The following is a 53,085-nucleotide window of genomic DNA, read 5'->3' as shown; positions in this document are numbered from 1 at the left end:
GGCCGCGCGCGGCCTGATCGACCTCCTGCGCAACGACGCAAACCTCGGCTTTGCCGGTGCCGTGAACCGAGGGCTGGCCAGTCTGTCCGGCGAGGATGTGCTGCTTCTCAACAGCGACGCCGTGCTGCCGGCGGGCGCGCTCCCGCGCCTCGCCGACATCGCCTATGGCGAGGCCAATATCGGCACGGTGTCGCCGCTCTCCAACCGGGGCGAGCTGGCGAGTTTCCCCTCGCGCGCGGACAAGGCCCCGCCGCCGATGCCCGACGAGGCCCGGCGGATCGACGCGCTTGCCGCCACGCTTCAGACGGGAGCGGCGGTGGACATGCCGGCCGGCTCGGGCTTCTGCCTGTTCCTGCGCCATGACGCGCTGGCGGCGGTCGGGCTGCTTTCGACGCTCTATGGGCGCGGCTATTTCGAGGATCTGGACCTGTGCCTGCGCGTGCGCGCCAAAGGGTTCCGAAACGTTGCCGCCCCCGGCCTCTTCGTCCCGCATGGCGGCTCGCGCTCCTTCAGCGACAGCCGCACCGCTCTCGTCGCACGCCACCGTCGCCTCGCCGCCAAGCGCCATCCTCATCACCGCGACGAGGCGGAGGGCTTTGCGGCCGCCGATCCGCTGCGCCCGTTCCGATCGCGCCTGGAGGCCGCGCTCGCGCCCCCAGCGGGCGGGCGGCTCGTCGTCTTCGGGCGCGGCGACCCGGCGGCCGAGGAGCATCTGTTTCGCCTGTCCCGTCGTTCGACGCGCTGGCTCGCGTTGGAGTGGCGGCAGAGCGGCGGCGGGTTGCATCTGGCCTTCCGCGCGGACGATGCGGGGTCGCTGCCCCAGTCGCTCGACTTCACGGATAAAGATGAATGGCGCGCCTATCTCGGCGCGTTGCGCCCGGCCTCGATCGATCTCGTCGGCCCGCCACCCCCTGAGCCCCTGTTCGAAGCGTTGACCGTCAGGCGCGCGCCGATCGACTGGCTGCTGGAAGGCCCCGGCGCTCCCGCGCTCGTCGCGCCGTTTCAGGCCGCCAAACGCACCTTCTGGCGACGGCTTCAGACGGCTGACGAGGGGACGCATCGCCTCCTGTCCGAGACCGTGCGAATCGCGCCGCAGAAGCTTGCCGGCAAGATTGAGCTTGATCGCCAGCCGAGGCCGGTCACCCGCCCGACGCTCGGCGTCCTTCTACCGACGCTTGGCTCGCGCGAACAGACCTTTCTGCGCGCGCTCTCGGTGGCCTTCAGATCCGAAATACCTGAGGGCTTGGTCTTGGGTCTCGGCCGGGCGTTGGACGAGGATGCTTTGTTCGGCCTGGGCAATGTCTTCGTGACCGGCCCCGTGCGCGCGGCCGATCTCACCTTGCGCGCGGCCCAGTTCGGCCTTTCTGCCCTCGCCCTTCCCCCCATGGCCGGCGGCCACGCCCTGTTCGAGCGTCTGCGCGCGGAAACCGGCCTTCCCGCTGCCTTTGCCGATCCGGCCGCGCGCCGTCTTGCGCCCGCGCCCCATCACTTCATGGACCCGACCGCCCGTGACCGAGACATCGCAAACGCCCTCGTCGATTGGTTCGCTGATTGCCTCCCGCCGCCGCCGGCGTGACGACGCGCCGGGGCGTGCGTCTGCTGCCGACACGTCGCTACGGGTGCGTTTCGTGCGCAGCAGCGAAACGGTTCTGGAAGGCTATGTGATCGATCCCGTCGATCCCGAGCGCCGGCTCGCCGTGGAGCTTCTTCTCGACGGATACCCTGCGCAGCTCATGCGCGCGCAGCTTTTGGACCGGGAGGCGCTGGCGCTGGGCCGCGGCGACGGGTGCCACGGCTTTCGCTTCGTTCTCGAAGCCGGAGCATTGGCCGGTCTCGGGCGCGCCGAACTGCGCCTTGCCAATCTCGACATCGCCCTGGGCGAGCCGATCGATCTGCGAGCCGCCACAGGCTTTGACCCCAGCGGCGCGCCATCCGCCGGGGCGCAATGGGACGGCGGTCTCACAGTGAGCGGTTGGCTCGACATTAACCCCACGTCCGTAGCGCCCCGCCATGTGGAAGCGGTGGTGGACGGGGCGGTGGTTGCACGCACCGTGGCCGATCGCTGGCGCAAGGTGACAGCTGGCAACGCCGCGCGCCCCGTCGCGGGCTTCCGCCTCACCCTGCCGCGCTCGCTCGCCGATGGCCATCCGCGCGATGTGGAGCTTCTGGCGGATGGCCGGCCGTTGCCGGTCGGGCCGCTGACGCTTGTGGCCTTTCCGGACGGGCTCGCGGCCGATCTGAAAGCGCGTGCGGAATACGAGCAGGATGTGCCGCGCGGCGCGTTGTTCGACGCGATTTTGCCCGATCACGTGCCCTTCACGCTGTTCGAGGATTGGGACCGCCGCTTTCCGCTGGTCACGGCATCCGAGCCTGGCAACAGCCGTGTCGCCGTGCTCGTGGTCGGAGCGGGCGATGGCGAGGCGAGTCTTGCCGCGCTGGGCGATCATCCCGGCGGGCCGATGGCGATTCTGGCGCCTTTCGAGACCAGTGGCGGCTTCGACCCGGCCGCCGCGCGGCTCTTCCTTGAAACGGAAGCGGCCGATTGCGACGCCATTCTCTGGCTGCGGGCCGGCGCGCGGCTGCGGCCGGGTGCGCTGTCCCGCTGGCAGGCCGCGCTGGAGGCCGATCCTGCGGCCAGCCTTTGCTATGGCGATCTTCTCCTTCAGGCCGAAGACGGAACGCTCCAGCCCTTGGCCCTGCCGGCCTTCGACTATGAACGCGCGCTCGAACAATCGCTGTTCGAGACGGCCTTCCTGATGCGGCGGGACGAGGCGATGGACGCGCTCGCACGCGGCGTCGCGCATCTCCATCGCCTGTTTCTGGCACCGATCGAGGCGGGGCTGCACCGGCTCGGGCGATTTCTTCATGTGCCGGGTCTCGCTGCCATCTGCCCCATCCCGAGCCCTAGAGCCGAGGCCGAAACATTGGCGGCGAGCGTCTCGTCGCATCTGTCCGCGCGCGGCGTCGCGGCCGATCTTCGCCCGCGTCCCGCCATGACGCTTCCGGCTCTGCGTGTCCGGCGCAAGGCGGCGCCCGCGACGATCGCGCTGATCCTCGACGCGGACGATCCCTCACTGCCGCTTCGCGAGGCCGGCGAGGCGCTGCGGCCGGCAAGACGTGCAGGCGATGTCCAGCTGTTCGTGAGTGCCGGTATTCTCGACCCGTCCTTGCGCGAAGCGTTGCGGCTGGACGGAATCGAACTTCTGCAATCGAGCGGCGGGCGCTCGCGCGCCGCGCGGCTCAACGCGGCGGTGGAAGCTGCCCCCGCCGATCTCGTCTGCATTCTCGACGCGCGCCTGCGCCCGGTGGGGGCGGATTGGCTGGACGAACTGACGAGCCGGATCGCGGAAACCGATGTCGGCGCCGTTGCGCCTGTTCTTCTGGGTGGGGACGGCGCGGTGGCCGAGGCCGGCCGCATCCTCTCGCCCCTCGGCCATTCGCTCCCGGCCTTCGAAGGCATGGCATCGGGCGATCCCGCCTATGGGGACGCGCTCACGGTCGCGCGCCAGACATCGGGCCTTTCCTGGAGCGCCGTCCTGACGCGGCGCGCCGAGTTCCTGGCGCTCGGCGGCTTCGACGCGCTTCTCTTTCCCCATCGCTTCGGCGCGCAGGACTATGCCCTGAAGCTTCAGGCCTTCGGGCGGCGCGTGGTGCAATCGCCTGACGCCGTGCTGAAACTCTCCGCCCCGCCGCTGACGCTCCCCGGCGACGGGTCGCGCGAAGCCCGCGCGCTTCTGGCGCGCTGGCCGGGCGTCGCCGCGAGCGACCCGTTCCACAGCCCGCTTCTGCCGCGCGGCGGCTCGCTCCATGCCGGGCTCGCCTGGCCGCCCGGCTCGCTCGCCCCCCGCCGCTCGCAGGTCGCCCCGGCGCGCGCCGTTCCGCCCGGCTGGTGGTAAGGGGAAACTCGCTCGAAGGCCGCCCGCGCTTGGCCGCCGTCGTTGTCCTCTCTCAGGCGTCCGTCTCGGGCTCCGGCCTGTCGATCGGGCGCGGCCGGCGCTGGGCGTCGATGGCGACGAAGGTAAAGAGGCCGCGCGTGACCTGCTCGGTGTCCTCGCTTTCGCGGCTGCGCCGCCAAGCCTCGACGGAAATCTTCATCGACGTGCGTCCGACATGCACGAGCTCGGCGTAAAGCGTCACCTCGTCTCCGACGAAGACGGGCTTCAGAAACTGCATCGCGTCGATGGCGATCGTCGCGCAGCGCCCCTTGGCGCGCCGCGCCGCCGCCGCGCCCGCCGCCAGATCCATCTGCCCCAGGAGCCAGCCGCCGAAAATATCGCCGGCCGGGTTCGTGTCCGCCGGCATGGCGATGGTGCGGATCGTCGGCGCGCCGCGCACGCTCTGTTGGGGATCGATCGCCGTCATGTCCTTCGCCCTCGTCTGGAACCCTTCCAGACACGCTAGCCGGCCAAGCTTAACGCCGGCCTGCCGCCTTTCTCAGACATTGATCAGGTTGAGATAGATCGCCTTCACCACGGCATGGGTCTTGGTTTCCGAGCCGAGCTTGCGCATCGCGTTGCGCATATGGGTGACGACCGTATCCTCCGACACCGACAGGATGATCGCGGTTTCCGGCACGGTCTTCCCATGAGCGGCCCAGGCGAGCACGTCGCGCTCGCGGTCGGTGAGGCTCACCTCCACCAACGGCTTACCCTCCTCATCCACGAAGCGCTGCGGCTGCGCGCGAGCATGGGCGGTCAGGTCCATCATCCGCTGCGCCCAGTAGAGCATGACGAGATGCAGGTCCTGCCGCACGCGGGGGCGGGAAAAGAGCGCGATGAGTTCTTCGCGCCGGCTCTTCCAGAAGAAGACGCTGGAGCTGGAAAAGACGCGGCCGAGATGATCGGCGAAGTGATAGGGAATGGTCACGCCATTGGTGAAGCGATGGTCGAGCGCGGCCTCCATCGTCTTCAGTGCGCCGGACTTGCGCCCCCCGGCCTTGGCCGGCAGCGAGATGTCGCTCCAGAGAAAGGGCTTGTTGGTGCGCCGGGCCAGATCGACGCACGGGTCCACCTGAAAGAAACGGTTGGAGCGGTACTCCTCCTCCCACGCCTCGCCCGACGTGCCGATCGAAAACGGAATGCCCTGAAGCGGCGAGCCGGCATCCATGAAGGCGAAGCCCGAAAAGCCGTGGGATTCCACGAAGCGTTGCAGGAGTTCGGTCAACGCCTCGACGGTTTCGGCCGCCTCGATCGCCGACAGCATCTCTTCAACGCCCAAAAGTTTCTCCCCTGATCATGCGATGCCACCCGATCGTGCGACGGGCCAGGATCGACGCGTCGAAGAGATGCGGGATATCAGGTGGCCATATCAAATGAAAATCGCGCCGTCTTCGTTTTCGAAGCCGAGGACGCGCCTTTGGTGGGGGCGCTCAGGCGTTTTCGCAAGCGCCTGTTCGTGGACGAACTCGGCTGGGACTTGACCGTCGAGGGCGAAGAGGAGCGCGACCAGTTCGACACCGACCAAGCGCTGCATTGCGCGCTTCTAGAGTGCGATCAAATCGTCGGCGGCTTTCGGCTGACGCCGACGACGGTGCCCTATCTCAGCCGCGACGTCTTTCCCCATCTTGCTTCGTCCCGGCCCTTTCCCGCGCGCCCAGACTTCGCGGAGGTCTCGCGCCTCGGCGTGATCGGCGAAGGCTCCGTGCGCATCGAGCGCGCGCTGAAGGTCTACGGACTGATGATACATATCGCATCCTATCAGCGGCTGACGGGCCTCGTTGCGATCGCTGACCTCACCTACGAGCGCTTCCTGCGCCGCATCGGCATTACGACGCGCCGCTACGGTCCGCCGCAGGCCATCGGCACCGATCGCTTCGGCCGCACGCTGCATGCGGTTGCGGGCGAAATTCCCCTCGCCGACCAGCCGCCCCGGACGCTCGCGCGCCTTCGGTCCACTCTCCAAACCGTCGAGATTCACGATGCCCCATGCCTTTTCGGACCTCAGCGCCTTTCGGCGTGACCCGCTCCGCTTCTTCCTGTCGCGGGGCAACGGCTCGGCGGAGCGCCTGGAGCGGCTGCGGCTCGGCTTCACGCCGCTTTATCTCGTGGTGGATCCCTCGCTGGTGAAACCGCTCCTGAAAGCGCCTCCGGCCGAAATCGACAAGGGCCGGCTCATCCACAAGCTGCGCCAGATCGTCGGCAAAAGCTCGCTGACCATCAGCGGCGAGGAGCATGCGCGCCGGCGCAGGGCCATCCACGGTCAGATGGCCAAGGGCGTCGCGTCCACCTATGTCGGCGAAATCTCGGCGCTCTACCGGCGCACCTTCACCGGCCTCCTGCGCGAGGGCGCGTTCGACGCCCATAAGGTGACGGCCCCTCTGGCGCTGCGCGTCGTCTGCACCGTTCTGTTCGGGCAGGGCGTTCTCGGCCCGGTCGAGGAAGGCACGCTGATCCGCGCCGTGCATCTCGTCGAGGACGATCTCGCCGACGGCATGTTCCAGCTCGTCCCCTCGCCGCGCGCCGTCTGGCGCAAGCGGCGCAACCTCGCCAAGGCCAAATCCATGATGGCGGGCGTCGTGGACCGCGCACGGCGTCGCGCCAGCCCCGGCAGCCTCGTCCATCAGCTTCATCAACTCGGCCTGTCGGAAAGCGACCTGCGCGACGAAGTGCTGATGCTGATCCTGGCCGGCCATCACACGACGGGAACGGCGTCGGCCTGGGTCTTTTGGCATCTGGCCGCCGATCCCGCCCTCGCCGCCCGCATCGCCTCTGAAGCCGCCGGCCTCACCGATGCGGGCGGCGAACTCGACCCGTCCAGGCTCGCCTCGGCCTCGCTCAGCCTCGGCTTCACGCGGGAGATCCTGCGCCTCTACCCGTCGGCCTACTGGTTCTCGCGTGAGGCCATGGCGGATACGGAGTTGGGCGGAACCCGGCTGAAGAAGGGCACCTCGCTTCTCGTCAGCCCTTGGCACATGCATCGCGACCCGCGCCACTGGCCCGAGCCCGAGCGCTTCGACGCCGAACGCTCGCATGCGACGCCGGCCTATATGCCCTTCGGCGTCGGTCCTCGCGCCTGCGTCGGCATCGGCCTCGCCATGCTCGAAATCCAGATCCTCGTTCTGGAACTCGCCGCCGCTTTCGACATCCGGGCCGAGACGAGCGCGCCCTCGCTGACGCCCAAAGCCAGCGTCACCCTCATTCCCCCATCCCTCTCGGTTCGCCTCGCGGTCCGCACCATTGCGCGCCGCAACGAACCGCCCGCTTTTCCGCCCCTCGACCGCCGCTGCGAACAGGCTGCCTGACATGCGCAACACCAAATCCCTCGACCCGTCCGCCGCCCACGATCTCGATCTCGACTTCGACGAGGGCTGCGATCTCCAGGCCATCGCCGCCATGCTGCGGCAGATCGCCCGCTGGACGGAGGAGCATGGCCTTGCCGACGCGATTCATCATGTCGAGGAAGCGCGCGGCATCATCCTCAAGGCCCTTCAGGACGGACGGCGCATCCAGTAGCCGGCAGGGCCGGCGCCTCCCGCCGGCCCTTTGTTCCATCTTTGATGCGCGCAACTCTCTCGAGGTGATTTAGCGTCGCCGCACTTCCCGAGAAATATCACCCGCCAAGACGATCAGCAGGACGTTTTAACCCTACATTCTTTCTAAATCCTCTTGGAATACACGTGTCCAACTGCCGCGATGTTCAGAATCAGGTTGGAAGCGAAGATGCGAGGTCTTTATTGTCGGAAGAAGGCCCTTCATCACGCCGTGCGTCAGCTTCCCTTTCGTCATCGTCTCTCACAGAGCGAATCGATTTCTGAGAAGTGCGTTTCGCAGCGGGTTCTGAACCGACGCTCTGATGCTCGGCGGCTTGTGCTCGCGTTTTCGCCTATGGTCGCGCACGCGTTCGCTGACAGAGGAGCATGAGCCACCATGCCAGCTTCGGACACGACAACGCCTCTTGCCGCGAGCAAGGCCAGCGCTGGCACCGAGATCGATTTCGCGGCTCTGAGCCGGCGCGTCGAGACGGGGCTTTGGGTCTACGACTTCGACGCCGGGCGGATCATCTGGGCGAACGGGCCCGGCCTCGACATCTGGAACGCAGCCACGCTGACGGAGCTTAGCCAACGCGATCTGCTCTCCGACATGTCGGTGAGCGTGAAGCGGCGTCTTGCCCAGTATCTGCAGGATTTCATTGCCAAGGATGCCGTCTTTTCGGAATTCTGGACCGTCTATCCCGGTGGAATTCCCCGCCCTTTGCAGGTTCGATTCAGTGGCCTGCGCTTGGGCGACGGGCGCATGGCGCTTCTGTGCGAAGGGCGCATAGCGGAAATGCACGAGCACGAAGCCCTGCGCCGCGCCGATGCCTTGATCCATACGCAGGTGATGATTTCTCTCTATAATCGGGCTGGCAAAGCGCTCTATTCCAACCCGGCCGCCAGCCGGGCCTTTGCCGGCCTCGACGGCGATCTGGGCCGTCGCTTCGTCCATCGCCGGGATTATACGTCCCTGCTCGACGCTCTGGAACGGGCGGGCGAAGCCAACCAGATCGCCCAGATCCATACCGAGGGGGGGCGCCGCTGGCACGAGATGACGGCGCGCTTCTGTCATGACCCCGCGTCCGGCCAGCCTTCCATCCTGATCAGCGAAACCGATGTCAGTCGGCTCAAGGAAGAAGAAGAGCGCGCAAGCAAGATCGCCTATACGGACGCGCTGACCGGCCTGCCCAACCGCTTGGCGCTCGCCCCTATTTTCGAACGGATGATGGACGGGGCGCGGGTGCGCGACCGGCATTTCGGGATTCTCTTCATCGACCTCGATCACTTCAAGGCCGTGAACGATACGCTCGGCCATGCCTTCGGAGACATGCTGCTCAAGGAGATGGCCTGCCGCCTTTCCCGCCTGTGCCGCCGCGGCGACCATGTGGTCCGGCTGGGCGGCGACGAGTTCCTGTTCTTCGCCGCGTTCCGGGGCCGGGGCGATCAGCGCCTGCATAAGCTGTCGGGCGACATCATCGCGAGCCTCTCGGAACCCGTCCTCTGCGAAGAGCGGGTCATGGCCGTGACTCCGAGCATCGGCATCGCGCTCTATCCCCAGCATGGCGCGGATATGCCCCGGCTGATGCAGGGGGCCGATCTTGCCCTCTACGCGGCCAAGGGCAGCGGGCGAAACGGCTTTTGTTTTTTCTCCAGCGAGATGCGCGCCGCTTCGGAAGAGAAGCACGCGCTGGCCACCGATCTCAAGCGCGCGATGGCGCAAGGCGAATTCGAGGTTCATTACCAGCCGCGCCTGCGCGCGCGCGATCTCGTGCCGGTCGGGGCCGAAGCGCTCGTGCGCTGGCGCCATCCCGCGCGCGGGCTGGTGCCGCCCGGCCAGTTCATCGCCCTGTGCGAGGAGATCGGGCTGATCGGCGAACTCGGCCGCTTCGTCCTGGGCGAGGCGCTGCGCCAACAAGGTGAATGGCGCGAGGCGGGCTATCGTATCAGCATGTCCGTCAACATCTCGCTGCGCGAACTGTGCGATCCCGATTTCGCGCAGGAAGTCGCCGTCGCGCTGGCCGCATCCGGATGCCGAGGGCCGGAACTCGAGCTGGAACTGACCGAAACCCTGTTCCTGGACGACAGCGCGCCGGTGCGTGCCAATATGGAACTGTTGCGCGCCATGGGCGTGCGCATCTCGATCGACGATTTCGGAACCGGCTATTCCAACTTCGCCCGGCTTCACGAAATGTCGGTGGATTGCATCAAGATCGATCGCAGCTTCGTGCGCGCCCTCCCCAAGAACCGCGCCTTGACCGAGGCCGTGATTTCCATGGCGCGTTTGATGAAAGCGCGGATCGTCGTGGAAGGGATCGAGACCGAGGAACAGGCCGCCTGGGTGCGCCGCTTCGACTGCGACGAAATCCAGGGCTTTCTGTTCGGTCGCCCCATTCCGCCGGCCGAGTTCATCGCCGGCCTTCAGATATCGAAGACGACGCCCGAAGAGGAATTGCGCCGCATCATCTTCGGCTGATGCCAGCGTTTGCAAGACAGGGGCGCGACGCTTCTCCAAGCGCCACGCCCCGATCATGCGCCTCCCGCCTCAGACGGCGTGGACCATGGCCTCACGCGCCCAGAAGCGCAGAGCCGCGCATTTTTGAAGGAACGCCTCCGCCCCGCCCTTCGATAGAGCGATCACGCCCTCGTCCGCTTCCACGCCGGCCTTGGCGAGAAGCGGCGCAGCCGTCTTGGCATGAGCGATGAACTTGGCGTGGGCGAAGGCATCGGACACGAAGTCCTTGGCCGTCGCCTCGCCGGTCAGAAGCGTGGCGCCGTCAGCCGAGGGCAGAAGCACCACCGCGTCGTAAAGAACGGACGGGCCGCCATTCACCTTCTGCTTGGGCTCGCGCACCGAACCATCGCTGAGCGTGACGCCGCCGACCGTCGGCCCGACGAGTTCGACCAGCGCGCCGGCCGCCTTCGCCGCCGCTTCCAGTTCGCCGAGCAGCGCGGCGTCCGTGCCATCGGTGACGAGCACGCCGAGCTTGCGGCCCTTGAAGCTCTTGGGGCCGTTCAGCGCGATCGAAAGCTTCCGCGATGGCTTGAGACCCTGCACGACGGCGCGCGCCGGGGCGACCGCATCGGGCAGAGATTTGAGCCCCAGTCCGTCCGCGACCTTTTGGGCCAGATCGTCGTCGATGTTGCGAAGATGCGAAACGACGCGCTCGCGGATCACCGGCGTTTCGACCTTCGACAGCTCGAACACCAGCGCGTCCTTGATATGGGTCTGCTCGACCTCGGTCTGGCTGATGAAGAACTGGCGCGCCTGGCTGTAATGGTCGGCGAAGAGTTCGGCGCGGATGCGAAGCTTCTGTCCGCCCATCTCCTCGGGCCAGGAGCGGAAACCACGCTCGGGGTCCTCGCGCGGGCCGCCGGCCGCCCCGCCCCAGGAGTTCGGCTCGTAATTGGCCCGCCCCTTGGGATTGCGCATGGCCATGTGCCCATCCTGCTGGAAATGGGCCATGGGGCAGCGCGGCGTGTTGATAGGGATATGCGTGAAGTTCGGCCCGCCCAGACGCTTCAACTGCGTGTCGAGATAGGAGAAGTTGCGGCCTTGAAGTAGCGGGTCGTTCGAGAAGTCGATGCCGGGCACGACATTCCCGGTCTGGAAGGCGACTTGCTCTGTCTCCATGAAGAAATTGTCCACCGTGCGGTTCAGCGTCAGCTTGCCGACCGGGCGCACGGGCACGTCTTCTTCGGGGATGAGCTTGGTGGCGTCGAGCACGTCGAAGGCGAAGCGCTCTGCGAACTCCTCGTCGAAGAGCTGGAAGCCGAGTTCCCATTCGGGATAGTCGCCGTTCTGAATGGCTTCCCAGAGATCGCGGCGATGATAGTCCGGGTCCATGCCGTTCAGCTTCAGCGCCTCGTTCCAGACGACGCTCTGGAGCCCCAGCACCGGCTTCCAGTGAAACTTGACGAAGGTGGACTTGCCTTCCGCATTGACGAGGCGGAACGTGTGGACGCCGAACCCTTCCATGAAGCGGAAGGAGCGCGGGATCGTGCGGTCGGACATGATCCACATGGCCATATGCATGGCCTCGGGCGTGAGCGACATGAAGTCCCAGAAATTGTCATGGGCCGTCTGGGCCTGCGGAAAGCCGCGATCGGGCTCCTGCTTGGCGGCATGGATCAGGTCGGGAAACTTGATCGCGTCCTGAATGAAGAAGACCGGGATGTTGTTGCCGACGAGATCCCAGTTGCCCTCCTTCGTATAGAAGCGCACGGCGAAGCCGCGCACGTCGCGCGCCAGATCGGCCGAGCCCTTGTTTCCGGCCACGGTCGAGAAACGCACGAAGATGTCGGTTTTCTCGCCCGCGCGCTGGAAGAGGTCCGCGCTGGTGAGATCGGACAGGGATTCGTAGGTCTCGAACACGCCATGAGCGCCGAAGCCGCGCGCGTGAACCACGCGCTCGGGAATGCGCTCATGGTCGAAGTGAAACATCTTGTCGCGGAAGTGGAAGTCTTCCAGCAGCGTCGGCCCCCGACGCCCCGCCTTCAGCGAGTTCTGATCGTCCGAGACTGGAATGCCCTGGCTGGTGGTCAACACCGGCACGTCGCCTCCAGCGGTCTGATGCCATTCGCCGCCCGGCCCCGGCGTTGCGTCAGCAAAGCCGCCCGTCGTCTTCGAAGACGTCGTGTCCATGGAACTCTCCTCGTGCCGCCATGCCCGACATCCGGTCATGGCCAAGCTTGGAGGGCTCATAGCTGCGGCAGGCTGGAAACTTTCCAAGGCGCGATGTCGCCCCGCACCCTGGAAAGACCGCTCCTGCGGGCTTTCTAATTTTGTGGCTGCGACTGGTTCACCGGCACCGCTCCTACGATTTGAAAAGCCAGGCGAAGAGCGATTTGGGGCTCGCGTCCATATGGGCGACGACCACAAGCTGACGGATTTCGCCGCGCCGATAGGCGGCGAGGAAGCGCTTGTAATCCTTGAAGGACACGCAGCCGTTGGAGTCGCCCCCCTTGCCCAGCATATAGGTATGGGCGAGCAGACCGACGCGATTGTGGATCTTGCCCTGCCCGCCGACCGGGGTCAGTCGGAGGGCCTGAACGCCGTGGAACAGGCTTTCGCGCAAGGTCAGCTTATACGTATGGGGCGGCGTCGGCCCCCGGTTCTTGGCGTGAACGAAGCGCGGATTATCCCGCATGGGACCAAGGCCGGAATGGGCTTCCAGCCGTTCGCCGTTCGGCAGATACACGGTCTTGGCCGAGATGTCGTAGACGGCCGTTCCATTGCCGATCCTGGGGCGCAGGGCCGGCGGGTCGACGGCGCTCGGGTCCATGCGCAGCGCGCCGGCATCGGGCCTTGCATAGGCGAGAACCGGTACGTCGCGCGCCGGCTTGACGGGCTGGCGCGGCACAAGGGTCGGCGCGGGCGATGGGGCGGGGCGAGACCTCGCCGCGGCGACGCGCGTCGGCGCGCCGTCATTCTCCTCCTCGTCGTCCTCGTCTTCGTCGCGTTCTTCCGGCGCGCGGCTGAGGAGCGGGCGTGCCGTGGGCTTGGGCACCAGAAGCTCGGCGAGTTCCTGCGCCGCGCTATCAGGCGTATCGTCCGCGTCGTCCGTGTTGCTGGCGATCGCATCCGGCTGCCGGCTGGCGACCTGCGCTTCGGCTAGGGCCTCGTCCTCCAGCGTCGCCTCGGCCACGGCTTCGGGCGCGGCCGGAGCGCGCGAGAAGCGGGAGACGGCCGCCAGATCGGGCCGATCGAGCCCGTGGAGCGAGCCGTTCATGCGCCCGGCGGTGAAGCTCGTCGGCGGCGAGATCAGATGCGCGATCGTGACGGGCAGCGCGTCATCCTCGTCCGACGCGGCAGCCTCCAGCGAGGCCGCTGCCGAGGGTGCGTTGGCCACCGGCATGGCGGGCGTCTCGACCCGCCGGCCGGTGCCATGCGCGAGGCGCGCCGAGCGCGCGGCGGGTGGGCTGGTCTTCTGGGCGAGCGAAAGCCCGGCGGCGGCTCTCGAAAGATCCACCGCCGCGCCGGGGTCCAGCCCCTCCCCGATAAGGGCGAAGACAGCCGGCATCCCGGTGGCGCCCAGCGCCAGAACGAGCGCCATGGCGCAGCCACCCCAGATGAAGCGGGGCAGGAGACGGCTCGCTCCGCGCGCGGAAGAACTCGAAGGGCGGCTCTGCGGCGCAGCGCCGAACTCGGGGGTCAGGTCGAGGGTCATGAAGAGTCCGGCGAACGACATCCTGTAAAGCCGGCGGTCGAGCCCGAAGGGTCTCGGCCGCCAGCCAAGCCGGGTCAGAATGCGCCCCTTATGGTTACCAAATCCTCTCGGCCCGGCTTGGCTGGCGGTGTCGTTCTCATTCCTATGGGGCGGGAGCGGGGCGGGAGGCCACGCGAAACGGAAGACGCATGCGCCCTCCTGTTCCCATGCTCCCCGGCCGGGATTGGTGCGATGCAGCAGTCGCTAACCAGTTCCACCGATTCTCGGCATGGGAGGCCGGATCGCAGCTCGATAGGAAGAATACCTTAGGATTGCCGTGATGTTCTGAAGCGGCCGCGAGCGGCTCGCGATCCAGGAGCATGAATGAAATGCGCATGACGGTGTCCCGCAAGCTGATAGGGCTGACACTCCTGTGTCTTGTCGTCATGACAGGCATTGTCGGCCTTCAGCTTCGCTTTCTCAGCGATCAGGTCTGGGCGGATCGAAACCTGTTTTTGAAGGCGCAGATCGACGCGGCGAGTTCCGTGATCGAAAGACTGGACAAGCGCGCCAAGGCCGGCGAGTTCGACGTGCCGACAGCGCAGGCCATGGCGAAGGCCGTGCTGCGCCCGATCCGCTTCAACAACAACGACTATCTCTTCTTCCACGACTACGAAGGCCGCCGCGTCATGGCGCAGGACCCGTCCGAGGAAGGCTCCAGCGCCTGGGACAAGAAGGACGCCAACGGCAATCTCTACATTCAGACGATGATCCGCAACGCGCGCGCGGGCGGCGGTTGGACCGACTATGACACGACCCGCACGGGGCAGGAGGGTCTGTTTGCCAAGCGTGGCTACAGCCGGGCCTACGAGCCTTGGGGCTGGTCGATCTCGACCGGCATCTATGTGGATGACGTCAAGGCCGTGATCCACGATGCCGCGCTGCGGGCGGTTCTGTGGAGCCTGCCGGGCTTCGCGCTGATCCTTCTGGCCGGATGGGCACTCCATCGCAGCATCCTGCGCCCGCTCGGGCAGTCGATCGCGCTGGCGCGCGCCATCGAAGGCGGCGACCTGACCAAGGTCATCGCGGCCAAGGGCTCGGACGAGTTGGCGGACCTTCAACGCACGATGGGCGAGATGAGCGCGCGGTTGCGCGAGATCGTGGGCGGTGTTCTCGTCTCCTCGGGCAGCGTCGCGTCGGGCTCGACCCAATCGGCCGCCGCCGCCGAACAGATGTCGTCGGGCGCGGTGGAGCAGGCGGCCGCCTCGGAACAGGCCTCCGCCGCGATTGAGGAAATGTCCGCCAATATCCGCCAGACCGCCGAGAACGCGGTGCAGACCGAGACGATCTCGACCCAGGCCTCGCGACGCGCGGTCGAGACGGGCGGCGCGGTGGAGCAGACGGTCGCAGCCATGCGGGAGATTGCCGAGCGCATCGCCATCGTGCAGGACATTGCCCGCCAGACCGATCTTCTGGCCCTCAACGCCGCCATCGAAGCGGCACGCGCCGGGCATCACGGCAAAGGTTTCGCGGTGGTGGCCTCCGAAGTGCGCAAGCTCGCCGAGCGCAGCCAGGAGGCCTCGCGCGGCATCGAGACCCTGGCCGGGCAGACGCTGAGCGCGGCGGAGAACGCCGTTACCCAGCTTCAGCAGCTCGTGCCCGATATCAGCCGCACGGCCGAACTCGTGTCGGAAATCTCGGCCGCCTGCCGCGAGCAGTCGATCGGCGCAGCTCAGATCAGCCAGGCCATCGTCCAGCTCGATCAGGTGACGCAGGCAAGCGCCGGCGCGGCGACGCAGATGGCCGCGACGGCCGGGCAGCTCTCGGGCGAAGCCAGCCGGTTGAACGAGCAGGTCGCCTTCTTCCATCTGAACGAGACGGGCGCGGATCGCCGCGAGCCGCCGCGCGTGGTGGAACACGAGCCGGAGATGAAGCTGGCCGAAGCCCCACGCTACCGCCGGGCCGCCTGACACGAAAATGGGCTGGCCGAACCCTGCCATGGTTCGGCCAGCCCCCGCAGAAACCCAAGCGAGCGCGCCGCAAGGGCGCTCGACGTGACGTCAGAGCAGCGTGCCCTGGAGCACCAAAAGCGCGACGCTGAAATAGATGACGAGACCGGACACATCGACCAGCGTCGCGACGAAGGGCGCAGAGGCGCTGGCCGGGTCGAAGCCGAGGCGCTTGAGGGCGAAGGGCAGCATGGAGCCCGCCAGCGAGCCGAAGGTGACGATGGCCACCAGCGCGAGGCCGACCGTCAGCGCGATCAGGAACCAGTGCGGCCCATAGTCGAAAATGCCGGCCTCCTGCCAGATGGCGATGCGGGCCATACCGATGACGCCGAGAAACGAGCCGAGAGCGGCGCCCGTCGGCGCCTCGCGCAGGGCGACGCGCCACCAGTCCTTGAGGCGAAGCTCGCCCAGCGCCAGCGCGCGGATGATCAGCGAAGTTGCCTGACTGCCCGAATTGCCGCCCGAACTCATGATCAGCGGGATGAAGAGCGTGAGCACCACGGCGCGCTCCAGTTCGTCCTCGAAATGCTGCATGGCGCTGGCCGTGAGCATTTCCGACAGGAAGAGAACGGCCAGCCAGCCCGCGCGCTTCTTGAGCATCGTCAGGAAGCCGATGTCGGGATAGGGCTCGTCCAGCGCTTCCATGCCGCCGAACTTCTGCGCGTCCTCGGTCGAGGCCTCGATCATGGCGTCGATCACGTCGTCCACCGTGACGATGCCGAGCACATGGCGCTTCTCGTCCACCACGGGAATCGCCAGAAGATCGTATTCGGAAATGAGATGGGCGACCTCTTCGCGGTCGGCCTGCGGCAGGACGGTGATCGGCGCGTCGTAGCGCGCGACCGAGCCGACCGGCGCGTGCAGATCGCCCGAGATCAGGCGGCGCAGCGAGACCGACTTTTCGAGCCGGCGCGTCGTGGGGTCGATCACATAGATCGCGTAGATCGTCTCGCGCGCGCCTTCGACCTCGCGGACGTGCTTCAGGGTTTCGCCGATCGTCCAGTTGGACGGCACGCTGACGAACTCGGTCGTCATCAGGCTGCCGGCGCTGCCCTCGGGGTGGGTCAGCAGCGAATCGACGACGGAGCGGGCTTCACTCGTGAGCAACGCCAGAAGCTGCTCGCGCGGCGGCTCCTCCATGTCGCGGAAGAGATAGGCCAGACGGTCGGCCGCCATCGCGTCGAGAATCGCGGCCGCCCTGGAGGCGTCCAGCGAGGCGAGAATGTCCTGCGGCTCGTCCAGCGAGGAATGGTCGAAGACCTCGGCCGCGACATCGATCGGCAAGCGCGCGACGATGAAGGCCGCAGCTTCCGACGACAGCTCGTTCAGCTTCTGAACGATATCGGCGACGTGTTTACCCCGAAACTCCTCGGCTTCCTTCGTCAGCTGGTTCAGCCACTCGGTGTCTTGTGTGTCTTGCATAAGTTCGCTCCGGGCCGCCGCGCGGGGTCCGGCCACGAACGGGGCGCGCCTAGAACAGGGCGCCCGGCGGCAAGACCATACGCGGCCACGTCAATCGACTGCTACTGTCGCTTGGCATCGAGTTTCGGGTTCCAGTGATGGCCGGAGGAGTCAGAACGTCGTGGGCTCCGGCACGCGCGCCCCATGCCACTTCTCGAAGTCGTGATCAAGGGCCTTTTCGCACTGCAACACAAGATAGGCGTGCGGGGCTTATGCCGAGATGGTGCGGCCTCAACCAAGGCACGGCGACGGAGCGCGTCAGCCACGCTCGAACAGGAGGCTCGCCGCTCCAACCAGCCCGGAATTGTCGCCGAGCAGCGCCCGGCGCAGCGGCACGGAGCGAAAGGGCGGCAGAACGTTTCGGCGCATGGCAGGCGAGATCAGCGGCTCCAGCCGGTCGAACTGGTGCGACAGGCCCCCACCCATGACGATGACGTCCGGGCTGTAGAGATGCAGGAGATTGCCGAAGCCGAGCCCCAAAAGCTCGGCCTCTTCCCCGACGAGGCGGCGCGCCAGGGCATCGCCCGCCCCGGCCGCGTCGAAGACTTCGGCGGCGCTGAGCGTTTCGGCATTGGCATGGAGCGTCGAGCCCACGTCCTCGCGTGCCGCGCCCCTCGCTCGCGCGACGAAGGCGGGACCGGATGCATGGGCTTCGAAACAGCCGTGCGCGCCGCAGGCGCAGGGCGCTCCGCCCTGCACGACGATCATATGGCCGATATGAGCGGCCATGCCCATGCGCCCGCGCAAGACGCGCCCATCGGCGATGACGCCGCCGCCGATGCCGGTGCTGACCGTCGCATAGACCATATGATCGAGCCCCCGCCCCGCGCCGAAGCGCCATTCGCCGATGGCAGCGGCGATCCCGTCGTTTTCGAGAAGCACAGGCCGACCGCTCGCCGCTTCCACGGCTTGGGCGAGCGGAAAGTCGGTGAAGCCGGCAATGGTCGGCGTGGAGAGCGCGATGCCGTTCGGCGCGTCGAGCGGCCCCGGCGCGGAGAGACCGATGCCCAGAACCGCGCCGCCCGCGCGCTCCGCCATGGCGCGGGCGAGCGCGGCGATCTGCGCCACCACGGCTTCGGCCCCTGCGGTCGCGGCCGTCGCCATGGCCTCGCGGTGGAGAACCGTGCCGGCCTCGTCGATCAGCGCGCCCCGGATCTGCGTGCCGCCGAGATCGATGCCGATTGCGAGCCGCTCAGAGCCCATGCAGCCAGGCCGTGCGCGCGGCAAGATCGGGCGCGTTGAAGGCGAGCGAGCCGAGAACCACGGTTTCCGCGCCGGCTTCGCGCAGAAGCGGAACCGTGTGCTCGCGAATGCCGCCATCGGCGGCGAGCACGATGCGACGGGGCGCATTCGCCGCCGCAATCAGCGCCTTGGCCTCGCGCAGCCGGTCGCCCGCCGCCTCGTTCAGCCCCTGCCCCTTCACGCCGATCGCGGTGCCGAGCAGCGTCAGGAAGGAGAGACGCGGCAGATAAGGCGCGACCTCGGCCACCGGCGTTTCCACCCGCAGAACCATGCCGGCAGGGATGCCGAGAGCGTCCAGCCGGTCCAGCGCGGCCTCCGCCACGGAGGCGTTCTCGACGTGAAGGCTGATGAGATCGGCGCCCGCTTCCGCGAACTGCTCGATCTGCGACAGGACGACGGCGTCGGCCACCATGAGATGCACATGGATCGGCTTGTCCGAGACCTTGCGCAGACCCGCGACGAGATCGGGGAAGAACAGGAAGGCGGGCGCGAAATGGCCGTCCGCGACATCGACATGGAGAATGTCGGCATGGGCGTCGATGCGCGCCATCTCGTCGGCGAGGCGCACGAGATCGGCGGACCAGACGGAATATTCGCCGATCAGCCGGTCGGTCGGCAGCCGGTCGATCCAGCCGGCATCGCGAAGGGTCGAACTCATCGGGGAAGCTCCAGAAGAAAGGCGGACAAAGCCTGATGCAGGTCGGCGAGATAGCGCGCGCGGTCGCTCGCCTTCGGGGTGATTTCGCTGAAGCGCGCGCCGGGGATCAGCCCGGCCAGCGCTTTGGCATGGGCCAGCGGATGCACGACATCGCGCTCATGTCCGACAACGAGCGTCGGCACGGAAAGCCGAGCGAGCGCTTCCGCCGAGACGCCTGGCCCGTCCACCGAGACGGCCCGCAGGAGCGCGGAGGTGACGCTCAGCGGCTCGCGCGTGAAGAAGGAGCGCAGCGAGGCGAGATTGTCGGGGGCGTCCACCGCCAGCCGCCGGGCGGTGCCGCCGGCCTCGAAGCGCTGCCGCCCCTCCTCGCCGCCGGACGCCGCGATGAGCTCGCCGACTTCGGCATTGGGCCGCATATTGGTCGGTGCGCGCTCCAGAACCCAGGCCGGGCGCACGAGGAGCAGGCCGGATACGAGATCGGGTCGCAGCACGCTAAGGCGCAGCGCGATGGCCGCGCCCATGGAAATGCCGCCGACGACGACCGGCCCCGCGCCTTCTTCTTCGATCGCGGTGATCAGATCGTCGGTGAAGGTCGCGATCGACAGGCGCGACAGCGCGCCGGCCTCCGAGCGGCCGTGGCCGCGCATCTCCAGCGTTTTCAGGCGAAAGCCCGCGCTGGCCGGGAAGGCCTCGCGTGTCTGTCCGCTGTCGCCGCAAAGCCCGTGCTGGAAGAAGACGGGCGCGGCCGCCCCGCCCGCATCGTCCAGATGAAGGCGCACGCCATCGGATGTGGTGATGTCGCGCCCACTCATGCGCTTTCGCTCAAAGCCGCTTCAGCCAGTTGCGCGCGCAGGAAGCGCGCAACGCCCGGCGCGTCCGCCGCCTCCAGCCCATGGGTCACGAGCGCGCCCCGGAAGCCGATGGAGCCGAGTGCGCGGAGATAATGGGGATAGTCGAGAACGCCTTGGCCCGCCGCCACGAAAGCGCCATCCGGCGCGCGGTCCTTGGCATGACCCATGGCGATGCGATCGCCTAAGAGATCGACGGCTTCGGAGACGAGCCGGCGCTGCTCGTCGAGGCTCGCGATCTCGAAGAGATTGGCGGGGTCGAGAACGATGCGAAGGCGGGGGCTGGCGAGGTCGTCGATCAGCCGGCGCGCCTTGGCCGCGCTGTCCACGACATTGGCGAGCTCCGGCTCGATGCCGAGGGTGATGTCGTGACGCTCGGCGAGCTCGATCGCTTGTGCCATCTCGCTGATAAGGTCGGCCCAGGCGTCGGGCGCATCATTGTCCGGGTGGCCGCGCCACTGGTCGTCCGGGTCGCGCGTGCCGGTGCAGAGCGTGACGAGGCGTGTGCCCATGCGGGGCGCGGCTTCGGCCAGAACTGTCAGGCGGCGCAGCCCCGCCGCGCGCACGCCGGGATCGGGATGGATCATGTTGTAGGTGCCCGAGAGGGCGGCGAGTTCCACGCCGCTCGCCTTGGCGGCCTCGGCGATACGCGCAGCTTCCGCTTCCGGCACCGCGTCCGGCATGGAGGGCAGGCCGGAACAGGCCATGTTGTATTGCGCGGCGGTGAAGCCGGCCTCGCGCACGGCGCTCAGCACCGTCTCCGGCTCCGTGCCGGGAAAGGTTTTCGCAAAAATGCCGAGGCGCATCACACGCCTCCCGAAACGTCGGCGAGCGCCACGCGCTTCCCGCCCGCTTCCACCGAGCGCGCGATGGCGACCATGCCGCGCACGGAGGCCAGACCATCGTTCACATCGGCGCCGGTCATCGGCCCGCCCTGAAGAACGGTGCGCGCGAAGCCTTCCAGCTGGCGGCGGTAGAAATGCCCGTCCGCGCCGAGCACGCGATGCGTCGCCCCATCCGCCTCGCGGAAGATATCGACCTCGCTCGATTTGTAGTACCAGGGATTGAAGGTCTTGCCGAGGACGCTGCCGTTGCGGCCGTAGATCTGGAAGCCCTCGTGCCAGTCCATGCGCACGGCGACGGTGAGATCGAGATGGCCGAGCGTGCCATTGGCGAACTCGACATCCACGAACCAGCACCACATCCCGCCGCGCTCCGACAGGCGTGCCTCCACGGCCACGATATCCCCCGCGAAATAGCGCGCGGTGTCGATGAGATGGCAACCATGGGCCAGCATGTAATAGCGGCGCAGGTTGGCCTTGGGGTTCTCGGAGGGCTTGCGCGCCCGCGCGCTGGTGACGACCAGCGGCTGCACGGCGTCGGTCATCGGATAGCGATGGGTCGAGTCGCAATACCAGGCTTTCAGCGCGACGAGATCGCCCATTTCGTCGTCGATGAAGCGCTTGGCGGCCTGAAGGCCGGCATCGTAGCGCTTCATATGTCCGACCTGAAAGGTCAGGCCGGAGGCGGCGACCGCCTGTTTCAGCGCCTCGGCCTCCTCCACCGTCAGCCCGACCGGCTTTTCGCAGAGGACATGCTTGCCCGCTTCCAGCGCGCGGATCGAGGCCGGAACGTGGAAGGCGTCGGCCGTGGCGATGATGACCGCCTCGACCTCGGGGTCCGCCAGCATGGCATCGTAATCGGAGAAGGACTTCTCGGCCCCGTGCGTGATCGCCATGCGCTCGCGCAGATCGTCCGCGACGTCGCAAATGGCGAAGAGATCGGCGTTGGCCGCCTTGGTGCAGCTTTCGAAATGGGCGGCCTGGGCGATCTGGCCGGCGCCGAGAACGCCGACGCGAAGACGCCGGTCTTCCTTTGGGGGCATGGAATGGTCCTGACGGGAAACAGCGATTGGGAATGCGAAGGCGGAAGATGTCGGTGGCAGGCCAGGGCTGAGCCCGAAGCAGGATCCGGATGGAAAGCCGCCCTCCCCGACGCCTCGATCCCTGCAACCCATACTTTGTTCGGGTTGGAAACAAACAAAGGATTGGGTAGAAGTCAAGGGCTTTTGCGTGTGACCGGATCGAAGAGCCCACCATGTCGATGCCCCAGACCGTCCGCCACATCAACGAGAAGCGGGCGCTGGCCGCCCTGCTCCGCGCGGGCACGCTGAGCCGCGCCGATTTGGCCCGCGAGTTGGGCCTCACGCGATCGACGGCGAGCAGCATCGTAGCCGGTTTGATGAAAGATGGACTGGTTCGGGACGCGGGTGAGGCTGCAACCGAGCCTCAGAGCAACGGTGATACGCCGCGCATCGGGCGACCCGGCACGCTCCTGGCGTTGAACGCCGCCCATGGCACCTTCATCGGCGTCGATCTCGGCATCGATCATCTGCATCTTCTGGCGCTCGATTTCGCCGGCCGGGTTCTGACGCAGGAGCGGCTGCCCATGAGCTCCGCCGCGATGGGGCCGGAGCGCATGGCCGAGACACTTGCCGAGCGCATTATCGGTTTTCGTGAGCGACTTAGCGCGGCCGGGCCGGTGCGCGGCCTTTGCGTGGCCGTGCCGGGCGTGGTGGACGAGCGCGGCCTGGTGCTGCGCCTGCCCATTCTCGGCTGGACGGGCTGGCAGCTTCGCGAGGCCCTGCGCCGCGCCTTCCCGGACATCGCCGAGATCGAGGTCGAGAACGACGCCAACGCCTTCGCGGTGGCCGATGGGTTGCGGGACGGCGCGAGTGCAGGCTCTCGCAGCGTGCATCTTCTGCTGGATGCCGGGGTCGGGGGCGCGATCCTGGCGGATGGCGCCTTGCAGCGGGGCGCGCATGGCTATGCCGGGGAGATCGGACATATGCCGTTGGGCGAGAAAGGCTTCCTGCCGGATGCCGCCCTGCCCGGCTCGCTGGAATCCTTCGTCGGGCGGGACGCGATCCTGCACCGATACCACGACCTTGGCGGAACCCGAGAACTGGACGCGCTTCTCGCCGGCATTGGAGCCGGCGAGGCGTCAGCGCGGCGCTGCCTCGGCGAATGGGCGCATTATCTCGGGCGCGGCCTCGCCACGATCACGGCCCTGATCGACCCCAGCGAGATCGTGCTGGGCGGCCCTGTCGCCGCGCTCTTCGCGACAGGCGAGGCTGAGGTCAAGCAGGCGCTCCGACGCCATCTCCTGCCCGGCCAGCCGCTGCCCGCCTTGCGCCTGTCGCACTCGGGCGAGGCAGGCGCGGCGCTCGGCGGCGCGGGGCTTCTGCATCGCCGGCACCTGTCGGTGGACGAGGATTTCGTATTCCGCCGTGCCGACCCCGATCAGGCGGAGGCGAGCGCCTCGGCCGAGATGCGGTAGCGCGTGTCCCAAGGCTCGCCGGCCCGGAAGGGTTGCGACACGCCCTCGCGGCTGAAACTGCCGTCCAGAAGATCGGTGCGGTCGAAGGCCGAGGCGACGGGTTCGATGCCGAGCCCTCGGAAGCGCCCGTTCCAGGGCTTGGCCGTGCGTCCGGCCTGACTGATCCAGAGGAGGCAATGAGGGAAAGCGCCCTTGTCCCATTCGAAACGGACGCGCGTTCCGGCCGTCTCGTCGCGCAGCGCGATGGAGCCCTCAAGCTTCCACAGCTGCACCAGTTCTTCGAACAGGCCGGGGGCCGGCAAGGCGGCGAGCGAGACCGGCTCGCCGTCCAGAGTGTCCACCGCGTCGAGCCGTGAGAAGAGGGAGCCCGTCGCCAGCCGCGACACGCCGGGCTGGAAGGGCTCGGGGAAAACCTGGCCTCGCTCGAACGGCGCGGGCTCCAGATGAAGCGTGCCGGTCGTCTCCGGCAGCTTGAAGATCGGATGCAGCCCGATCGGCAGCGCGCAATCGATGCGCGTCACCACGCGAAGCGAAAACTCCACCGCCGCCTTGCCCGGCACGCCTCTGATGCGGCGCTCCAGACGCTCGACCGGATGACCCGCCGGAAAGGCGCAGGCGAGATGGATCGTGCCCTCGCCGTCCTCGACCAATTCCCATTCGGCGTTCGAGCCGTAGCCATGGTGGCCGGGGTCGATCTGCGTGGTGCCGAAGGGCACACAGGCCCATTCGCCGCCGAGCAGGCGCAGATGCTGGGCCAGCGTCTCGTCGCCCTGAATTTCCGGCTCGTCGTGCCAAGCGGCTTCCGCGAAGGGCGCGACGCTTCGGCCATTGCCCAGGTCGAACGTGAGATGGTGCAGCATGGCACCGGCGGGCGTGACCACGGCCCGGCCCCGGTCCCAGGTGAGAGTCCAGCCCTGCATGATCCTCTCCCTCAGCGCACGCCGAGGCCGGCCAGAAGCCCGCCGTCGATGCAATGGTCCGATCCGGTGATGAAGCCCGCGCGGTCGGAGGCAAGGAAGGCGATGAGATCGGCCACCTCCTCCGGCTCGCCGATCCGCCCGATCGGGTGCGCCGCGCCGAAGCGCTGAAACACCGCATCCACATCGGCCCCCGGCCCGTCGAAGGTGCGGGCGGCAAGTTCCAGAATGGGTGTGCGCACCGAGCCGGGGCTGACGGACGTCACGCGGATGCGATCGGGCGCGAAGTCGAGCGCCATGGCGCGTGTCAGCGCGTGAATGGCGCCTTTGGACGCGACATAGGCCGCAACGCCCCGCTGGCAGGCATGGCCCTGCACGCTCGACAGATTGACGATGGCCCCGCCGCGGCGCTGGCGCATCAAGGGTACGCCCCATCGGGCCGTCAGATGAATGGAGCCGACATTGACCGCGAGGCAGCGCAGAAAGGTCTTGGGATCGGTCTCGACCGCATCGCCGTAAGGGTGGATCGCGGCAGAGTTGACGATGATGTCGAGCCCGCCGAACCGCTCTTCGCAGAACCCCAGTGCGGCCTCGACCTCGGCTGGGACGGAAACATCCGCGCGCCGGACGACGAGACGCGGGTCGGCCTCCGCCAAGGCGGCATTGCCGGCCTCGTCGATGCCGAGCGCCAGGACTTGCGCTCCCCCGGCTGAGAGGCGCAGCGCGGTGGCGCGCGCAATGCCGGTCGTGCCCGTGACGAGCGCGATTTTGCCCTGCATATCCCCTGGCATCCTCTCCTCCCGATCCGCCCATTTCGTCGCTGGACTTTTTCGTAGAAGGCTAGGAGCAGAGATAACGCCCGTCAATTCCTATTTTTTCTCGCGTCAAGATCAAGGAAAGAATAGGTTTGAGGCCGACCACTGCGACCATGGCATCGGGCGCAAGGATTTTAGACACTGCGCGGGAACCAATCTTGAGCGACGAGACGATGATCAAGCGCGTGCGCACCATGGAAGACTTCGCGCAAGCGGTCGGCCTGTCGCGCCCCACCGTATCGAAATATTTTCAGGATGCGAGTTCGATCCGTCCCAAGCTGCGCGAACGGATCGAGGAGGGGCTGCGGGAAACGGGGTTCCGACCCAATCTCTTCGCGGTCAACCTGAACCGTCGCCAGACCAAGATTGTCGGGCTGATCTTTCCCAATTCGCTCGACCCATTCTATGCGGGCCTGCGCCGGCAGATCGAGGACCGTGCCGCACACGAGGGGTATCTGACCTTCGTCTTTTCCTCCGACGGCAAGCCGGAGATGGAAGAGGACGCGCTGGAAACCCTGTCGCAACTGAACGCAGCGGGGGTGATCCTGTCGCCGGTGGGCGGCGATGCGGCGCACCGCGCGCGGGTCAAAGCGACGGCGCGCAGCCTGCCCATCGTCTTCATCGACTCGCCCTTCGATGACGAGGAAGCTTTCGTCGGCACGAACAATGGCCAGTCCATGGCCCTCATGACGGACTATCTCTCGCGCTTCGGCGAAGGGCCGTCCTATTTCGACATGCCCCATGTCAACGCCAACGGCGCGGCACGGCGCGAGGCCTATGCGCAGACCATGCGCCGACGGGGGCTGGAGCCGCGCTTCGTCGCGGTCGAGCCCTCGACCAGCTGGGAGTTCGAGCGCTACGCCTTCGAACAGACCCAGCGACTTCTGAAGGGCGAGGGCTTTCCGACCAGAAGCCTTCTTTGCGGCAATGACCGCATCGCTTTCGGCGTCATGGCCGCGCTCAATCAGGCGGGCCGGCGCATCGGGCTTGGCCCCGACTGCGAATTTCGCGTCGCCGGCCACGACAACCAGCCCTTGTCGGAATATATCTGGCCGCCGCTCACCACCGTTCAGCAGAACACCGGCGAGATGGGCCGGCTCGCGCTTGACCTCCTGCTCCAGCGCCTCGACCCCGCCCGCGACAGGCAAGGCGAACCGGAAGCGGGCCGCCATCTCCTGGTGGATGGCGACCTCGTGTTGCGGGCCTCGGCGTAAGAGACGGGGACAGAACCCTGCGGTGGAGAGCCGGCGAGGGACTTGCGTTCCCGACGAGGCGCCGAGCGCAGACGATGCAGCGCATCGGCGAGCATCGGCAACGATGATCGGGGGCGGAAGCACCCGACGGATCGACCCGCAGGGTTTTGCCCCCGGCTCTAAGCGCCCTTCGCGCGATCAGTTGATCGCGCGCTGGAAGGCACGGTTCTTCTCGTATCGTTCGCGCGCGGGCGCGATCTCGGCGCGATCCGAGACCTCCGGTACGGCCACGTCCCACCAATGGCCGCCGGCCTCCGTGGTGATCAGCGGATGGGTGTCGATCAGGATCACGGTGGAGCGCGTGTTGGCGCGCGTGCGCTCCAGCGCGGCTTCCAGATCGGCGATGGAAGAGACCTTCTCGGCCAGCGCGCCCATGGCCTTCGCATGGGCCACGAAGTCGATTTCAGGCACGACCTCCTGCCGGCAGTCCTCCAGAAGATTGTTGAAGTTCGCGCCGCCGCAGGCCATCTGGAGCCGATTGATGCAGCCATAGCCGCGGTTGTCGAGCAGCACGACCGTGAGCTTCTGCCCGAGCATGACAGATGTCGCGAGCTCGGAATTCAGCATCATGTAGGACCCGTCGCCGACCATGACGACGACGTCCTTTTCGGGCCGCGCCATCTTGACGCCGAGGCCCCCGGCGATCTCGTAGCCCATGCAGGAGAAGCCGTATTCGAGATGGTAGCCGCCGGGCTGCGTCGGCGCCCAGAGCTTGTGCAACTCGCCCGGCAGGCCGCCGGCCGCGCAGACGACGATGGAGTTCTCGGTGCCCCGCGCGCGCGCGACCGCGCCGATCACCTGCGCATCGGACGGCAACTCGGCGTTGGAGGTGGCGAGCGCCTTGCCCGCCGCCTCGAACCAGGACACGCGCTCGGCATGGGCGCGGGACGTATGGGCGGAGTCGGCTTTCCAGCCGGCCAGATCTTCCGAAAGCAGCTTCAGCCCGACCTTGGCGTCCGCCACCAATGGCACGGAGCCGTGCTTCACGGCGTCATAGGCCGCGACATTGAGGCCGACGACCTTCAGCCCCTCCTCGCGGAACAAGGCCCAGGAGCCTGTCGTGAAATCCTGAAGCCGCGTGCCGACGGCCAGAACCAGATCGGCCTCGGCGGCGAGCGCATTGGCGGCCGATGTGCCGGTCACGCCAACCGAGCCCAGCGCCAGATCATGCGTCTCGTCGATGGCGGATTTGCCGGCCTGCGTGACGGCGACGGGCACGCCGTGCGTTTCGGCAAAGGCGAGAAGGTCCGCCGTCGCCTCGGAATAGAGAACGCCGCCGCCCGCCACGATCATCGGTCGCTTCGAGGCGCGGATCAGCGAGACCGCATGGGCCAGCTCGTCCTCGTCCGGCCGGGGCCGACGCCTGTTCCAGACGCGCTCTTCGAACAGGGCAGCGGGAAAGTCGTAGGCCTCGGCCTGCACGTCCTGGCAGAGCGAGAGGGTGACCGGCCCGCAATCCACGGGATCGGTCAGCACCTGCATGGTGCGCTGAAGCGCCGGGATCAGTTGTTCGGGCCGCTGGATGCGGTCGAAATATTTCGAGACAGGGCGGAAGCAGTCGGAGGCCGAGACGGTGCCGTCGCCGAAATTCTCGATCTGCTGAAGCACGGGGTCGGGCAGGCGGTTGGCGAAGACATCGCCCGGCAGGAAGAGAACCGGCAGGCGGTTCACATGCGCGACGCCCGCCGCCGTCACCATGTTGAGCGCGCCGGGGCCGATCGAGGTCGTGCAGGCCATGAAGCGACGGCGGAACGAGGCTTTGGCGAAGGCGATGGCCGCATGGGCCATGCCCTGCTCGTTATGGGCGCGGAAGGTCGGAAACGCGTCCTTCACGCCATGGAGCGCCTCACCCATGCCCGCCACATTGCCATGGCCGAAGATCGCCCAGCAGCCGGCGAAGATCGGCACGGTCTGCCCCTCCACGACAGTCTTCTGCGCCATCATGAAGCGCACCACGGCCTGCGCCGCCGTCAACCGGATCGTCTTCGTCATGTCTTTGCTCTCCTCGGCCTTTCCGTTCCGTCCCGTCAGGGGTCAGCGGTAGAAGGCCGGCTTGTCCATGGTGGTGATCGGGACGATCTGCCCCGTGCGCTTGGCCTCGACGCAGGCGTCAGAGGTCACGGCGGCGAAATAGCCATCCCAGGCGGTCGGGCCGGTGACCTCGCCCTTCACCGTCGCCTGAACCCATTCCTGCAACTCGACATCGTAGGAGTCGATGAAGCGCAGCTTCCAGTCCATCATGATCTCCTGCCCCGCGAGGGACTGGTGACGGAGCGGCACGCTGATCGGCTCGGGCAGGTTGGCCGTGCCGTCCTCGCCGACGATCTGGCACTGGATGTCGTAGCCAAACTGGCAGTTCACGAAGATCTCGGTGTCCATGACGATGCCGGACCTGGTCTTGAGCACCACGACGTAAGGGTCGTCCAGACCTTCCTTGGCATGGCGCGAGCGCTTGCCCTGGATCACCTGCGCCGAGACGTAATCATCGTCCACCAGCCAGCGCAGAACGTCGATCTCGTGGATGAACGTGTCGGTGATGCCCATGTCGCCGACATAATGGGCGGGAACGGTCGGGTTGCGATGGGCCGAGTGCAGCATCAGCGGCTCGCCGATCCGGCCCGAGGTCACAACGCCCTTCAGAAGCCGGTAGCCTGCATCGTAGCGGCGCATGAAGCCAACCTGCACGAGATGGCGTCCACTCGCGATCTCCGCCTCCACGATGCGCCGGCACGCGTCTGCCGTGGTGGCAAGCGGCTTCTCGCAGAAGACCGGCTTGCCGGCGGCAATCGAAGCCAGCACGAATTCCTCGTGGCTCGGCCCCCAGGAGGTGACGACGACCGCATCGACATCGGGATCGTCGATCACGCCCTGGCCCGTTTCATGAACGCGCGCACCGGGGCAATACCGCTCGGCGGTGGCGCGGGCGCTGTCCGGGTTGATGTCGTTGACAGCGGTGACGGTCGAGCCGGCCAGCTTGCCGTTGAGGCGCGCGATATGTTCCTGGCCAATGGCGCCCGTGCCGATCACACCGATCTTCAATGTCATGTTCGTCTTTCGTGAGGTCTTCAGAATGGGCGGGAGAATGCAGGGCGGCGTCAAGCGGGGCAATCCACCCAGCGCCGCTCGTCATGCGAGCGGGCCATGGCGTGGACAGTCTCCTCGATGGCGAAGCCCGTTTCGAAATCCACGATCCGGGCGGGGCGACCGTCGATGGCGGCCAGAAGCTCGTGCGCCTCGATGACCTTCAGATCGTTGAAACCGAGCCCATGGCCGGGCGCGGGCACGAAAGCGCCGTAGGGCGCGTGCGCGGGGGCGGTCAGGACGGTGCGGAAGCCTTGGGTCCGCTCGTCGCCCTCGCGGGTGAAGAGCTGGAACTCGTTCATGCGCTCCTGGTCATAGGCGATCGTGCCGGCAGAGCCGAAGACCTGTACGGCGATCCGCCCCTTGCGGCCCCAGGCGGCGCGATTGGCGACCAGCAGGCCCGACGCGCCGCTCCTGAGGCGCAGGAGAGAGGTCGCGATCTCATGCGTCTCGACCCGCCGTCCCTCGCGGCTGGCATAGGGCTTGGCCTGATCCGTCATCACGCTCGAAACCGGACCGGCGAGACGCCAGAGGATCGAGAGCGGATGCACGGCGAAATCATCCAGCGCGCCATAGCCCGACGCCGCGCCGTTCTTGTAGACGAAGGGCGCGTCCGGGTCGGCCATGAAATCCTCGTCCATTTCGAGGCGTACATGGTTGACCGTGCCGATCACGCCGTCCTGGATCAGCGCTTCCATCTGCCGGATGGCGGGGTTCTGAATGTAGTTGTATCCGAGCGCGGCGACCCGCCCAGAGCCTTTCTGCGCCTCCAGCATCCGGCGCGCGTCGTCGCGGCTCGTCGCCATGGGCTTCTCGCACCAGACATGCTTGCCCGCCTCGAACGCCGCGCAGGCCATCTCGGCGTGAAACGGATTGGGCGCGGCGATGGAGACGACATCGACCTCGGGGTCGGCGATCACGGCGCGCCAGTCGCCGCTCGCCTTGGCGAAGCCGAACTCGCGGGCCTTGCTGTCCGCCAAGCTCTGGTCGGCCTCAGCCAGATGCACGAGGCGCGGACGGCGCGCTTCGCCGAAGGTGGCGGCCACCGCGTTCCAGGCGAGCGCGTGGCATTTGCCCATGAAGCCCGTGCCGATGAGGCCGACGCCGATCGTGCTGTTGGTCATGTCTCGCTCCGTCACGCCCGAGCCCGTTTGCGCTGGCGATACTGGTCGGCGATCACAGCGGCGACGATGATCACGCCCTTCACGATCTCCTGGTAGTAGGCGTCGATGCGCAGGAAGGTGAAGCCCGAGGTCATGACGCCGAGGATGATGACGCCGATCACCGTGCCGGTGATGCGCCCGACGCCGCCCGCCAGCGACGTGCCGCCGATGACGGCGGCGGCGATCGCGTCCAGCTCGTAGGACACGCCCATGCCGGCCTGCCCCGAGACGGCGCGGGCCGAGGTGACGATGCCCGCCAGGCCCGCCAGCGTGCCGGCGATGGCATAGACGACGAGGAGATGGCGGTCGACATTGATGCCCGAGACGACGGCGGCCTGCCGGTTGGCCCCGATCGCGTAGGTGAACTTGCCATAGCGCGTGTAGCGCAGCGCGATGTGGAAGACGAAAGCGACGACCAGGAAGATGATGACCGGCGTCGCGCCCGCGCCGATCGCGGCATAGCTGTCCGACAGCATGGAGACCGGCTGGCCGCCCGTGTACCATTTGGCGGCCCCGCGCGCGGCGACCATCATGCCGAGCGTCGCGATGAAGGGCGGAATGCCGGTGTAGGCGATCAGCGCCCCGTTCACGAGCCCCGCCCCCAAGCCGACGGCGAGGCCGGCGATGACGGGAACGATCACGGGAAGGCCCGTCAGCGAGGGATAGACGGCGCGCGCATAGTCGGGGTTCTGGGCGAGACTCGCCGCGACCATGGCCGTCAGCGCGACCACCGAGCCGGAGGAGAGATCGACGCCCGATGTGATGATGACCTGCGTCACGCCCACCGCGATGATGCCGATCACCGAGACCTGCAGGATCATGACGATCAGGCGCTGCTGGTTGCCGAGGAAGCTCTGGCCGATCAGCACCCAGCCGAGCGCCTCGAACACCAGCGCGATGCCGACGAGAACGAGAAGGATCGAGACTTCGGTCGGGAGCTTGCGCCTGCGCCGAGTGGGCTTGTCCACGGCGGGGGCCGGCGGCACGCCGCCATGCGTCGCTTCGTTGAGGCTCATGGGTTCACTCCCGGTTGTCAGATGCGCCGCGCTTGGGCTCTCCCGGCCCGGCGTCGCGAAAAAGGCTTGGAACGAGGCTCAGCGCGAGGCGAGGTCCATGACGCGCTCTTGGGTGGCCTCCGCCCGGTCCAGAATGCCGGTGACGCGCCCGCCATGAACCACCATCACCCGGTCGCTCATGCCCAGCACTTCGGGCAGTTCCGACGAGATCATGATGACGGCGAGCCCCTCGCCCGCGAGCTTGGACACCAGGCGGTGGATCTCGGCCTTGGCGCCGACATCGATGCCGCGCGTCGGCTCGTCGAGGATCAGGATCTTGGGCTTGGTCAGGAGCCAGCGGCCGATCAGGACCTTCTGCTGGTTGCCGCCCGAAAGGTTCTGGATGCGCTCGTCGAGGTCGGGCGTCTTGACTCGCATGACCTTCGCCATGTCCTCGCAGCGCCGATCGACCTCGCTTTGGCGCACGAACCCGCCCGAGGTGAACTCGCTCTGGATCACCGCCATCTGCATGTTTTCGGTGATGGAGAGCGGCAGGAAGCAGCCTGTGTCCTTGCGATCTTCGGTGAGGAAGGCCATGCCGTGGCGCATCGCGACCGCCGGATTGGCGATGCGCACCTCCTGCCCGAACAAGGTGATGGTGCCCGAGGTCGCCGGCGTCACGCCGAACAGCGTTTCGGCGATATTGGAGCGGCCCGAGCCGACGAGGCCGGCAAGGCCGAGAATTTCGCCCGCGCGCAGATCGAAGGATACGTCCTGAAACACGCGGCCGAGCGACAGTCCGCGCACGGACAGAACGACCTCGCCGATCTTCGCCTCTTCCTTCGGAAACATCTGCGTCAGCTCGCGGCCCACCATCATGCGGATGATGTCGTCGCGGGTGACGGACTTGGCGTCCTCGGTGCCGATATATTTGCCGTCCCGGAAGATCGACACTTCGTCGGCGATCTCGGCCAGTTCGTCCATCTTATGCGTGATATAGACGATGCCCTTCCCCTCGGCGCGAAGCTGCCGGACGATGCGGAAGAGATGCTCGACTTCCCGGTCCGTCAGCGCCGAGGTTGGCTCGTCCATGATCAGAACGTCCGAGCGGTAGGACACGGCTTTGGCGATCTCGACCATCTGGCGCGAGGCGATGGAGAGGGTCTGGGTTTCGGCGTCCGGGTCGATATCGATGGACAGATCGGCGAAGAGCTTTTCCGTGCGCCGGCGCATCTCGCCATGATCCACGAAGCCGAAGCGGTTCTTGGGCTCGCGCCGGATCCAGATATTCTCGGCCACGGTCATGAAGGGCATCAGGTTGAGTTCCTGATGGATCATGGCGATGCCGTTTTCGAGCGCGTCCAGCGGGCCGCTCAGACGAATGCTCTGCCCGCGCAGGCGAAACTCGCCGCCGTCGGGCGTGTAGACGCCCGCGATGATCTTCATGAGCGTGGACTTGCCGGCCCCGTTCTCGCCCATCAGGGCGTGGACCGTGCCGCGACGCACGCGAAACTGCACGTTGTCGAGCGCGACGACGCCCGGAAAGACCTTCCGCACGCCGTCCACTTCCAGGAGATAGTCCGCGCCCGGCACCGCACCGCTCTCGCGAACGAGGCGCATCGTCGAAGGGCTGATCGTCGGTTGCGACATGATGGACCTCTCCTGGACTTCGTTCGCGCTCGAACGGCTCACTTCGCGCCGGCGTACTGAGCCATGTTGGCCGGCGTCACCAGTTCGAACGGCACCCAGATCTTGCGCTCGGTCGCCTCGCCCTTGGCGAGCTTGGCGGCGGCCTCGACGGAGGCGGCCCCTTGGGCGGTGGCGTTCTGGAACACGGTGACGTCGAGATCGCCCGCCTTCATGGCGGCGAGCCCGTCCGGCGTCGCGTCGATGCCGGCGACCACGACGCTTTTGGGGTCGCGTCCGACCGCCTTCAGCGCCTGGATCGCGCCGATCGCCATTTCATCGTTATTGGCGATCACCGCATCGAAATCGGCCGAGGACGACAGCCAGTTGGTCATGATGTTCTGGGCCTCGATCCGGTCCCAGCCGGCGGCCTGCTTGTCGACGATCGTGATGCCCTTGCAGGCGGGTGTCGCCAGCACGTCCTCGATATCCTTGGTACGCACGATCGAGGAGTGGTTGTTGAGCGGCCCCATCAGCACATAGGCCGCGCCCTTGCCGCCGAGTTGCTTGCAGACTTCCTCCGTCTGCATCGTGCCGGACTGCACCTCGTCGGAGCCGACGAAGGCCGTCTTCTCGGGCAGCGTGTCAAGGTCGGCGGGCGGATGGACGGAATAGACGATGGGGATGCCCGCTTCCTTCGCCAGCTTGGTCATGGCGGGTGTGCCGTCGCCATCCACGGCTGCGACGACGATGGCGTCGACCTTGGCGGCGATGAAGTTTCGGATCTGATCGAGCTGGCGCTGCGGGTCGTTCTGCGCGTCCTCGACCTGGAGCGAGACGCCGGGCATCGCCTTGGCGCGCATTTCCATGCCCTGGCGCAAAATGGTCAAAAAGACGGAATCGGCGCGCGCCATGCTGACGCCGATCGTCTCGGCCAACGCGGGAGCCGCCATAAGGGACAGAAAAGACACGGCCAGCGCCGCGCGAAGACACGTCGTCATGGTTCGAGTTCCGTCAAGGAGCAAGGGGAAGCGGGGCGCCGCGCATGGCAGCGCCCCAGCCGGATCGTCAAGTCTTGGCTTCGGTCAGTTCTTGGCTTCGTACTGGGCCATGTTGGCGGGGGTCACGAGTTCGAAGGGCACGTCCACGACCTTCTCGGTTTTCTCGCCCTTGATGAGCTTCTGGATCGTGTCGATCGCGCCCTTGCCCTGGCCGGCAGCGTTCTGGAACACCGTGACCTTGAGATCGCCGGCCTTCATGGCGGCGAGACCATCCTGCGTCGCGTCGATGCCGGCGACGATCACGTCCTTGGTGCCGGCTGCCTTCAGCGCCTGGATCGCGCCGATCGCCATCTCGTCATTGTTGGAGATGACGGCGGCGGGCTTGAGGCCGGCCGAAATCCAGTTGGTCATCAGATCGGTCGCCTGGGTGCGCTGCCAGTTGGCCGTCTGCTTGTCGAGAATCTTGATGCCCTTGCAGGGCTCGGCGGCGATGACGTCCTCGACATCCTGCGTGCGCTGGCGCGCCGCCTGGTTCGACAGATCACCCATCATGACGACGATTTCGCCCTTGCCCCCTAAGAGCTTGCAGACTTCCTGCGTCTGGAGCGTGCCGGACTTCTTCTCGTCGGAGCCAACAAAGGCGACCTTCTCGGGCAGCTTCTCCACATCCGCCGGCTGGCGGTTGACATAGACGAGCGGAATGCCGGCCGCCGTCGCGAGCTTGGTCATCTGCGCGGTGGCGTCCGTGTCCACCGGGTTGACGATGATGCCGTCCACCTTCTGGGCGATGAAGTTCTGGATCTGGTTGAGCTGCTTGCCGATGTCGCTGGTCGCGTCCTCCACCTGGAGCGACACGCCGTCCGCCTTCTTGGCGGCATCTTCCATGCCGTTGCGCAGAACGGTCAGGAAGTTGTCGTCGAAGGACGCCATGCTGACGCCGATATTGGCCGCATGGGCCGAGGCCATCATCGCGGCCGAGGCGGCGAGCGTGAGCAGAATGCGTTTCATGCGTGTTTCCTCCCAAGGATTCGGACGGGCCTCTGCCGCGTCCGACATGTCCATTTCCGCCGCCGGCCTCCCAGCCGGCAGCGTCATGCCGTCACGCCGCAGCCGATCTCAGACCGGCTGCGACGAATTCCATGCTGGCGCGCAGATCGGCTGCCACGTCCGGGCTCTCGGCGACGTCAGCGGCGAAAGGCTCGAAGGACAGCGGCCCGGCATAGCCGCCGGCCACAAGTGCGCGGATCTGATCACAATTCCCGATCCGGTCGGCCGGGCCGACCAAAACACGGTGCGGGTCGCGCATGGCCTCGCGCGGCACCGAAGCGTCCTCGACGCCCGAGATATGAACGAGCCCCGTGCGCTCGGGAAACATCTCCCTCTCACCGGCGACAAAGTGATGGAACGTGTCGTGCACCAGTTTGAAGCGATCCGCTTCACCCACCGCGTCGATCGCCGCGACCGCCTCGCTTTTGAGGCGCAGCGAGCATTCGGCAAAGCCCAGTGGCTCGATATAGCCGAGGATTCCAGCGTCCTTCAGGATCGGGGCCAGCCCCGCCAGCGCCTCGCGCAGCGCCGAAAGCCTCACCTCGTCGCTCGTCCAGAAGCCTTGTTCGTTCACCGGGCAGAGAACCAGCGCCTCGGCACCAGCCGCCTTGGCCTGGGCCACCAGCGCCCTCGCCTCTTCGGCGCGATGGGGCGTCCAGTGGTTGAAGCGTTGCAGCGCATTGACCGAGAGAATGCGCACGCCAGCCGCCTCGGCGGCCCGGCGCACGTCGTCCGGCGACGTTCCGTCGGATAGGGCCACGCCCGGCAGATCGTTGCGGATTTCCACCGAGCTGATACCCAACGCCCTTGTCAGACCGATGAGACGATCCAGTCCGAGGCGCGGCGCAACCCTATGATTGACTGCGAAATCGACCACCAGTTCCCCCTCCCAGGGCGCCGATCGAACCTTTTTAGCGGCTCGTAGCAATTTTGGAATTCATATGCCCTTTTTATCCGATATGGAAATTTGTATTCTAAGTGAGCGAAGCGTGTCAACCACCCCTTCCGGTTGGGTCGCGAAAAATGAAAAGGATGCCAAATGATGCTGGAGGAGGGAGAGATCGGAGCCATGCAGGGCACCGCGCCGGAGAGTTTCGCGGAGCTGCGCGAGCGTCTGGCCGGTGGATCGGTCAAGCTGTCGAAGCGGTTGAAGCAGGTGGCGTCCTTTGCGCTCGCCCAACCGGACGAGATCGCGCTCGGCACGGTGACGACCATCGCGGACAAGGCCGGGGTTCAGCCCTCGACCCTGATCCGCTTCAGCCAAGCGCTGGGGTTCGCCGGGTTTTCCGATCTTCAGATGCTGTTTCGCGAGCGCCTGCGCAACCACGTCTCCAACTATGACGATCGGCTTCTGTCGCTGCGCGCCAAGAATGGCGATGCGTCGCGCTCGGCCGTCCTGTTCGACGGGTTCTGCGAAGCTTCCACCCGCTCGATCACCGGGATGCACGACAAGCTCGACATCTCAACCATGGACCGGGCGATCGACGTTCTGGCCGGAGCCGAGACGATCTATCTCATCGCCCAACGTCGCTCCTTTCCCGTCACGGCCTATGTCAGCTATGCGCTCGGCAAGCTCGGCATTCGCAATGTGCTGATCGGCTCGGCTGTCGGAACCGATGCCGAGACCATGTCCTTCGCGACAAAGCGCGATGCGGCGATCGCGATTTCCTTCACGCCCTATGCCTCGTCCACCGTCGCCTATGCCCGGCAGGCGGCGGAACTCGGCACGCCGCTCGTCGTCATTACCGACAGCCCGTTCAGCCCGCTCGTGTCCGACGGCCACCTCTGGTTCGAGGTGGTGGAGGCCGATTTCCAGGGCTTTCGCTCGCTCGCCGCCTCCATGGCCCTCGCCATGACGCTGGTGGTGGGCCTCGCCGAGCGCCGCCGCGCCTTGCTGGGGGAGAAGGACAACAACACGAAAAGCTGACGGCGCTTCAAAAATGGAATTCAAATTCCATATTGACGCTTGTGGGATCACATGCTTCATCTGGTGTCGAGGAATTCGAGCCCGAGCCTCGCGCCGGGGATGCGGCAGGAGCATCCCTCATCCGGCGAGGCGACGGGCCTCTAGAGACAGGGAGGTGGCTCATGGGCCAGGTGCTCGACGTCGTCACGATCGGTCGTTGCTCGGTCGATCTCTACGGCCAGCAGATCGGCTCGCGGCTGGAGGACATCGCCTCCTTCGCCAAGTCCGTCGGCGGCTGCCCGGCCAATATCGCCATCGGCACGGCGCGGCTCGGCCTCAAATCGGCGCTGCTCACCCGCGTCGGCGCGGAGCAGATGGGTGGTTTCGTGCGCGAGCAGCTGGCGCGCGAGGGCGTCGAGACGGCGGGCGTGACGGTCGACCCTGAGCGCCTCACCGCATTGGTTCTTCTGGCGGTCGAGGACGAGGGCGTCTCGCCCATGATCTTCTATCGCAGCGACTGCGCCGACATGGCGCTCTGCGAGGACGATGTTTCGGATGAATTGATCGCCTCGGCCCGCGCCATCGTCGTCACCGGCACCCATTTCTCCAAGCCCAACACCGAAGCCGCGCAGCTGAAGGCGATCCGCCTCGCCAAGGCGGCGGGCGGCAAGGTCGTCTTCGACATCGACTATCGCCCCAATCTCTGGGGCCTTGCCGGCCATGCCCAAGGCTTCGAGCGCTATGTCGCCTCGGATCACGTCTCGTCCAAGCTCCAGCCGATCCTGCCCGATTGCGACCTGATCGTCGGCACGGAAGAGGAAATGATGATCGCGGGCGGCATCAGCGATCCGCTGGCCGCGCTGAAGGCGATCCGCGCGGTCTCGGCCGCCACGCTGGTTCTGAAGCGCGGCGCCATGGGCTGCATCATCTTCGACGGGCCGATCGAGACCCTGGAGGATGGCGTCGCCGGGCGCGGCTTCCCGATCGAGGTGTTCAACGTGCTGGGTGCGGGCGACGCCTTCATGTCCGGCCTTCTCGCCGGCTGGCTGCGCGGCAAGCCGCATGGCGAATGCGCGACCATGGCCAATGCCTGCGGCGCCTTCGCCGTGTCGCGCCTCCTTTGCTCGCCGGAATATCCGACCTCGGCCGAACTCGACGCCTTTCTCGCCAAGGACCAGATCCGGCGACGCCTGCGCAAGGACGAGGACCTCAACCATATTCACTGGGCGACCACCCGCCGGCCGGGGCCGGAGCGCCTGATGGCGCTCGCCTGCGACCACCGGATGCAGATCGAGGAAATGGCGGAAGCCGCCGGCGCGCCGCGCGAGCGGATCGAGGATTTCAAGGTGCTCGCTGTCGAGGCCGCCTCGCGTGTGGCAGGCGACCAGCCGGGCTTCGGCGTTCTGCTCGATGGAATTTACGGCCAGAAGGCGCTCTACTGCGCGGCGGCCAAGGGCTTCTGGATCGGCCGCCCGGTCGAGAAGCCGGGCTCGCGCCCGCTCGATTTCGACCATATGCCCGACCTCGGCAGCCATCTCACCGAATGGCCGGTGGATCACGTCGTCAAATGCCTCTGCTTCTATCACCCCGATGATCCGGCCGAGCTGAAGGCGCGGCAGGACCGCGAGCTTCTGCGCCTGTCGGACGCCGCGCGCACCGTCGGCCGCGAGCTTCTGGTGGAGATCATCGCCGGCAAGCACGGGGCGCTGGAAGAGGATACGGTCGCCTCGATCGTGCGCCACGTCTACGATCTCGGCATCAAGCCCGACTGGTGGAAGCTGGAGCCGCAGAAGAGCGTGAGCGCCTGGCAGCGGATCGAGGCGGCCATCGCCGAGCGCGATCCCTATTGCCGCGGCATCGTGCTGCTCGGCCTCGACGCGCCGGAAGCCGAACTCACCGCTGCCTTCCGGGCCGTTGCCGACGTCTCCATGGTCAAGGGCTTTGCGGTCGGGCGCACCATCTTCGCCGATGCGGCGCGGCGCTGGCTGCGAGGCGAGATCGACGACGAGACCGCCATAGCCGACATGGCCCGCCGCTTCGGCGCGCTGGTCGACGCATGGCAGGGCGCGGGCCGGCAGACAGAAGCGGCTTGACGCATCCCGCCCATCAACCAACCCTTTCAACGGGCCGCATCCCAGCGGCCCGACATTTCGTGGAGGAAGCATGATCCGCATCGGCGCGAACCCGATCTGCTGGAGCAATGACGACCGGCAGGACATCGGCGGCCATATCAGCCTCGAACAATGCCTGACGGAGGCGAGCGCCATCGGTATCGAGGGCATGGAGCTCGGCCACAAGTTCCCGCGCGAGCCGGGCGCGCTGAAGGCCAAGCTCGGCGAATACGGCATGGATTTCGTCGGCGGCTGGTACTCGACGTTCCTCCTGGATCGCGACGCCGAGGCCGAGTTCGAAGCCGCGCGCGACCATATCGCCCTGGTGAAGGGCGCGGGCACCGACATTTTCATCGTCTGCGAATGCACGCGCACGGTGCATGGCGACGAATCCTCGCCACTCCATGCCCGGCCTGTTCTGACGGAAGAGGAATGGACGCGCTTCCTGCCCCGCCTCACCCGCTTTGCCGAGCTTCTGAAAGCGGAAGGGCTGCGCATCGCCTATCACCACCACATGGGAACCGTGATTCAAACGGGGCCGGAGATCGACCGGATGATGGCGGGCACCGGCCCGGCCTTCACGCTGCTGCTCGATACCGGCCACGCCACCTGGGGCGGCACGGACCCGGCCGATCTCGCGCGCCGCTACCGCGACCGCATCGTCCATGTCCATGTGAAGGACGTGCGCCCGGACGTGGCGCGGCAGGCGGCACAGGAGGACTGGAGCTTCCTGACCTCGGTTCTGGCGGGCGTCTATACCGTACCGGGTGACGGATCGGTGGACTATGTCTCGGTGCTCAAAGAGCTTCCCGATTATTCCGGCTGGATCGTCATCGAGGCCGAGCAGGACCCGGAGAAGGCCCATCCCGCGACCTATGTGAAGCTCGGCTACGACAATCTCACGCGCTTCATCGCCGAAGCCGGTCTGAAACGCTGAAAGGCAGGACATGTCCAAGCTGCTCGTCAAACCCTCGGGCGACCAGGGCAAGGTCGTCGATGTCACGCCTGATAGCGCCGGCTGGCGCTATGTCGGCTTCTCGCTGCATCGCTTGAGGCCGGGCGAGAGCGTCTCGGGCGGGGAGGCGGATCGGGAGGTCTGCCTCGTTCTCGTCTCCGGCAAGGCCGATATCACCGCAGGCGGGCAGGAGTTCGGCACGCTCGGCCGTCGCATGTCTCCCTTCGACGGCAAGCCCTCCTCGGTCTATGCGCCGGCGGGGGCGCAGTGGCGCGTCACCGCCGAGACCGATCTGGAACTCGCTGTCTGCACCGCGCCGGGCGAGCCCGGCGCGCGACCGCCGCGCCTGATCGGCGAGGACGACAACACCCAGGAGGTGCGCGGGCGCGGCAACAATGTCCGCCACGTCACCAATATCCTGCCCGAAACGGCGGAAGCCGATGGGCTTCTGGTGGTGGAGGTGATCACACCCGCCGGCAATACGTCGAGCTACCCGCCCCACAAGCACGACCAGGACGATCTGCCTCAGGAATCCTATCTGGAGGAGACCTATTACCATCGCATCAACCCGCCGCAGGGCTTCGCCTTCCAGCGCGTTTATACGGACGATCGTTCGCTGGACGAGGCGATGGCGGTGGAGGATGGCGACGTGACGCTGGTGCCGAAGGGCTACCACCCCTGCGCGACGATCCACGGCTACGATCTCTATTATCTCAACGTCATGGCCGGGCCGAAGCGGACCTGGAAGTTCCACAACGCGCCCGAGCACGAGTGGCTTCTGAAGGCCTGAGACCAAAGAACCCTCTGATCGACATGGCAAAAGGCGGGGGATGGGGGCTCCATCCCGCGCCTTTCTGGCATCTGAAGGAAAGAACGGGGCGGCCTCAGCCGCCCACCATCAGCTTCACCACCTCGTCATGCGTCGTGTCGGCGATGCGCCGCTCGCCGGCGAGCACGCCGCGCCGGAGCACCACGATCCGGTCCGATACGGCGAAAATGTCCTGCAGATTGTGCGAGATGAAGATCACCCCGCGCCCCTGCGCCTTGAGCTGGTGGATCAGCGAGATGACCTTGCGCTGCTCGGGCACGCCGAGAGCCGCCGTCGGCTCGTCCATGATCAGGAGACGCGCGTTCCAGTAGACCGCGCGCCCGATCGCCACGGCCTGCCGTTGGCCGCCGGAGAAGTTCGAGACCGGCGCGTCCATGCGCGAGACGTGGAAGTCGAGAAGCGCCATCGTGTCGCGCGCCGCCTCCGACATCTTCTTGCGGTCGAGAACGGGCAGGAAGCCGAACTTCTTGGTCATCGGCTCGCGGCCGAGGAAGATATTGCCGCCGATCGAGAGGTTATCGGCGAGCGCCAGATCCTGGTAGATCGTCTCGATGCCGCTGTCGCGCGCTTCCTGCGGGGTCGAGAAGGACACGGGCTTGCCTTCGAGGCGCACCTCGCCCGAGGTCGGCTTGTAGACGCCCGAGATCGCCTTGATCAGCGTCGTCTTGCCCGCGCCATTGTCTCCGGCCAGCGCCACGACCTCGCCCGGCGCGATGGTCATGGAGAAGTCGTTCAGCGCGCGCACCGCGCCGAAATGCTTGGAGAGATTGCGGACTTCGAGAATGGGCTGAGCCGAATTACTCATCGATGCGACCTCCCGAGAAGCGGCGCTGCGCCTGATCGATCAGGACCGAGATGATGATGACGATGCCGACGCTGATGAACTGCCAGAAAGGTTCGACATTCACGAAGACGAGCCCGTACTGGATGACCGCGATGACGAAGGCGCCCGCCACCGTGCCCAGAATGGTGCCCGAGCCGCCGAAGAGGCTGGCCCCGCCGATGACCACGGCCGCCACGCAGTCGAGCAGCAGCGGCTCGCCCGCCTGCGCCGCGCCCGCGTTGAAGCGCGCGGAATAGACGACGCCCGCCAGACCCGCGCAGAGCGCCGAGAGAATGTAGAGGCGCAGGAGATGCGATTTCACGTTGATGCCGGAGCGGCGCGCCGCCTGCACATTGGCGCCGATGGCGTAATTGTGCTGCCCGAAGCGCGTCTGGCTGAGGAGATAGTGCATCACCAGAACGAAGAGCGCAGTGATGAGGATGATATAGGGCACGCCGAAGATGCGCCCGTTGCCGATCGTGGCGAAGAAGGAATTGCTGATCGGAACGGTGGTGCCGCCCGCCAGAAGAAAGGCGACGCCGCGCGCCACGCCGAACATGCCGAGCGTGCCGATGAAAGGCGGAACGCGCAGCCGCGAGACGAGAAGTCCGTTGATCAGGCCGGGAATGCCGGCGACCGCAACCGCGACGATCGTTCCGACCAGAACCCCCATGGGCAGTCCGAGGCCGGGCGACACGGCGTTGATCGTATGGGCGGCGACCACGGCGGCCAGCCCCATGATGAAGCCGAGCGAGAGGTCGATGCCGCCGGAGATGATCACGAAGGTCTGGCCCGTCGCCAGGATCAGGGGCGCGACGGCGAAGATCGCGATCGACTGGATGTTGAACGAATTGAAGATGAAGGTGCCGCCGAACTCCATGCGCGCCCAGGCCTCGAAGCCGAGCGCCAGCGCCAGGAGAAAGAGCCAGGCCCTCAGATCGGCGACGCGCTGAAGCCAGGTCTTGGCCTTGTCGGCGTGGTCGGCCTGCGGCTTGACGTGGACGGCGGGGCTCGCCGGCGGCGGGGTCTGAGGCGAGCCGGGAAGCGGCGCGCCCGTTACGGATGCTGTCATGAGTTCACCTGCCCGGCGGCGGTTCCGCCTCTCGTGGCTGAGATCGATGCGCGAAGGAATGAGGCGGCCCGGTGCGAAAGGGCGCTGAGGGCCGGCCGGAACGCTGGAGCGGGACGAAGCGCGGGATCGCTGGATCGAGCCGGCACCGGGCGCTGAACCTTCGCGGCCAGCCGATAACGCTGACCGCGAAGCCGAAGGGTTGCTACTCGGAGTAGACGTATTTCGCGACGTTCGGGTCGGAGACGTTCGCCTTGTTGATCACCGTGAAGCCAGTGCCGATATTGGTCGGGATCGACTGGCCGGTGAGATGGGCATAGGCCGAGACGACGCCGTAATAGCCGATTTCGGCCGGGTGCTGGGCAATCGCCGCGTCCACGAGGCCGGACTGGATGTTATCGACGATCGAGCCCGGCGCGTCGAAGGCGACGACCTTGATATTGCCGGTCTGGCCCGCCTGTTGCACCCCGTTTCCGGCGCCGAGCGCGGAGAAGAGATTGGCGCCGAACACGCCCTTCAGATCGGAATTGCGGGCATAGACGGCCTGCAACTGGCTCGCGGCCTTATTGGCGTCGTTGTCGTTGAACTGCGTGTCGAGAACGGTGATCTTGGGGAAGTTTTCCTTCATCTCCGCCTTGAAACCGGCTTCGCGCTGGTCGGTCGTGGAGATGCCCGGCTTGACGTTGGAGACATAGACCTTGCCGCCGGCGTCACCGATGGCAGTGGCCAGCGCGCGCGCCGCCATGCGACCGCCCAGCACGTTGTCGGACGCGATATAGGCGAGCGGGAAGTCGGCGTCGCCCTTGCCGGTCTGGTACTGGCCGGTGCCGATGAACGTATCCACGGTGATGACCGCGATGCCGGCCTCATTGGCCTTGCGCAGCGGCTCGACGAGCTGGGTCTTGTCGGTCGGCGCGATCAGGATCGCGTCCGGCTTGCGGGCGATGGTCGCATCGAGAACGGGGACCTGCACCACCGGGTTGAACTCCGGCGCGCCTTGGAACACGAGGTTCACGCCCAGCGCGTCGGCGGCGGCCTGCGCGCCCTTGCGCATCGTGATATAGAAGGCGTCCGTGGTGAGGCCCGGAATGAGCGCCACGGTGTATTTCTTGTCCTGCGCAAAGCCGGGGGCTGCGGTCAGGCCAATGGATGCGGCCACGGCCAAGCCGGCCGCCGCCTTCAGAATCGAACGACGCTGCATGTGTTCCTCCCTTGGATGAGCCGGCACCCCGAATGTGCTCCCACACATGTTCGCTCGGGGGTCGGGCTCGGATAGTGCTTCACCGAACCGGCCGCTCATGGACCTTATGTTTTCTGCGAGAGCGGGCGATCGTCAAGTGAAAATTGTTGCTGCAAGCAATTTCATGCACTGTTTCGAAACGAAGGCCGAAGCGGGATCGACGTACCGAATCCATTCCCGAAAGGCAGACTGAAGCTGCCTTCGCATCCTCCAAGGGAATGCCAAGGCGCTTCGCCTGTCAATTATCTTTCGTTGTGCGAGCGTAGATTTTTTCTCGCGTCAAAATTTCGATCAATCCTTTTCCGCTTCGCTCAGAACGGCTTCCGCCGTGCGCGCGTCCGTTGCCAGCGCCGAGATCAGGCCGGAACGCGCCGCGCCGACAATCGCGGCCGCCTTTGCCTCGCCCAGCGCCACGCCGACCACCAGTGGCGTTCGACGAAGCTGGTCGGCGGACATGGCGATCATCCGCCCTTCTCCGTCCCAGTCGATCACGCTGCCATCGCGCCTGATGTAATGGCGCAGGACGTCGCCCACGGCATCCCCCAAGGCGCGCTCGCCGGGCGTCGCCGCCGTCTCGTCGGGCGAGTTGGAGGAATGGGGCAGGCCGACGCCCAGAATCGCGACCGACACGCGGTCCCACAAGGACACGCTGCCGGCGATGGTTGGATCGGCCAGAAACGCGTCTCGCGTCGCGGCCGAAGGCAAGTAAGGGGCGTGAAGGAAATGCGGCGTGCCTTGCAGCGTTTCGGCGGCGAGCCGGGCGAATTCGTTGATCTGGAAATGCGGCGCGTGTTGCTGCATCCCGCCGGTCGCAGGCACGGTCAGCGCGCCGGGCACGGGCGGCAGACCCGTTTCCATCACGGCGCGGATCGCCCGGCCCCAGCCGATCGCGACCACCGAGCCGACTGATAGCCCCTGCCTCATCAGCATCTGCCCGACCGGCGCGGCCAGCGCACCGGCGCTCTGCCCGCTCGGCACCTCCACGACCGCCGCCTGCTTGAGCCCGAGCTTGTCCACCAGCGACTGGCCGAGCGCGTCGGGCGAAACGAGATCGCGCACCTCGATGCGCACGATCCCCTCGGCGCGCGCGCGCTGGAGCAGGCGCGAAATGGTCGCGGTCGAAAGCCCCAGCCGCTTGGCGATATCGACCTGGCTGAGATCGCTCTCGTAGTGCAGCTTGGCGACCGTATGCATCAGCGTGCGCGAGGCGACCTGATCGGATGTTGGTGACGAAGCCAGCTTGCAATTCCTTTCTGTAATATGTTACCGAGCTATATCAGCTCACGACAACATGCAAGCGACACGCCTTCCGACCCGCCCTGTCCGGCGGGAACGCGGGCGCTCGCATCCTGGGAGGACTTTCTGATGGCACGTATGACGACGGCGGAACTGCGCGGCTACCATCAAATCTGTGGCCCCGACGGGGCGATGATGGTGATCGCCTGCGACCAGCGGGGCGGGATGCGCACGCTGCTCGCCAGCGACCCGGCCGAACAGGCCAAGATCGGCAACGATACGCTGGGCCTGACCAAGGCCGACATCACCCGCTATCTCGCCAGCCAGGCGAGCTGCGTTCTGGTCGATCCGATCTGCGCCGTGCCGCAGCTTGTGGACGACGCGGTTCTCGAGCGCGACACGGCGCTGCTGATCGGCCTCGACGCGTCCGGCTGGGACGTCTCGCCGGAAGGCTATCGCCTGTCGAAGCTGGTGGAGGGCGTCGATGCCCGCCGCGTTCGCGCGCTGGGCGGCACGGGCGGCAAGATCATGGTTTATCTGCGCTCCGACACGCCGGCCGCCAACACGCACAATATCGCGATCCTCGAGCAGGTTATCGCCGATTTCGCGCGTGAGGACCTGCTTCTGGTGGTCGAGTTCCTGACCTATGCGCTGGAAGGCGAAGCGCCCGAAGCCTACAAGGCGAAGATTCCCGAGCTGATTCAGGGCGGCACGCGCATCTGCCTCGATCTCGGCTCCAAGGTTCTGAAGCTTCCCTACCCCGGCTCGCCGGAATCCTGCGCCGCCGTCACCGCCATGTCGGGCGACGTGCCTTGGGCCGTTCTTTCGGCGGGCGTCGATCACGAGACGTTTTTGGGTCAGGTGGACATCGCCATGGCGAACGGGGCTTCGGGCGTCATCGCCGGCCGCTCTCTGTGGAAGGACTGCATCTCGCTCGACCGCGCCGAGACGCGCCGCCGGCTGGAAACGATCGCCGTGCCGCGCCTTCGCGAAATCCAGGCCGTGATCGCGCGCCACCGCGCGCCGCAGGCCAAGGTCGCCTGATCGCCATGGCGGGGAGGAACGCCATCGGCATCGACATCGGCGGCACGCATATCCGCGCCGCCCGCGTCTCGCCCGAGGGCGAGATCCTGGCGCGCGCTCGCATTGCGAGCGCGCCCGACCCGCATGTGGTTCTCGAGCGGATCGAAGCTCTGGCTGCCGAGCTGGACGATGGCAGCGTCGCTGCAATGGGCGTCGGCGTGCCCGGCCGGGTGGATTTCGGCGCGCGCCGGGTTCTGTCGGGCGGCTATGTCGATCTCTCCCGCGTTCCCCTCGCCGAGCATCTCGAAGCGCGCTTTGGCTGGCCCGTCACCGTGGACAATGACTGCTCCATGGCGCTGGTCGCGGAAGCGCGTGTCGGCGCCGGCCGGGGCGCCGAGAATATCGTCATGCTGACGATCGGCACGGGCATCGGCGGCGCGATCCTAGAGGGCGGGCGCTTGCTGCGCTCGCGCGGTACGGCCGGTCAGCTCGGCCATATTCTGGTCGATCCCGCCGGCGAGCCCTGCCTCTGCGGCAAGCGCGGCTGCGTGGAAACGGTGAGTTCGGGCACCGCGCTCGGCCGTCACATCGCGCGCGCCGGCCTGCCCGCCGGCACAAGCGCGTCCGAGCTTCTCGCCCGCCGCGCGGGCGGCGACGAGCAGGCGCGCGGCGTTCTGCAAGCCTGGGCGGGGCCGCTGCGCCATGCGATCGACGATCTCGTCGCCATTCTCGACCCCGAGCTCGTGCTTCTCGGCGGTGGCCTCGGAGAGGCGGCTTTTGCCGCGCTCTCCGGCATCGAGAAAACCGCCTGCTGGTATGACAGCCCGGTCGCGCCCGCGCGGCTGGGGGACGATGCCGGCGTGATCGGCGCGGCGCTGGCGGCGCTGCCCGAGCAATCCTCGGCTCGGAAGCGACTCGTTCTCGTCAACGGCGTTCCGGCCAGCGGCAAGAGCGGCGTCGCGCGCGCGCTGTCAGATGCGACGGGCTGGCCCATCCTGTCGATCGACACGGTGAAGAATCCGTTCCTCACTGAGATCGAAGGCGTGGACCGCCCGTTCAACCGCAAGCTCGGGCGCGCCAGCATGGCGGCGATGTTCGCGCTGGCACGTGAAGCGCCCGAGGGCACCACTTTTATCCTCGATGCCTGGTTCGGGTTCCAGCCCAGAGACTTCCTTGATCCGCTCCTGGCGGATGCCGGCGTCGACTCGGTGGTGGAACTCTGGTGCAGCGCGCCGCCCGAGACGATCGGCGCGCGCTACGCCTCGCGCGTGGCGGATCGGCCCGTCGGCCATCCCGGCCTCGACTATGTGCCCGAACTCATCGCGCTCGCCGCCCGCGCCCGCCCGCTCGACCTCGGGCCTCGGCTCGATGTCGATACGACCACAGCGCTCGACGCCGCGCGATTGAAAGGCTGGGTTCTCAGCGCGCTGGACGGGACGGTTCGCCCGAGCCTTGCGGCTTGACACGAAAAAGGGGCTGGCGGCTCAGCCGAGCACGCCGGCCATCGCTTTCAGTATCAACGCCGCCGACACCGCGCCGGGGTCGAGATGGCCGAGCGAGCGCTCGCCCAGACGTGCCGCCCGCCCGCGCGAGGCCACCATCGCGCCGGTCGCTTCCGCGCCGCGCTCGGCCGCTTCCAGCACCGCTGGCCAGATGGGCCGATCCACGTCCAAGGCACCCCGCGCGGCTTCCGCCGCCGGCAACCAGACATCCAGCATGGTCTTGTCGCCGCGCCGCGCCTTACCGCGCTCGGCGATCCCGGCCGCCACACCTTCCAGCATCAGAACCTGCTCTTCGGTGGCGAAGCCCTCGCGCCCGTCGAGACGCTGCGCCGCGCGGCGAAAGCCTGTGGCGTAGAGCGGTCCGGTGGATGCGCCCACCGCATCCAGAAAAGCCGCCGCCGCGCGCCGGAACGTCTCGGCCGGATCGGTGACCGGACCGCCCGCCAAAACGCGCTGCACCGCGCGGAACCCCAGCGCCATCGTGGTTCCGTGATCGCCATCGCCGATCGGCCCGTCGAGTTCGCACAGATAGGACTTCTGGGCTTCGACCACCTCGGACACGGCCGCGAACAGCGCGGCGATCGGATCGGGTCTGTTCTGTTGCATGAGCCTTGGCGCCCTCCCGGCGCGGCATGAACACGGGTCCGGTCTAGAGCATTTCCAGCGAGAGCCGAACCAGCTTTCGCGCCGGGACGATGCAGAAAACAAAAGCCTGGAGCATTTCTGTCGAACCGCCGTTCGACGGCATTGCTCTAGAATGTCCAACCTACGGTTCGCAAGGCAAACAGACCATTTCGCGCCTTGCTCCCCAGCGCTCACCCGTCAAACCGCACCGCCAACGCGGAAGAAAGGCGTGTCGCAGGGATGGTCGAGCAGTCGCAGCAGCTCGTCGTCGAGATGGAGAACCGAGACCGACGCGCCCGCCATGTCGAGCGAGGTGCAGTAATGTCCGATCCAGTTGCGCGCCACGCTCAACCCTCGCGCCTGAAGACGCTGCTCGACACGGCGATATAGGACATAGAGCTCCATCAACGGCGTCGCGCCGAAGGAATTGACGAGAACGGCGACACGCCCGCCTGATTCCTTGGGCAGTTCGGCCAGAATGCGGTCCATGATCGTATCCACCACGGCGTCGGCCGGGCGCATCGTCTCGCGCGAGACGCCGGGCTCGCCGTGAATGCCGACGCCGACTTCCATCTCGTCCGGCCCGATCGCGAAATTGAAGCGCCGGCTTTGCGGCATGGAACAGGGCTCCAGCGCGACGCCCATCGTGGTGGTGCGCGCATTGGCGCGGCGCGCGGCCTGTTCGCAGGCATCGAGCGACCAGCCGAGATCGCAGGCCGCGCCCGCCACCTTGAACACGAAGACATTGCCCGCGACGCCGCGACGCCCGTCGCGATCCTCCAGCGGCGAGGAGGCGACGTCGTCGGTCGTCACGACGGTGCGCACGGCGATGCCCTCTTCGCCGGCCAGCTCGGCGGCCATTTCGAAGTTCATCGTGTCGCCGGCATAATTGCCGTAGATGAAGAGGACGCCGGCCCCGCCCGAGGCGGCGCGCGCCGCGCGCAGGATCGGGTCGGGCGGAGGCGAGGAAAACACGTTGCCGACCGCTACCGCGCTCGCCATGCCGCGCCCGGTATAGCCGAGAAAGCAGGGCTCGTGGCCCGAGCCGCCGCCGACGACCAGCGCGACATGGCCCTCCCTCGGGCCGTCCTTCGCCATGAAGGCGCGCCGCGCGCCGGGAATGGGAACGAGATGCTCGCGGTGGGCGCGGGCCGCGCCATCCAGCATTTCGTCCACCACATCGTCCGGATCGTTCAGGAATTTCTTGACGAAGCGGCGCTGAAGCTCGGGTCCGGGCGCGGCCGCAGGGTCGGCCGGTTTCGCGCCGCGCTTGGTGACGGGCTGGCTGACGACACCCTCGGCATCGAGCAGGCCACGTGCCGTCGCCGCGTCGGTGACCAGCACGTTGCAATGGCGACCGCGCAGGGCGGCCAGAATGGCCGGCACCTTGTCGAACCCGCCGGCCACCGCGATGCGCCGCTCGATGTGCGCGAGATCAGCGAGCGATAGGCCGATCGTGCGCTCGTCCAGCGGCCCTTCCACGGGCTCGCCATTCGGCCCCAGAAAGCGCCCAGCCAGAACGCCGACGGCGTTACGCGCCAGATAATCCTGCAAGGGAACGGCGTCGAAGAAGCCGGACGTGTGAATGGTGGAGTTGGGACGCAGCGAGGAGATGCCGATGAGCGCGCGGTTCGCCCCGCGCAACGCCTCGAACTGGGCGCGCAAGAGCGGCTCTTCCAACAGCAAGGCGCGCAATTGCGGCGAGGAGACGATGCCGGGTGCCGTCAGCGGCAAGCAGACCGCGCCCAGCGCTTCGGCGATGGCGCTGGCGCAAAGCTCCGGCGAATCCGGCCCCCCGGTGCTCATGCCGCCTGTCGCCTGCACCACGCGCAGATCCTGAAGCGGGCGCGCGCGAAGCTGGCGGGCGATCGCCATGACGGTGCGCCCCCAGGCGACCGCGAGCGTATCACCCGAGCGCAGCGTGTCGATCAGCGCGAGCCCGCCGGCGCGCCCGAGCTGGTCGATATGCTGGCCGGGCGGACCGGAGGTCGGCACGACCAGGCAGTCGTGCAGCCCGAAATGGCGCTTCACCTCGCGCGCCAGCGTGAGCGCGGCCAGGCGTTGCGGCTCGATCGTGATGTCCACGACGCCGCGCACCCGTGCATCGGCCAGCGTGGCATTCACCGTGGCGCGGGACACGCCCATGGCGTCGGCGATCTCGCCTTGGGTCAGCCCTTCTTCATAGTAAAGCCAGGCCGCCCAAAGCTGCGGATCGTCGCCAAAGCGCAGCGGGATCGGCGCGGTGTCCTCGCCCGCCTGCGACTTCGTCGTTTTGGCTTTGTCTCTCGCCGCTGTCACGCCGCCTCGTCTGGCTTGCCTTTGCGATCACCTTTCACACGGCGCGGCTGTGAAGCGCAATCACCGCCCTGGCGGGTGGAACCGGGGCGGTGACGGGATCAGGCCGCGAGCCGAGCCTTCGCGCCCTCGGCCAAGGTCGTGAGGATCATGGCGCAGGAGGTCGCGCCGGCGTCGAGCACGCCGCGCGAGCGCTCGCCGAGCCGGCTGGCGCGGCCGATCTTCGCCACGAGATCGATGGTGGAATCGCGTCCCGCCTCGGCGGCCGCGACCAGCGCGTCGAGCGCCTCGCCGAAGGGCTGACCGGCCGCGTTCGCCGCGTCGAAGGCTTCGACCGCCGGCACCAGCGTGTCGATCAGCGTCTTGTCACCGACCTTGGCCGAGCCGATGGACTGGATGCCCTCCAGCCCCTTGTGCAGCATGGCCGAGAAGAGCCTCGCGTCGATGCGCTCGTTCGCGCCGGTCGCTTCCGCGAACTCGGTGAACATCATGCCGTAAAGCGGGCCCATGGAGCCGCCGATCTCGCCCATCAGCACTTCGCTCAAGGCTTCCATAGCCTCAGTCAGCGTCGCGTCGCGGCCCTTCAGCCGCTCCGCCGCCATGCCGAAGCCCTTGGCCATGTTCACGCCATGGTCGCCGTCGCCGATCTTGCCGTCGATTTCGGAGAGATAGGCCCGGTTCTCGATGATCTTGTCCGCCATGGCGAGGATGATCTGATCGCCGCCGGCATTGGGAAAGCTCTGCATCGTTCCTCTCCTCAAGCCTGCGCGAGGCCGGGCGAGCGGGCCTCCTTGTCGAGAAGGCTCTTCAGCTCCTCGTCCAGCGCCATCACCGTCAGCGTCGCGCCCACCATTTCGAGCGAGGTGAAATAATTGCCGACATAGGTGCGGTGGATCTTGAGACCGCGCCGGGCGATCTCCTCTTCGATCGTGTCGTTCAGGATGTAGAGTTCGTTCAGCGGCGTCGCGCCCAGACCGGAAACCAGAACGGCGACTTCGGTGCCCTCGGCGAGCGCGTGATCGTCGAGCACGATCGTTGCCATGTCGCGCGCGACTTCGGCCGCGGTTTTCAGCGGCTCCACGCGGATGCCCGGCTCGCCGTGATGGCCAATGCCGACCTCCATCGTGCCGGCCTCGATCTGGAAGTTCGGGTGGCCGACGGCGGGAAGCGTGCAGGGGCCGAGACCGACGCCGATCGAGCGGCAATTGTCGATGGCGCGCTGGGCGGTGACGCGCACCTCTTCGAGGCTCGCACCCTCGGCCGCCTTGGCGCCGCCGATCTTCCACATCATGATCTCGCCCGCGACGCCCCGGCGCTTCTCGCGCTCGGTAAGCGGGGCCGAGCAGACATCGTCATTGGCGACGACGGTCGCGACTTCGATCCCGTCCTTCGCGGCGAGCTTGGTCGCCATCTTCACGTTCATGTTGTCGCCGGCATAATTGCCGTAGAGGCAGATGACGCCCGCGCCGCCATTGGCCTCGACCATCGCGTCATGGAAGCTCTTGGCCGTCGGCGAGGAGAAGAGTTCGCCCACGGCCACCGCGTCCAGCATGTTCTGGCCGGTATAGCCGATGAAGGCGGGCTCATGGCCCGAGCCGCCGCCCGTCACCACGCCGACCTTGCCGGTCTTGGGCGCGAAGGCCGAGACGATCACGCGCCGATTGCGCTCCGACAGGCGGACGAGATCGGGATGGGCTTTCACGAAGCCCTTCACCGTATCTTCCACCACCTCGTCCGGATTGTTGATGAAACGCTGCATCATGTCCTGCGATCCGTTCCCGAAATCAGATGATGGTATAGCCGCCGTCGACCAGAAGGTCGGCGCCGTTGATCATATCCGCCCCATTGGAGGCAAGGAAAACCGCAGCCGCCGCGATTTCCTGCGGATAGGCGAAGCGCCCGGCGGGGATGCGCGCCTTGGCGGCCTCGCCCTTCTCGCCGCTCCAGGCCTTGCGGCCGAGATCGGTCAGCACGATCGTCGGCGAGATCGTGTTCACGCAAATGCCGTGCTTGCCCCATTCGGCGGCAAGCGTCTTGGACAGGCCGATGACGCCGAACTTGGAGGCGCAATAGGCCGCGTGCTCGTCGATCGCGACCGTGCCGGCCTGCGAGGCGAGATTGACGATCTTGCCGCCCTTGCCGGCTGCGATCATCGCGCGGCCGACCGCCTGCGCCACGAGGAAGGTGCCCTTGAGATTGATCGCGATGGTCTTGTCCCAAGCGTCGAGCGAGAGGCTTTCGGCCGGGGCGAGCGCGACGATGCCGGCGCTGTTGACGGCAATGTCGATGCGCCCGAACGCTTGGAGCACGCCCTGAACCGCCGCTTCGACGGAGGCGGCGTCGGACACGTCGCAGCGGAAGGCTTTCGCGCCGTTGTCGAGCGACGCGGCCTTGGCTTCG

43 protein-coding genes and 1 pseudogene (1 of these 44 cut by a window edge) are annotated in these 53,085 nt (G+C 67.0%); 15 read left to right on the top strand and 29 right to left on the bottom strand.

Annotated features, from left to right (window positions below):
- Positions 1–1,576, top strand: a pseudogene (locus tag NS365_RS11490) (glycosyltransferase); the annotation flags it as partial.
- Positions 1,509–3,896, top strand: a complete 2,388-nt coding sequence (locus NS365_RS11485; protein WP_153003732.1) for a hypothetical protein — start codon at positions 1,509–1,511, stop codon at positions 3,894–3,896. The pseudogene NS365_RS11490 and the gene NS365_RS11485, both read left to right, overlap by 68 nt.
- A 52-nt stretch (positions 3,897–3,948) precedes the next feature.
- Here the strand turns inward: NS365_RS11485 and NS365_RS11480 are convergent, their stop codons facing one another.
- On the bottom strand, positions 3,949–4,362 hold the full coding sequence (locus NS365_RS11480) for an acyl-CoA thioesterase (RefSeq protein WP_058600417.1): 414 nt from the start codon (positions 4,360–4,362) through the stop codon (positions 3,949–3,951).
- 72 nt (positions 4,363–4,434) lie between these two features.
- Entirely contained in the window at positions 4,435–5,217 is a 783-nt protein-coding gene (locus tag NS365_RS11475) for a helix-turn-helix transcriptional regulator (RefSeq protein WP_153003731.1), read from the bottom strand.
- A gap of 81 nt (positions 5,218–5,298) precedes the next feature.
- On the opposite strand from NS365_RS11475, the gene NS365_RS11470 reads away from it, so the two are divergent.
- The 4 genes from NS365_RS11470 (at position 5,299) to NS365_RS11455 (ending at position 9,944) form a co-directional block, all read left to right on the top strand.
- Positions 5,299–5,958 carry an acyl-homoserine-lactone synthase gene (locus NS365_RS11470; protein ID WP_058600415.1) on the top strand — a complete coding sequence of 220 codons (660 nt, stop codon included), beginning with the start codon at positions 5,299–5,301 and terminating at the stop codon, positions 5,956–5,958.
- Complete coding sequence (locus NS365_RS11465; protein ID WP_058600414.1) at positions 5,918–7,240, top strand: cytochrome P450; 1,323 nt, start codon at positions 5,918–5,920, stop codon at positions 7,238–7,240. The genes NS365_RS11470 and NS365_RS11465 overlap by 41 nt, the downstream gene beginning before the upstream one ends.
- A gap of 1 nt (position 7,241) precedes the next feature.
- Positions 7,242–7,451, top strand: coding sequence for a hypothetical protein (locus NS365_RS11460; RefSeq protein WP_058600413.1), 210 nt, complete (start codon positions 7,242–7,244; stop codon positions 7,449–7,451).
- Positions 7,452–7,865: 414 nt separating this feature from the next.
- The gene (locus NS365_RS11455; RefSeq protein WP_058600412.1) at positions 7,866–9,944 is read left to right on the top strand and encodes a putative bifunctional diguanylate cyclase/phosphodiesterase; all 2,079 of its coding nucleotides are present in this window, start codon (positions 7,866–7,868) and stop codon (positions 9,942–9,944) included.
- A gap of 69 nt (positions 9,945–10,013) precedes the next feature.
- On the opposite strand, the gene NS365_RS11450 is transcribed toward NS365_RS11455, so the two are convergent.
- Entirely contained in the window at positions 10,014–12,113 is a 2,100-nt protein-coding gene (locus tag NS365_RS11450; RefSeq protein ID WP_058600411.1) for a catalase, read from the bottom strand.
- A 172-nt stretch (positions 12,114–12,285) separates the two neighbouring features.
- The gene (locus tag NS365_RS23540; RefSeq protein WP_244498429.1) at positions 12,286–13,638 is read right to left on the bottom strand and encodes a DUF2778 domain-containing protein; all 1,353 of its coding nucleotides are present in this window, start codon (positions 13,636–13,638) and stop codon (positions 12,286–12,288) included.
- 374 nt (positions 13,639–14,012) lie between these two features.
- Here NS365_RS23540 and NS365_RS11440 point away from each other — a divergent pair, with 374 nt between their 5' ends.
- Entirely contained in the window at positions 14,013–15,587 is a 1,575-nt protein-coding gene (locus tag NS365_RS11440) for a methyl-accepting chemotaxis protein (RefSeq protein WP_193753427.1), read from the top strand.
- A 90-nt stretch (positions 15,588–15,677) separates the two neighbouring features.
- Here the strand turns inward: NS365_RS11440 and mgtE are convergent, their stop codons facing one another.
- The 6 genes from mgtE to NS365_RS11410 all read right to left on the bottom strand — a co-directional run bounded on the left by mgtE (position 15,678) and on the right by NS365_RS11410 (position 21,720).
- A complete protein-coding gene (mgtE, locus tag NS365_RS11435) occupies positions 15,678–17,048 on the bottom strand; it encodes a magnesium transporter (protein ID WP_058600409.1) in 1,371 nt (456 codons plus the stop codon).
- Between the two features lie 297 nt (positions 17,049–17,345).
- On the bottom strand, positions 17,346–18,290 hold the full coding sequence (locus tag NS365_RS11430) for an ROK family protein (protein ID WP_058600408.1): 945 nt from the start codon (positions 18,288–18,290) through the stop codon (positions 17,346–17,348).
- Complete coding sequence (locus NS365_RS11425) at positions 18,280–18,987, bottom strand: ribulose-phosphate 3-epimerase (protein WP_058600407.1); 708 nt, start codon at positions 18,985–18,987, stop codon at positions 18,280–18,282. Before NS365_RS11425 ends, NS365_RS11430 begins: the two co-directional genes overlap by 11 nt.
- Positions 18,984–19,799, bottom strand: coding sequence for an alpha/beta fold hydrolase (locus NS365_RS11420; protein WP_058600406.1), 816 nt, complete (start codon positions 19,797–19,799; stop codon positions 18,984–18,986). Before NS365_RS11420 ends, NS365_RS11425 begins: the two co-directional genes overlap by 4 nt.
- On the bottom strand, positions 19,796–20,641 hold the full coding sequence (locus NS365_RS11415) for a sugar phosphate isomerase/epimerase family protein (protein ID WP_058600405.1): 846 nt from the start codon (positions 20,639–20,641) through the stop codon (positions 19,796–19,798). The genes NS365_RS11420 and NS365_RS11415 overlap by 4 nt, the downstream gene beginning before the upstream one ends.
- Positions 20,641–21,720 (bottom strand): Gfo/Idh/MocA family protein, encoded by a 1,080-nt coding sequence (locus tag NS365_RS11410; protein WP_058600404.1) that lies wholly within the window; start codon positions 21,718–21,720, stop codon positions 20,641–20,643. The genes NS365_RS11415 and NS365_RS11410 overlap by 1 nt, the downstream gene beginning before the upstream one ends.
- Positions 21,721–21,932: 212 nt before the next feature.
- On the opposite strand from NS365_RS11410, the gene NS365_RS11405 reads away from it, so the two are divergent.
- A complete protein-coding gene (locus NS365_RS11405; RefSeq protein WP_058600403.1) occupies positions 21,933–23,174 on the top strand; it encodes an ROK family transcriptional regulator in 1,242 nt (413 codons plus the stop codon).
- Here NS365_RS11405 and NS365_RS11400 read toward each other — a convergent pair.
- Together NS365_RS11400 and NS365_RS11395 are read right to left on the bottom strand one after the other, a co-directional pair.
- Positions 23,138–24,094, bottom strand: coding sequence for a hypothetical protein (locus NS365_RS11400; RefSeq protein ID WP_058600402.1), 957 nt, complete (start codon positions 24,092–24,094; stop codon positions 23,138–23,140). The genes NS365_RS11405 and NS365_RS11400 overlap by 37 nt on opposite strands.
- Positions 24,095–24,105: 11 nt before the next feature.
- Positions 24,106–24,870 (bottom strand): SDR family NAD(P)-dependent oxidoreductase, encoded by a 765-nt coding sequence (locus tag NS365_RS11395; protein ID WP_244498428.1) that lies wholly within the window; start codon positions 24,868–24,870, stop codon positions 24,106–24,108.
- Between the two features lie 230 nt (positions 24,871–25,100).
- Here NS365_RS11395 and NS365_RS11390 point away from each other — a divergent pair, with 230 nt between their 5' ends.
- Positions 25,101–26,120, top strand: a complete 1,020-nt coding sequence (locus NS365_RS11390; protein WP_058600433.1) for a LacI family DNA-binding transcriptional regulator — start codon at positions 25,101–25,103, stop codon at positions 26,118–26,120.
- Between the two features lie 177 nt (positions 26,121–26,297).
- On the opposite strand, the gene iolD is transcribed toward NS365_RS11390, so the two are convergent.
- From iolD to NS365_RS11350, 8 genes are all read right to left on the bottom strand, one after another.
- On the bottom strand, positions 26,298–28,151 hold the full coding sequence (iolD, locus tag NS365_RS11385) for a 3D-(3,5/4)-trihydroxycyclohexane-1,2-dione acylhydrolase (decyclizing) (protein WP_058600400.1): 1,854 nt from the start codon (positions 28,149–28,151) through the stop codon (positions 26,298–26,300).
- A 42-nt stretch (positions 28,152–28,193) separates the two neighbouring features.
- A complete protein-coding gene (locus NS365_RS11380) occupies positions 28,194–29,204 on the bottom strand; it encodes a Gfo/Idh/MocA family protein (protein ID WP_058600432.1) in 1,011 nt (336 codons plus the stop codon).
- A 50-nt stretch (positions 29,205–29,254) separates the two neighbouring features.
- Complete coding sequence (locus NS365_RS11375; RefSeq protein WP_058600399.1) at positions 29,255–30,364, bottom strand: Gfo/Idh/MocA family protein; 1,110 nt, start codon at positions 30,362–30,364, stop codon at positions 29,255–29,257.
- 11 nt (positions 30,365–30,375) lie between these two features.
- Positions 30,376–31,419, bottom strand: coding sequence for an ABC transporter permease (locus tag NS365_RS11370; RefSeq protein WP_058600398.1), 1,044 nt, complete (start codon positions 31,417–31,419; stop codon positions 30,376–30,378).
- A 78-nt stretch (positions 31,420–31,497) separates the two neighbouring features.
- On the bottom strand, positions 31,498–33,048 hold the full coding sequence (locus NS365_RS11365; protein WP_153003730.1) for a sugar ABC transporter ATP-binding protein: 1,551 nt from the start codon (positions 33,046–33,048) through the stop codon (positions 31,498–31,500).
- Positions 33,049–33,086: 38 nt separating this feature from the next.
- On the bottom strand, positions 33,087–34,025 hold the full coding sequence (locus tag NS365_RS11360; protein WP_058600397.1) for a sugar ABC transporter substrate-binding protein: 939 nt from the start codon (positions 34,023–34,025) through the stop codon (positions 33,087–33,089).
- Between the two features lie 84 nt (positions 34,026–34,109).
- Positions 34,110–35,033, bottom strand: a complete 924-nt coding sequence (locus tag NS365_RS11355) for a sugar ABC transporter substrate-binding protein (protein ID WP_058600396.1) — start codon at positions 35,031–35,033, stop codon at positions 34,110–34,112.
- 91 nt (positions 35,034–35,124) lie between these two features.
- Positions 35,125–35,949: a TIM barrel protein gene (locus tag NS365_RS11350; RefSeq protein WP_244498426.1), complete on the bottom strand. Its 825-nt coding sequence runs from the start codon at positions 35,947–35,949 to the stop codon at positions 35,125–35,127.
- A 162-nt stretch (positions 35,950–36,111) separates the two neighbouring features.
- Between NS365_RS11350 and NS365_RS11345 the strand changes: the two genes are divergently transcribed.
- The 4 genes from NS365_RS11345 to iolB all read left to right on the top strand — a co-directional run bounded on the left by NS365_RS11345 (position 36,112) and on the right by iolB (position 40,834).
- Entirely contained in the window at positions 36,112–36,999 is an 888-nt protein-coding gene (locus tag NS365_RS11345) for a MurR/RpiR family transcriptional regulator (protein WP_058600395.1), read from the top strand.
- A 161-nt stretch (positions 37,000–37,160) separates the two neighbouring features.
- Positions 37,161–39,071, top strand: coding sequence for a bifunctional 5-dehydro-2-deoxygluconokinase/5-dehydro-2-deoxyphosphogluconate aldolase (locus NS365_RS11340; protein WP_058600394.1), 1,911 nt, complete (start codon positions 37,161–37,163; stop codon positions 39,069–39,071).
- Positions 39,072–39,141: 70 nt separating this feature from the next.
- The gene (iolE, locus tag NS365_RS11335; RefSeq protein ID WP_058600393.1) at positions 39,142–40,026 is read left to right on the top strand and encodes a myo-inosose-2 dehydratase; all 885 of its coding nucleotides are present in this window, start codon (positions 39,142–39,144) and stop codon (positions 40,024–40,026) included.
- A 10-nt stretch (positions 40,027–40,036) separates the two neighbouring features.
- On the top strand, positions 40,037–40,834 hold the full coding sequence (gene iolB / locus NS365_RS11330) for a 5-deoxy-glucuronate isomerase (protein ID WP_058600392.1): 798 nt from the start codon (positions 40,037–40,039) through the stop codon (positions 40,832–40,834).
- Between the two features lie 94 nt (positions 40,835–40,928).
- Here the strand turns inward: iolB and NS365_RS11325 are convergent, their stop codons facing one another.
- The 4 genes from NS365_RS11325 to NS365_RS11310 form a co-directional block, all read right to left on the bottom strand.
- The gene (locus NS365_RS11325; protein WP_058600391.1) at positions 40,929–41,678 is read right to left on the bottom strand and encodes an ATP-binding cassette domain-containing protein; all 750 of its coding nucleotides are present in this window, start codon (positions 41,676–41,678) and stop codon (positions 40,929–40,931) included.
- Positions 41,671–42,768, bottom strand: a complete 1,098-nt coding sequence (locus tag NS365_RS11320; RefSeq protein ID WP_082675382.1) for an ABC transporter permease subunit — start codon at positions 42,766–42,768, stop codon at positions 41,671–41,673. The genes NS365_RS11325 and NS365_RS11320 overlap by 8 nt, the downstream gene beginning before the upstream one ends.
- A gap of 202 nt (positions 42,769–42,970) precedes the next feature.
- Complete coding sequence (locus tag NS365_RS11315; RefSeq protein ID WP_058600390.1) at positions 42,971–43,966, bottom strand: ABC transporter substrate-binding protein; 996 nt, start codon at positions 43,964–43,966, stop codon at positions 42,971–42,973.
- A gap of 330 nt (positions 43,967–44,296) precedes the next feature.
- Positions 44,297–45,202, bottom strand: a complete 906-nt coding sequence (locus tag NS365_RS11310; RefSeq protein WP_193752798.1) for a sugar-binding transcriptional regulator — start codon at positions 45,200–45,202, stop codon at positions 44,297–44,299.
- A 168-nt stretch (positions 45,203–45,370) separates the two neighbouring features.
- Between NS365_RS11310 and NS365_RS11305 the strand changes: the two genes are divergently transcribed.
- Positions 45,371–46,285, top strand: a complete 915-nt coding sequence (locus tag NS365_RS11305; protein WP_058600388.1) for a tagatose-bisphosphate aldolase — start codon at positions 45,371–45,373, stop codon at positions 46,283–46,285.
- A 5-nt stretch (positions 46,286–46,290) separates the two neighbouring features.
- A complete protein-coding gene (locus NS365_RS11300; protein WP_058600387.1) occupies positions 46,291–47,727 on the top strand; it encodes an ROK family protein in 1,437 nt (478 codons plus the stop codon).
- Positions 47,728–47,748: 21 nt separating this feature from the next.
- Here the strand turns inward: NS365_RS11300 and dhaL (NS365_RS11295) are convergent, their stop codons facing one another.
- The 5 genes from dhaL (NS365_RS11295) to NS365_RS11270 form a co-directional block, all read right to left on the bottom strand.
- Positions 47,749–48,372, bottom strand: a complete 624-nt coding sequence (gene dhaL, locus NS365_RS11295; RefSeq protein WP_058600386.1) for a dihydroxyacetone kinase subunit DhaL — start codon at positions 48,370–48,372, stop codon at positions 47,749–47,751.
- Between the two features lie 216 nt (positions 48,373–48,588).
- A complete protein-coding gene (locus tag NS365_RS23535) occupies positions 48,589–50,688 on the bottom strand; it encodes a bifunctional sugar-binding transcriptional regulator/dihydroxyacetone kinase subunit DhaK (RefSeq protein ID WP_082684562.1) in 2,100 nt (699 codons plus the stop codon).
- Positions 50,689–50,786: 98 nt separating this feature from the next.
- Positions 50,787–51,431: a dihydroxyacetone kinase subunit DhaL gene (gene dhaL / locus NS365_RS11280; protein WP_058600385.1), complete on the bottom strand. Its 645-nt coding sequence runs from the start codon at positions 51,429–51,431 to the stop codon at positions 50,787–50,789.
- Positions 51,432–51,442: 11 nt separating this feature from the next.
- A complete protein-coding gene (locus NS365_RS11275) occupies positions 51,443–52,444 on the bottom strand; it encodes a dihydroxyacetone kinase subunit DhaK (RefSeq protein WP_058600427.1) in 1,002 nt (333 codons plus the stop codon).
- A gap of 25 nt (positions 52,445–52,469) precedes the next feature.
- Positions 52,470–53,085, bottom strand: partial view of an SDR family oxidoreductase gene (locus NS365_RS11270; protein ID WP_058600384.1) — the 3' portion only. Its footprint extends 158 nt past the window's final position; 616 of the gene's 774 nt are visible here — the last part of the coding sequence; its start codon lies beyond the right edge, outside the window; the stop codon is at positions 52,470–52,472.

Origin of the sequence: Aureimonas ureilytica, from assembly GCF_001475935.1 — a bacterium.
Taxonomy (GTDB): Bacteria; Pseudomonadota; Alphaproteobacteria; order Rhizobiales; family Rhizobiaceae; genus Aureimonas; species Aureimonas ureilytica_A.
Note: the sequence above shows the minus strand (reverse complement) of the source record. Positions and strands in the feature narration are given on the sequence as shown.

Bases quoted from the DNA above. Each gene is read 5' to 3' on its own strand.
- NS365_RS11480 (WP_058600417.1), bottom strand. From the start codon at position 4,362: ATGACGGCGATCGATCCCCAACAGAGCGTGCGCGGCGCGCCGACGATC.
- NS365_RS11465 (WP_058600414.1), top strand. From the start codon at position 5,918: ATGCCCCATGCCTTTTCGGACCTCAGCGCCTTTCGGCGTGACCCGCTC.
- NS365_RS11460 (WP_058600413.1), top strand. From the start codon at position 7,242: ATGCGCAACACCAAATCCCTCGACCCGTCCGCCGCCCACGATCTCGAT.
- NS365_RS11455 (WP_058600412.1), top strand. From the start codon at position 7,866: ATGCCAGCTTCGGACACGACAACGCCTCTTGCCGCGAGCAAGGCCAGC.
- NS365_RS11450 (WP_058600411.1), bottom strand. From the start codon at position 12,113: ATGGACACGACGTCTTCGAAGACGACGGGCGGCTTTGCTGACGCAACG.
- NS365_RS23540 (WP_244498429.1), bottom strand. From the start codon at position 13,638: ATGACCCTCGACCTGACCCCCGAGTTCGGCGCTGCGCCGCAGAGCCGC.
- NS365_RS11440 (WP_193753427.1), top strand. From the start codon at position 14,013: ATGACGGTGTCCCGCAAGCTGATAGGGCTGACACTCCTGTGTCTTGTC.
- mgtE (WP_058600409.1), bottom strand. From the start codon at position 17,048: ATGCAAGACACACAAGACACCGAGTGGCTGAACCAGCTGACGAAGGAA.
- NS365_RS11430 (WP_058600408.1), bottom strand. From the start codon at position 18,290: ATGGGCTCTGAGCGGCTCGCAATCGGCATCGATCTCGGCGGCACGCAG.
- NS365_RS11425 (WP_058600407.1), bottom strand. From the start codon at position 18,987: ATGAGTTCGACCCTTCGCGATGCCGGCTGGATCGACCGGCTGCCGACC.
- NS365_RS11420 (WP_058600406.1), bottom strand. From the start codon at position 19,799: ATGAGTGGGCGCGACATCACCACATCCGATGGCGTGCGCCTTCATCTG.
- NS365_RS11415 (WP_058600405.1), bottom strand. From the start codon at position 20,641: ATGCGCCTCGGCATTTTTGCGAAAACCTTTCCCGGCACGGAGCCGGAG.
- NS365_RS11410 (WP_058600404.1), bottom strand. From the start codon at position 21,720: ATGCCCCCAAAGGAAGACCGGCGTCTTCGCGTCGGCGTTCTCGGCGCC.
- NS365_RS11405 (WP_058600403.1), top strand. From the start codon at position 21,933: ATGTCGATGCCCCAGACCGTCCGCCACATCAACGAGAAGCGGGCGCTG.
- NS365_RS11400 (WP_058600402.1), bottom strand. From the start codon at position 24,094: ATGCAGGGCTGGACTCTCACCTGGGACCGGGGCCGGGCCGTGGTCACG.
- NS365_RS11395 (WP_244498428.1), bottom strand. From the start codon at position 24,870: ATGCAGGGCAAAATCGCGCTCGTCACGGGCACGACCGGCATTGCGCGC.
- NS365_RS11390 (WP_058600433.1), top strand. From the start codon at position 25,101: ATGGAAGACTTCGCGCAAGCGGTCGGCCTGTCGCGCCCCACCGTATCG.
- iolD (WP_058600400.1), bottom strand. From the start codon at position 28,151: ATGACGAAGACGATCCGGTTGACGGCGGCGCAGGCCGTGGTGCGCTTC.
- NS365_RS11380 (WP_058600432.1), bottom strand. From the start codon at position 29,204: ATGACATTGAAGATCGGTGTGATCGGCACGGGCGCCATTGGCCAGGAA.
- NS365_RS11375 (WP_058600399.1), bottom strand. From the start codon at position 30,364: ATGACCAACAGCACGATCGGCGTCGGCCTCATCGGCACGGGCTTCATG.
- NS365_RS11370 (WP_058600398.1), bottom strand. From the start codon at position 31,419: ATGAGCCTCAACGAAGCGACGCATGGCGGCGTGCCGCCGGCCCCCGCC.
- NS365_RS11365 (WP_153003730.1), bottom strand. From the start codon at position 33,048: ATGTCGCAACCGACGATCAGCCCTTCGACGATGCGCCTCGTTCGCGAG.
- NS365_RS11360 (WP_058600397.1), bottom strand. From the start codon at position 34,025: ATGACGACGTGTCTTCGCGCGGCGCTGGCCGTGTCTTTTCTGTCCCTT.
- NS365_RS11355 (WP_058600396.1), bottom strand. From the start codon at position 35,033: ATGAAACGCATTCTGCTCACGCTCGCCGCCTCGGCCGCGATGATGGCC.
- NS365_RS11345 (WP_058600395.1), top strand. From the start codon at position 36,112: ATGATGCTGGAGGAGGGAGAGATCGGAGCCATGCAGGGCACCGCGCCG.
- NS365_RS11340 (WP_058600394.1), top strand. From the start codon at position 37,161: ATGGGCCAGGTGCTCGACGTCGTCACGATCGGTCGTTGCTCGGTCGAT.
- iolE (WP_058600393.1), top strand. From the start codon at position 39,142: ATGATCCGCATCGGCGCGAACCCGATCTGCTGGAGCAATGACGACCGG.
- iolB (WP_058600392.1), top strand. From the start codon at position 40,037: ATGTCCAAGCTGCTCGTCAAACCCTCGGGCGACCAGGGCAAGGTCGTC.
- NS365_RS11325 (WP_058600391.1), bottom strand. From the start codon at position 41,678: ATGAGTAATTCGGCTCAGCCCATTCTCGAAGTCCGCAATCTCTCCAAG.
- NS365_RS11320 (WP_082675382.1), bottom strand. From the start codon at position 42,768: ATGACAGCATCCGTAACGGGCGCGCCGCTTCCCGGCTCGCCTCAGACC.
- NS365_RS11315 (WP_058600390.1), bottom strand. From the start codon at position 43,966: ATGCAGCGTCGTTCGATTCTGAAGGCGGCGGCCGGCTTGGCCGTGGCC.
- NS365_RS11305 (WP_058600388.1), top strand. From the start codon at position 45,371: ATGGCACGTATGACGACGGCGGAACTGCGCGGCTACCATCAAATCTGT.
- NS365_RS11300 (WP_058600387.1), top strand. From the start codon at position 46,291: ATGGCGGGGAGGAACGCCATCGGCATCGACATCGGCGGCACGCATATC.
- dhaL (WP_058600386.1), bottom strand. From the start codon at position 48,372: ATGCAACAGAACAGACCCGATCCGATCGCCGCGCTGTTCGCGGCCGTG.
- dhaL (WP_058600385.1), bottom strand. From the start codon at position 51,431: ATGCAGAGCTTTCCCAATGCCGGCGGCGATCAGATCATCCTCGCCATG.
- NS365_RS11275 (WP_058600427.1), bottom strand. From the start codon at position 52,444: ATGCAGCGTTTCATCAACAATCCGGACGAGGTGGTGGAAGATACGGTG.